Source organism: Actinoplanes sp. NPDC049681, assembly GCF_044465265.1.
Taxonomy (GTDB): domain Bacteria; phylum Actinomycetota; class Actinomycetes; order Mycobacteriales; family Micromonosporaceae; genus Actinoplanes.
The window spans coordinates 57,520-113,837 of record NZ_JBITLP010000012.1 but is presented as its reverse complement, the minus strand read 5'-3'; the positions used below and the strand labels follow the sequence as shown (position 1 = coordinate 113,837).

Below are 56,318 nucleotides of genomic sequence, written 5' to 3'. Positions count from 1 at the left end.
GGTTCGGGCCGGGGCACCTCTACAACCCGTACATCAAGAATCTTCAGCACGACGCGCACATGCTGCGCTGGTCGTCGCAGGAGGAGCTGAGCCGGCATCTGCATCGCAGCCGGGAGCTGCCGGGCTGGGACGTGGAGGGCAGCTACATCCCCTGGCTGTTCCAGAACGCCCTGCTGCTGCCCGGCTACCTCAATCAGGAGCCGGTCCCGGAGACCGAGGACTTCCCGCTGGACTCGTGGGCGGCGTTCGTCGCGGCGATCGAGGACGGCAAGCCGGTCCTCGACGACCTCGCCGCCCGGGTGACGGCACTGTTTCTGAGATGACACGCTTTGGGGCCGTTCGGCGGTCGCGCTCTTGGCGGTACGGAGCTAGCGTCGTACTCATGACTGCCACCGTGTTGGAGCGCGTCGGACATAACACCGCGACCGTCGACGACCACGCGGAGCTGTGCATCACGGCGCTCGGGAGTGATCTCACCGCGTACCTTGCCGGGGCCGCGACCGTCGCCGAGTTCGAGTCCTGGTTCGCCGCGCCGACCCGGCCGGGCTATCTGGTACGCCGCAGGCTGGCCGCCGCCGCGGAGATCATCAGCGTCTTCGAGACCGCCAACCGGACCGGCCTCGCCGCCGCCTGGCTGCGCGAGGTGGACTCCGACGGCTACGTGCCGGCCCGCGTCCTGCGCCTGTCCGAGGGCGATGAGACCAGCGTGAAGGCCCTGCTCGAGACGGCAGCGGCCTGGTCGCTCAGCCCCGCGGCAGCGTAGCGCCCGTCGCGTCCTCGAACGTCGCCAGCGAGCCGTTGAGGTAGCGGCTCGCGTGCCCTGCCAGGTCCACGTGCGCCCGGAAGTGCCGCAGCACCGCGCCGCGTACGCCGATCCGCGGCAGCGTGAACGTCTTCTTGCCGCCGACGGTCACGTCCTCGACCGCCAGCTCGCCCTTGGCGCTGATCAGCAGCGTCGAGTTCGGCGACCGGTGCGTGCTGGTCACCCGGATGTCGATCGCGACACCCTCGGCGGCCGTACGCCGGACCAGGTCGTTCAGCAGCTCGTGCACGTTCGCCGGCGCGAGCAGATCGGCCCGGCGCGGGTCGGCGGCCTTGCCCACCGGCACGACGACGTGCAGCACCCAGGTGGTCACGCCGAGGCGCACGAGAAGATCACGCAGTGCGATCAGGGAGTCGGTGGCGAGATTGCGCGCCGTGATCACCGTCTGGACGCTGCACGGGATACCGGCCCGCACCGCCCGCTTGATCGCGTCCCGTGCGTAGACGGCGGAGCTCGTGCCCGGTGGCACGAACCGCCGGTTGCCCGGGCGCAGCGCGTCGTTGACCGCCGGGTCGGCGCTGTCGAGCGATACGCGTACGTGCACCCGATGGCGCAGCAGCAGCGGCACGATCCGGCTGAAGTCGCCGACCCCGGAGGTGTCGAGCACGATCGCCTTGCCGGTCGCCGCCAGCCGCTCGACCAGCCGTTCGGTGCGTTCGATGCGGGCCAGCGGCTCGCCGCCGGTGACCACGCCGACCATCGCCGGGGTGGCGCCGGCCACCCGCAGCACCCGGTCGAGCCACCGGTCGTCCTCGCGGTCGCGGTAGCCGGCCATCAGGTCGTCGGCGTGGCAGTAACCGCAACGCAGGGGGCAGAACGCGGTGGCGAAGCAGTTGACCACCAGCGGCGCGTCCACCAGCGGCAGGGCATCGAGGCACCCCACAACGGACCGTCCGAAGAACGCGCGGCGCGGGGTGGCCGGCTCGGTGTCACAGATGCCCAGCTCGGCCAGCGTACGGATCTCGTCCGCGCAGCCCTCGACCCGGGCGGACCGGCCCCCGATCCGGCGCAGGACGGCCTGATGCACCGGATCGAGGGCGAAGAAGTGGTCCCGGGCGGGTACGTAGGCGATCGGCCCGCGGACCCGCACCCCGGGCGCCCGGCGGACGACTAGCACCGGGAAATGGTGACACAGTCCGTAGTCATTCCCCGGTTACGCACGCGCTGTTTCACTCGCAGACGAGTTCGACCTTCTCGGCCACCGGGATCTCCTCGGTGTCGTCCCAGTCCGCCACGGTCACCTCGCCCAGCAGCTGACCCGCGTTCAGGTCGTCGATGCTCGCGGCGTCGCCGCAGCCGCGGCCGTCCCACTCGATCTCCGTGTCGTCGGTGACGCTCACGACGACGGTGAAGCCGTCGGCCACGGTGTAGATCAGCAGCCCGCTGCCCGCGTCGAAGGACTCGACCGTGCCGCCGTCCGCGCCGACCACGATGTCGTCGCCGTCCTCGCCGTCCTCGCCGTCGTCGCCGTTCTCGTCCTCGTCCTGCCAGGGGTCCGAGCCGCGCCTGCACTCGTCCTCGTCGGTGAACCCGTCGCCGTCGCTGTCCTCCGCACCGTCGAGGACCCCGTCGTCGTCGCTGTCCGCCTCCTGCGGGTCGGTGTCGAGGTCGAACTCGTCGCGGTTGCTGAGGCCGTCGTCGTCCAGGTCCTCCGCGCCGTCGAGCACGCCGTCGTCGTCGCTGTCGGCCTCGAGCGGGTCCTCGTCGACGAGGAATTCCTCGACGTTGGTCAGCTCGTCCTCGTCCGGGTCCTCCGCGCCGTCGGACGTGCCGTCCCCGTTGGTGTCGGCCAGCTTGGGCCGCGAGCGGACCTCGTACTCCTGCTCGTTGGTCAGCTCGTCGCCGTCCGGGTCGGCGTCGGCGTCGTCCCGGGTGGGGCGCAGCTTGTTGGCGACCTCCCAGCCGTCGGGCATGCCGTCGCGGTCGGTGTCCGCCTTGCGGGGGCGCGTACCGGCCCGGTACTCGGCGAGGTTGCGCAGCTTGTCGTGGTCGGCGTCGCCCTTGGCGTCGTTGCGGTGCGGGTTGAGCCCGTTGGCCTTCTCCCACTTGTCCGGCATGCCGTCGCGGTCGCTGTCCCGTGCCGCGCGCCCCCGGTCCGATCCTTCCTTGCCACCGGCAAGGGCGGGCGACGCCATCGGCAGGGCGCCCAGCGCGGCAGCGGTAACGGCCAGGGCGAGCTTCAGGGGACGCTTCACGGGGCGGTCCTTCCGGCAGGTGACGGGGGTTACCGACCGTACGGCCGACGGTGGCGCCGCAGTAGGTCCGGGACGCGACTGCCACCGTCCTGCCACCGAATCGCTCCCGAGTCGCTTTCCTGCCCGTTAGGGCTACCCGGCACGGGTGACACGGTTCCCAGCATCCGGTTCGGGGTTGACGCAGTAATCCGACCTGATCCAGTATTCCCATCCATCAGATAGAGAAAGCAGAGTTTGCGTTTCGCCGGACCGAGAGGACATCCCCCGTGTACGTCTCGGCACGCACCGACTACGCCGTCCGGGCCATGCTCGCGATCGCCGCCGCCCATCCGCACCTGGTCAAGGCGGCGGGCCTGGCCGCGGCCCAGGACATCCCGCTCAGCTTTCTCCAGGGCATCCTGCTCGATCTGCGCCGCGCGGGGCTGCTGCACAGCCACCGCGGCGTCGACGGCGGGTACGCCCTGGCCCGGCCGGCCGACGACATCACCGTCGGCGACGTCGTCCGGGCCGTCGGCGGAGCGCTGACCACCATTCGTGGCCTGCCCACCACGACGACGACGTACCACGGGGTCGCGACCGGCCTCAAGGACGTCTGGCTCGCCGTGGAGGAAGCCATCGAGGGAGTCGTGAACCACCGCACCCTCGCCCAACTCACCGTCTCCGCTTAGGAGTATTCATGAAATCCCGCACTCTCCGTGCGTTCGCCGTTGCCGCTGCCGCCCTCGTGTCCGCCGCGACGCTGACCGCCTGCGGTGGCGACGACGCCGCCGCGAGTGGCGAGGTGAAGACCCTCCGGCTCGGCTACTTCCCGAACATCACCCACGCGCCCGCCCTGGTGGGCGTCAAGAACGGCCTGTTCCAGCAGGCGCTGGGCGACACGAAGCTGGAGGCGAAGACCTTCAACGCCGGCCCGGCCGCGATCGAGGCGCTGTTCTCCGGCGCCATCGACGCCACGTACATCGGCCCCAACCCGGCCATCAACGGATGGGCGACCTCCAAGGGCACCGCGCTGAAGATCATCGCGGGCAGCACCTCGGGCGGCGCCGGCCTCGTCGTCAAGCAGGGCATCAACACCCCCGCCGACCTCAAGGGCAAGAAGATCGCCACGCCGCAGCTGGGCAACACCCAGGACGTGGCCCTGCGTGCCTGGCTGAAGCAGAACGGCCTCAACGCCGACCAGCAGGGCGGCGGCGACGTCTCCGTGCTGCCGCAGGACAACGCGACGGCCGTGCAGGCCTTCGCCCAGGGCGCGATCGACGGCGCCTGGGTGCCCGAGCCGAACCTGAGCAAGATGGTGCTCGAGTCCAAGGGCAAGGTCCTGGTCGACGAGAAGACCCTCTGGCCCAACGGCCAGTTCGTGACCACGCACCTGATCGTCAAGCAGGAGTTCCTCAAGAACCACCCGGACATCGTCAAGAAGCTGCTGCAGGGCCACATCGCCGCGGAGAAGTACATCGCGACCGACAAGGCCGGGGCGCAGAAGGCCGCCAACGAGCAGATCGCCGCCCTGACCGGCAAGCCGCTCAAGGACGAGATCCTCGCCGCCGCCTTCAAGAACCTGACGTTCACCAACGACCCGATCGCCTCGTCGCTGTACACGAGCGCCAAGCACGCCGAGGACGTCGGCCTGCTCAAGCCCGTCGACCTCAAGGGCATCTACGACCTCGGGCCGCTCAACGAGCTGCTCAAGGCCGACGGTCAGCCCGGCGTCAGCGACGCCGCCGCCTCCTGATCGCCCGCCGGCCGGGCCCGCACCGCGAGCCCGGCCGGCACTCACCTGCGGAGAACCATCATGAGCATCGCGGAAGCCACCGATCTCAGAACCGAGGTCGTACGCCTCGACCACGTCTCCAAGCAGTACGGCTCCGGCGGCAACGCCCTCCTCGCCCTCGACAAGGTCTCGCTGACCGTGCGCAAGGGCGAGTTCGTGTGTCTGCTGGGCGCCTCCGGCTGCGGCAAGAGCACGCTGCTCTCGCTGGTGGCCGGCCTCGACCGGATCAGCGGCGGCACGCTCGACATCGGCGGCCGGCACGTCTCCCTCATGTTCCAGGAGGCGGCGCTCTTCCCCTGGCTGTCGGTCGCCGGCAACGTCGAGCTGCCGATGCGCCTGCGGGGCATCGGCAAGCGCGAACGCCGGCAGCGCGCCGAGGAGCTGCTGGAGGTCGTACGCCTCAAGGGCTTCGGCCAGAAACGCCCGCACGAGCTCTCCGGCGGCATGCGCCAGCGCGTCGCCCTGGCCCGCGCCCTCGCCCAGGACGCCGACGTCCTCCTCATGGACGAACCGTTCGGTGCCCTCGACGCGATGACCCGCGACATCCTCCACGACGAGCTGGAGCGGATCTGGCGCGAGCAGGAGCTGACGGTCCTGTTCGTCACCCACAACGTGCGCGAGGCGGTCCGCCTCGGCGACCGGGTCATCCTGCTCAGCAGCCGCCCGGGCCGGGTCATCGAGGACTTCCCGGTGCACCACGAACGGCCCCGCCGCATCGACTCCCCCGAGGTGGCCGGCCAGGCCGCCGAGATCACCGACCGGCTCCGCGCGGAGGTCGCCCGCCATGCCAATTAAGTTCCCGTCGGCCCGCGCCGGCCTCGAGGGCACCACCCAGGAATTTCCACCGCCGCCGGAGAAGCCGAAGGATCCGGATCTCGCCGCCGCCGACCGGGTCACCGGCCTCGACGCGCTCGAGCTGGGCGGCAAGAGCGACAAGCCGTCGCTGGGCGTACGGATCTGGCGCAGCGCCTGGCCCAAGCTGCTCGCCGTAGCGATCGTGCTGTTCGCGTGGCAGCTCGTCGTCTGGGCCGAGTGGAAGCCGGTCTACGTGCTGCCCGGCCCGGTCACCGTCTTCAAGGACCTCGGTGACGTGGTCACCACTCTGGACTTCTGGGGCGGCGTACGGCTGACCATGACCCGGGCGCTGACCGGCTTCGCCCTCGCGGTCGCCATCGGCACGATCGTCGGCGCGGCGGTCTCCCGCTTCGCGCCGCTGCGCGCGGCGATCGGCTCGCTCATCACGGGCCTGCAGACCATGCCGTCGATCATGTGGTTCCCGCTGGCCATCCTGCTCTTCCAGATCAGCGAGAGTGCGATCATGTTCGTGGTCGTCATCGGCGCCGCGCCCTCGGTCGCCAACGGCCTGATCAGCGGCATCGACTACGTCCCGCGCACGTGGCTGCGGGTCGGGCAGGTGCTCGGCATGTCGGGCTTCGCCAAATACCGCCACCTGATCCTGCCGGCCTCGCTGCCGTCGTTCATCTCGGGTCTCAAGCAGGGCTGGGCGTTCTCCTGGCGCAGCCTGATGGCCGGCGAGCTCCTGGTGATCGTCCCGGGAGCGCTGTCGATCGGCGTACGGATGCAGCAGGCCCGCGACCTCAACGAGTCCAGCCTGGTCATCTGCTTCATCATCGTGGTGCTGGTGATCGGCATCCTGATCGACGTCCTGTTCAACGCCGCCGACAACGCCCTGCGCAAGCGCTGGGGTCTGACCGGCTCCTGACCGCTCAAAGGGGGCGTACGGACTTCAGCACGTCCTCCACCACGTAGTCGAACTGCTTGTGGGTGCCGGGAATCGACACGTACAGCACCGCGGCGGTCGGCTTGCCGACGTCGATGATCGCCACGGCCGACAACTCGTCCGTGGCGGTCAGGCCCGGTGACTTGAAGTGCAACCGGAACTCGCTGACCCAGGCCGGCCGCCCGCCCAGCGTGGTCATCTCGTCGCGCAGCGACTCCAGCTGGTTGGGCTGCGGGTAGTACTCGGCGCGGACGTCGGCGGCCACCTGCCGGCCGACGCATTCCAGGTTGAGCGTCACGGCGTCGTTGTCCGCCGCCGGCACCGCGGCCGACAGGATCGACGCGTGGTACGTGCCGCCGGAGTACACCTCCGTGACGAAGTGCTGGCCCACCTTGTAGGGCACCTCGAGCGTGCCCGCGCGCCAGACGGTGTCCCACGGGACCCACGGAGCGCCGTACTTCTTGTAGGAGATGCCGGCCTCGGTGTCGGTGGTCCGCTCGCCGGTCACCGGCGACACCGGCCCGGGCTTGCCCGTCGGCCCCGCGCTGGGCGGCACGGTCGGCGCCGGGCACATCCGGGCCAGCGGCGGCCGGACGTCGGTGGGCGCGGACGCCTGGCTGCCGAACGGGTCACCGTCCGAGCCGAGGACGACGGCCAGGATGATCGTCAGACCGATCGCCAGAATCGCCCCCGCGACCCCGCCGAACATCATCATCTGTCGCCGGCGCCGTCGTGGTCCGTCATCGCCGGGCGGCTCCGGCGGCGCCTCGGGAGGCGGCAGAAGCGGGGGTACGCCCTGAGCGGTCACCGTCCCGGAGGCCCACGGACCACCCGGCCGCGACCAGGCGGCGGTGGAAGTCTGCGTGCCCTCGGACATCATCCCAGTGAACACCACGCGGGCGGGTCATGGGTGACCGCCCGCGGCTGGGCCGGATCAAGATCAGCGGGCCAGCGCCGCACCCGCCTCGGCGGCCGGCGGGATCGTCTCGACGACCGACGGGCCGGCGCCACCGTAGTCGACCCCGCCGTACCAGGGCGTGAACGCGACGGCGAGCACCAGGGCCAGGCCGGCCACTGCCAACGCGAACACGATCGCGAGCTCGCGACGTCCGGACACGGTGTTCATGCAGGGCCTCCCAGGCAGTGCCGTCCCCTCGGCCTCCTCAGGGTGGACCAGGGTGCGGCTCGGCGCAGTCACCCTTAAGACGCAGCGGAACCCGGATGGGTTGCAAATTCCACCCAGGAAGATTTCATCAACCGCCGGTACCGTAACCGAATGGAAATCGTGTATCCCCCGGTCATCGCTGCCGCCAAGACGATGTTCCGGGTCCTGGACCTGCGGATCCAGGTCGACGGCGCACACCACATCCCGGCGACCGGCGGGGCGGTGCTAGCGAGCAACCACGTCAGCTACCTCGATTTCATCTTCTGCGGCCTCGGCGCCCAGCCGGCGAAGCGCCTGGTCCGGTTCATGGCGAAGAAGTCGGTCTTCGACCACAAGGTGAGCGGTCCCCTGATGCGCGGCATGCGGCACATCCCGGTGGACCGCAAGGCCGGCACGGCGGCGTTCCACGAGGCCGAGAAGGCGCTCAAGAACGGCGAGGTGGTCGGCGTCTTCCCGGAGGCCACGATCAGCGAGTCGTTCACCGTGAAGGCACTGAAGTCAGGCGCGGCGCGACTGGCGCAGGCTGCGGCCGTACCGTTGATCCCGATGGCGGTCTGGGGCCCGCACCGGCTCTGGACCAAGGGCCGCAAGAAGGATCTGACCAAGCGGCACGTCCCGGTGATCATCAATATCGGCGAGCCGCTGCCGGCTCGCGAGGACGAGACGGCGGACGATACGACGGCCGTCCTGCACCGGCGGCTCACGAAGCTGCTCGACGAGGCGCAGGCGGCCTACCCGGAGCAGCCGTCCGGGCCCGAGGACCGCTGGTGGCTGCCCGCGCACATGGGCGGGACGGCGCCGCGGCCGGAGGACGTCGGCGACCCGGCCCGCCTGGAGAACTGAGGCCGGCGCCCGCCCGGTCGCGTGACCGCAGGGCGACACCACCGGAAAGCATTCCGGCGCCGGCCCCATCGGGACCGGCGCCGGAACGTCAGCGCGAAGCTGTGATCAGAGCGGGCGGATGTTGGCCGCCTGCGGGCCCTTCTGGCCCTGGGTGACCTCGAACTCCACGCGCTGGTTCTCGTCCAGGCTGCGGTAGCCGGAGGTCTGGATCGCGGAGAAGTGGGCGAAGACGTCGGCGCCGCCGTCGTCCGGGGTGATGAACCCGAAGCCCTTGTCCGCGTTGAACCACTTCACAACGCCGGTAACCATGATCGTCTCCTCGACGGTCGATCGCTCCAGACCATTATGGACAGGAGCGAGGTGGTAAGACCCGTTTTTCCGGGACTCGTGTCGCCGTACTGATCGCCCGTACCGGAGAAACCCGGGTTACGACAAAGAGCGCCTGGGGCAGACTTCCCCACAGGCGCTCCTGAGTACTTGGGAACCAAACTGACACAACGGTGGGAGCCTAGCACGGAGGAGGAGCGCCGACGGTGATCCGCGCACAAGTGGCACAGGAGCTCAAGGACGCCGGCCTGATCTGGAAGCCGGCGCCCGGGGACCGCTTCGTCATTCCCGACCGGGACCTCGACGAGGACGTGTTCGTCCTGAGCAACATGACCATCGAGGTGTACCCGGTGCCGGAAGGCCAGGTGATCGGCTTCAACGGCACGACGGAATGGGCGCTCGACGACGTCGAGTTCGGCGAGGCGTTGTGGCTGCCGCGCGAGGATCAGCTCCGGGAGCTGCTCGCGGGGACGTTCCGGGCGTTACGCAGGACCGACACCGGCTACGACGTCGACATCACCCTCCTGGGTGAGGACCGTACGTTCACCGCCGGCTCGCCGGAGGACGGGTACGCGGCGGCTCTGCTGCACCTGCTCGCCGCCGCGGGGCTGTGAGACACGCCTCAGTCAGGAGGATTCCGGGACGTCGGTGATGAGAGCGGCCAAACCTTCGGCATCCAGGAGGTCGGCCGGGCGGACGGTCACGCCGTCGCGGACGTAGTGGAAGCCCGCCCGCACCCGCGACACCGGAACCCCGGCCAGCGTCGCCCACGCCAGGCGGTACGCCGCGAGCTGGACCGTCGCCGCAGCGGCGTCTGCCGCGGCTGGGCGCCGGCCGGTCTTCCAGTCGATCACGTCGTAGCGGCCGCCTGGCTCGGCGAATACCGCGTCCATCCGGCCCCTGATGACGACGCCCGCCACGGTGGTGGCGAACGGGACCTCGACTTCCGCGGGCGTACGGTCGGCCCACTCGCCGGCCAGGAACGCCTCCTGCAGCGCGGCCAGCTCCTCGTCGGCCGCCGCGTCGTCGTCCGCGGCGCCGGGGAGCTCGTCGAGGTCGAGGAGGCGTACGGACCCGAACCGCTGCTCCAGCCAGGCGTGGAACGCGGTGCCGCGGCGGGCGTACGGGGCCGGGCGGTGCGGCAGGGGGCGACGCAGGGAGCGGGCCAGCATTTGCGGGTCGCGGCGGAGGACAACGAGCTGGGAGACCGACAGGTGCGGGGGCAGGGCCACCTCGAGCGGGCCGTCGCGCCGGGCGCGTTCCTCGCGCTCCGCCAGCAGCAGCGTCGCCTCACGGCGCCAGCGTGAGATGTCCGGATCACCCTGGTCGTCCGCCGGGCCGCCCGGCGGCTCGCCCTCCGGCTCGGTGCGGTCGTCCGCCAGCCCCACCAGCTCGGCCGCCAGCCCAGCGCGGGCGCCGACCTCCTCGTCACCCTCCGCAAGCTCCGCGAACGCCAGCGCGTCCTCCGGCGTCGGCGCCGCGATCATCCGCCGGATCAGGTCCGCCGCGGCCGCCATGGCCGGCCGGCGAGCACCCAGCGGATCCGACGGCCACTCCGCCGACGCCACCAGCTCCGCCGACGGATTGGCCGCATCCCCCGGTGGCTCCGGCGCCCAGTGCTCGACGACGCCCGCGCCCTCCTCGCACGAGGCCCGGATCTCCTCCAGGAACACCGACGGCCCCCGGGGGCGCTTCACCCCGTCGCCCCACCAGTACCCCGACGCCAGCAACAACCGCCGCGGGCGGGTCACGGCCACGTACGCCAGCCGGCGCTCCTCCCGCTCATCGTGCTCACGCCAGGCTCGGCTGAACGCCCCGAGCGCGGCGGCCGCGTCCTTCTGGTCCACCGCCTCGGACAGGTCCAGCGCCGGGAGGCCCGCCGCATCCCCGCGCAGCGGGAAGGGCAGAACCCCGATGCCGCCCACGTAGTTGTCGGAGCCGCGGCTGATGCCGGGCCAGACGTTCTTCGTCAGGCCCGCCACCGAGACCACGTCCCATTCGAGCCCCTTCGCGGCGTGGGCGGTCAGCACCTGGACCGCGCCCTCGACCACGTCGACCTGCCCGGGGGCGAGCCCGCGTTCCTCCTCCTCGGCCGCGGCGAGGAACGCCAGGAAGCCGGCGATGGTGCCGCCGTCGGTGTCGCTCGCGTACCGGGCCGCGACGTCGCCGAGCGCGTCCAGGTGGCCGCGGGCCAGGCCCGCGTCGCCCGCGCCCCAGCCGCGGACGGCCACCTCCACGTCCAGACCGATGGTCCGCTCGATGTCGGCGACCAGATCGGGCAGCGGCTGGTCCAGGCGGTGCCGCAATTCGGCCAGCTCTTTGCTGTACGCCCGCAGCCGCGCGTACCCCTCCTGGGAGTACTGCTGGGCCGCCCCGAGATCGGCCATGGCCTCCACGAGCGTGGCGTCGTCCAGCCGGTCCCCCACGACCTGCTGTGCCTCGTCGTCACCGGTGGTGCCGGCGACCCGGGCGGCGGCGATCGCGCGGGCGCGGCGGTGCAGTGCCACCAGGTCCCGTGGTCCGATCCGCCACCGGGCGCCGGTGAGCAGCCGCAGCAGCGCCGCGCCGTCGGTGGGGTCGGCCAGCACCCGCAGCGTGCAGACGACGTCGCGGACCTCCGGGGTGTCGAGAAGGCCGCCCAGCCCCACCACCTCGACGGGCAGGCCCCGGGACCGCAGCGCCTCCTCGATGGCCGGGATCTGGCTGCGCACGCGGACGAGCACGGCGCTGGTCGGGCGCTTCTCCACCGGGATGTCGCCGGGCAGCGCCTCGGGCAGCCGGGCCACCGACCGCCACGCCGCCAGCATCGAGTCGGCGATCCACTCGGCTTCTTCCGCGTACGTGTGCAGCAGAGCGCACGCGACCGTACGCCCACCCACCCGATCAGCCACCCGCTGAGCCGGAATGAGCTCGGCAACGCGGGCGCCCGCGGCGCGCAGCGGCCGCGACAGAGCGTTGGCGACCTGGAGGATCTCGGGGCGGTTGCGCCAGCTCCGGGTCAGGTTGAGCACCCACGCCTCGCGCCCGCCCGGCCCGGTGAACTCCGCCGGGAACCGGTCGAGCGTGCCCGCGGAGGCCCCCCGCCACCCGTAGATCGACTGGCACGGGTCGCCGACCGCCGTGACCGGATGCCCGCCGCCGAAGAGCGCGTTGAGCAGCACGACCTGCGCGTGGCTGGTGTCCTGGTACTCGTCCAGCAGCACGATCTTGTAGCGGCCCCGCTCGATCTCGCCGACCTCCGGATGATCCCGGGCGACCAGCGCCGCACGGGCCAGCTGATCACCGAAGTCCATCGCCTCGAGGTCGAGTTTGCGCTGGTCGTAGAGGCGCACCAGGGGCAGCAGGGTGAGCCGGTGCTGCTGGCGCTGCAGCATGTCGGTGACGTCTTTGTAGACCCGCCCCGGCAGCGACTGCACCTCGGCGAAGAACCGTCCGGTCCAGGCGGCCAGGTCGTCCGGCGTGACGAGATGCTCGGCCAGCTCGGCCGAGAGCGCGAGCACATCGTCGGTCACCGTGCCGGGGGCGCGGTTGAGGCCGGTCATCTCCCCCGTGTACGACCGCACGAGCGAATCCACGACCTGCCACCGGGCCGCCTCGGTCAGCAACCGGGCGGACGGCTCGTACCCGGCGCGCAGCCCGTGCTCGGTGACGATCCTCGCGGCGAACGAGTGGTACGTGGCAACCGTCGGCTCGCCGGCCAGGGCGTCCTGCTGCCCGAGCCGCCGGATCAGCTGGCCGAGGCGCGTACGCACCCGGTGCGCCAGTTCGCCGGCGGCCTTGCGCGTGAAGGTGAGGCCGAGGATCTCGTCCGGGTGGGCGTACCCGTTGGCGACCAGCCAGACCACCCGGGAGGCCATCGTCTCGGTCTTGCCGGACCCGGCGCCCGCGACCACCAGGACGGGCTCGACCGGCGCGGCGATGATCGCGGCCTGTTCCGGGGTCGGCGCGTGCAACCGGAGCAGCTTGGCCAGCTCGACCGGGGTGTAACGAGGACCGGAGTCGGCCCGCCGGCGCGGCCGGGGTGCCGCGTCCGCGAAGAGACTGGGCTGGGTCATCGGCCGTCCGCGGAGGTCGTGGGCGGGCCGGGCTCGACGACCTGGCGGCCCTGGCCGCTGATCGGACAGCTGGTCCGGACGGGACAGACGCGGCACTTCGCGTTGGCGACCGCGGAGAAGGTGGCCGCGGCCATGGTGTCGGCGGTGCGGCGGACCATCGCGTACGCCCAGTTGGGATCTTCGGCCTCGGCGAGCGGAAGCTGCATCTGCTCGCGTGCCTCCTTGGTGGGCCCGAGCTGCACGAGGGCCGCCCCGCCGCTCCCGGCGCCGCCGCCGAGCTCGTCGAAGGCCCCCGCGTCCACAGCGGCCTGATAGCCGGCGAGCTGCGCGTGCTCCTCCACCTCGCCCGCCGTGACCGCGGTGGTCTTGCCGGTCTTGAGGTCGATCACCACGAGCCGGCCCTGCTCGTCGACCTCGAGACGGTCCACCCGGCCGGTGAGCTGGATCGGCCGGGACGGGTCGTCGAGGCGGACCGTGAACTCGTGCTCGATGGCCAGCAGCCGCCGCGGGTTGCGCGCCAGCCACCGCAGCAGTTTGTCAACCATGCCCTGGGCACGCTCCTGCTCGGGCCCCGCCAGCCAGCGCGCGGCCAGTTCGATGGCGTCGAAGCGCGCGGACACGTACTCGACGAGCCGCTCCCGGTCGGCGTTCGCGTCCTCGGCGAGCATGGCGGCGGCGTGCACGAGGTTGCCGACGCCCTGGGCGGGCCCAGCCGGTGCCGCACCGCCGTGGCGTTCGAGCAGCCAGCGCAGGCTGCACCGCAGGGCGCTCTCCATCGCCGAGGGGGTGACCTTGACGGGCTCGCCCTCGTCGACCAGGGGGCGGTCGTCGGAGAGCGGCCTGAGCCCCCACCATTCGTCGGGGTGCGCGCCGGGGACACCGGCCCGGGCAAGTCGGGCCAGCTCGGCCGCGGCGGCCTGCCGCCGGGCGGGCGTCGCATGGGGCGCGACGACGACGGTACGCAGCTCGGCGACCAGCGCGGCCAGGGTAAGTGCGCGCGGCGGGCGGCCCACGGGAACGTCGACCTCGACCTCGGCCGGCACGGTGTCCTCGAGACCGGGACCGGCCGGCGCAGGATCCGAAGGGCCGGAGCCGGAAGTGCCAGGGTGGGAAAGGCCGAGATCCCAGGGAGCCGGTTCGGAACCGCCGGGGTCGGACGGTCCCGGATCGGTAAGGCCGGGATCAGAGGGGTCCGGATCGGGAGGGCCCGGGTCGGACCGGCCGGGATCGGACGGTCCCGGATCGGAAAGGCCGGGATCAGAGGGGTCCCGATCGGGAGGGCCCGGGTCGGACCGGCCGGGATCGGACGGGCCGGGATCGGACGGGCCGGGATCGGAAGGGTCCGGAGGCGGGGGCGGATCGCCGCCGTCACGGCGGTCGGGTAGGGCGAGCTCGGCCAGGAATCGGCTCGGCTGCTCCTCCCCGTCCGAGCCACCCACGCTCGCCGAGGCCACCGCGGTCACGATCAGCCGCTGCCGGGCCCGGGTCGTCGCCACGTAGAACAGCCGGCGTTCCTCGTCGAGCAGGGCCGACGTCTGCCCGACCACCGCGGCGGCTCCGGCGGCGGCTCGGCCGGCCAGGAAGTCGACCAGCCGTTCCGAGCCGAGCAGGCTGCCGCGCAGGCGCAGGTCGGGCCAGATGCCTTCCTGTACGCCGGCCAGTACGACGACGTCCCACTCCATGCCCTTGGCGGCGTGCGCGGTGAGCAGGCGTACGGCCTCGCCGCGGTCGGCGGACGGGGCGATCGAGTCGGCGGGCAGGTCCTGGCCCAGCACGTGGTCGAGGAACACCTCGGTGCGCGCTCCGGGCAGGCGGTCCACGAAGCGGGCCGCGGCGTCGAAGAGGACCACCATGGCGTCCAGGTCTCGGTCGGCTGCCTCGGCTCGCCATTGGCGCGCCCGGCCGCCCTCCGCGCCGGGTTCCACGGGGGCGCCGCGGGTGCTCAGGGCGTACCAGCGCTCGGCGAGACCGCTTTCGTGCCAGACGGCCCACAGGACCTGTTCCGCGGTCGCGCCCGGCGCCGCCGCGGTTTCGCGGGCCACGGCGATGAGCCGGGCGATGGTTTGGGCCGGCAGGGCCCAGCGGCGTTCCACCATGTCCAGGCCGGCCGGGTCGCGGATGGCGTCGACGAGCAGTTCGCCGGAGGGGCGGCGGTCGCCGGCCGCGAGCGCGAGGGCGCGCAGGCCCTGCCGGAGGCGCCGCTCGGCCAGCGGGTCGGCCCCGCCCAGCGGCGAGTGCAGCAGCGCCACCGCGGACTCCTCGTCGAGCGCCTTCGGCTCGAGGGCGCATCGCAGGAGCAGCAGGAACGGCGCCACGGCGGGCTGCAGGTGCAGGGGAAGATCTTCCGCGTGGGTGACGGTCGGTACGCCCGCAGCGGACAGCCCGCGCTGCAGTGACGGCAGCTGCAGGCTGGTGGAGCGCAGCAGCACCGCCATCCGTGACCACGGCACCCCGTGCAGCAGGTGCGCCTCGCGCAACGCGTGGGCGACGAACGCGGTCTCGCTGGTCGCCGACCGGAACGTCCGCACGACGGCGCTCGCGGGCACCGGTGCTGGGGCAGGGTGGGGCGCGTGCAGCGCGCGGTGCCCGGCGCGGCCCCGCATCCGGCGGGCGACGCGACTCGTCGAGGCCAGCAGTCCTGCTGCCGCGCGATAGCTGGTGTGCAGCGTGACCGTTTCGGCGAGCGCTCCGGAGGCGGTGCGGAACCGGGTCGGAAAGGCGCTGACCGCCTCGGGGTCCGCGCCGCGGAAGCCGTAGATGGACGAGTCCGGGTCGCCGAACGCCACCAGGGGTTTGCCGCCTCCCGCGATCAGCGCGAGCAGATCGATCTGGGCCGGATCGGTGTCGGCGAGCTCGTCGACGTAGACGAACTCCACCCGCCGCCGCTCGGCCTCCAGCAGCGCGGGGTCGTCGCGGAGCAGGCCGGACGCGGCCCGGACCAGCTCGGCCGGGTCGTATGCGGTCGAGCCGCGGGTGGTGACGTCGCGCAGGGCGAGGACCGCCACGTATTCCCGGACGAAGCGGGCCGCCGCGGGCCAGTCGTCGCGGCCCAGCCGCTCGCCCAGCCGGGCCAGTTCGACCGGTCCGACGCCGCGCTCGGCGGCGCGTTGCATGAGGTCGCGCAGCTGTTGCGCGAAGGCGCGGGTGGGCAGCGCGGGACGTAGCGCCTCCGGCCAGCGCACCGTGTCGGGCGCCTCGTCGTCGCCGACGACCGCGAGCAGCTCGCGGATGATGAGGTCCTGCTCCGGGCCGGTGAGCAGGCGGGGCGACGGCTCGCCGCGTTCGGCGGCGGCCCGGCGGAGCAGGCCGAATGCGTACGCGTGGAAGGTGCGCACCAGCGGCTCGTGGAACGTCGGGCCGGAGATCCGGGCCTCGATGCGGTCCCGGAGCGCGGTGGCGCCGCGGCGGCCGAAGGTGAGCACGAGGATCTTCTCGGGGTCCACTCCGGAGGCGATCCGGGCGGCGACCGCCTCGACCAGGACCGTGGTCTTGCCCGTGCCGGGGCCCCCGACCACCAGCAGCGGCCCGCTTGTGTGCTGCACCACGTGCTGCTGCAGGGTGTCCTCGCGGAGCTCGGCCGCGGCGGGTGCGGGGCGGCGCACCAGCCGGTAGGCGGGCCGGCGCACCGCGGGAGTCGAGGTCACGGCACCAATAAACCACGCACCTGTGACAGGAACGCGGTCAGGGCTTTCCCACCGAGGCGCGCAGGCGTACGGGCATCGGCACGCGGTGCACGGCCGGGTCCTGCGGCGAGCCCAGCAGCAGTTCCACCGCCTTCCAGCCGAGCTGGTAATGCGGCAGGGAGATGCTGGTGAGCTGGGGCCGGAGCCACGCGGCGAGGTCGGAGTCGTCGAAGGACAGCACCGCCACGTCGTCCGGGATGGCCCGGCCGGCCTCGCGCAGCGCCTGGTACGCCCCCAGCGCCACCCGGTCGTTGAAGCAGATCAGCGCCTTGGGGGTGAGTCCGCCGGCGAGCGCCTGCCGGACCGCTTCGTACGCGGGCTCGGGCCACCAGTCGCACTCGATCGTGCCGGCCATCTTGATGCCGGCGGCGCCGAAGCCCTCCCGGATTCCCGCGAGGCGCTCGCGGCCGGCGAAGACGTGGTGTGCCGGGCTGCCGACGAGGTGGATGCCGTCGCGGTAGCCGGCGTCGGCGAGAGTCTTGGCGGCGCTCCACCCGGCCGCGACCTCGTCGGGGATGACCGAGTGGTACGCCGGCCGCGCCGCCCGGGTGAGGCAGTTGAGCAGGACGACCGGGCGTCCCTTGAGCAGTTTGGGCACCCGGACGTAGCGGGTGAACATGCTGGCGTAGACGAAGGCGTCCACCTGCCGGTCGAGGAAATCCGAGATGAGCTTCTCCTCGACGACCGCGTCGCCCTCGGTCTCGCCGATGAAGAGCAGGTGGCCGTGCGCGACCGCCGCGGCGAGGCTGCCGTGGATCGCGCGGCCGGCGTACGGGTCGGACGCGAGCGTGTCGGAGACCAGCGCGATGGTCTTGGTGACCTTCGTCCGCAGGCTCCGGGCCATGAGGTTGGGCCGGTAGTCCAGCTCCTGGGCCGCCCGGAGGACCCGTTGCCGGGCGTCTTCCGAGATTCGCATGTCCAGGTGGCGTCCGGTCAGGACGAACGACGCCGTACTGCGGGACACGCCGGCCCGCTGTGCGACCTGTAGCAGGGTCGCCCGTTGCGGGGGCATGAGCAGAGTCTTCCACGCCGTGTCGAGCGGCCCGACGGCGATCCGCGCCTTTCGCGAAACGTGACAGCGCGGTGACGCATCGACGACTCTTGACGTCCGGCGCCCCGGAGAGCAGGGTCATGCTAAACCCATCTAGCACCACACCCGGGACCCCCTGCCGGGCCGGCAGCCACCACTCGCACCGGTCCGGCAGGGCCCGGGTCGCAGACCTCGTCGTCGCGGGTCGCCGTGGGCCCGCGGCGACGAGTAGAGACCGGACCCGCCTCGGCAGCGTCGAAGCCGCCCTGCGGGCGAATCTTCGCGCGCGTCCGGTGAGAGCGCGCCGCCGTGTCGCCCGGCGGGCTGCCGAGGTCCCCGGTCACGCCGGGGACGGGCGGACTCCCGTCCCCGGCGTGACACCCACGGACTGTGCCGGTGCGGGATCAGTCGTTGGCGTGCAGCGCGGCGTTGAGCTCGATGCCGGTGCCCTTGCGGGGCCGGGCCTCCAGCGCCCCCGTGACGGAGTTGCGCCAGAACAGCAGGCCGTTGACGCCCGACAGCTCACGGGCCTTGACCACGCGGCCGTCCGGGAGGGTCAGCTTCGAGCCGGCCGTGATGTAGCAGCCGGCCTCCACCACGCAGTCGTCACCGAGCGAGATGCCGATGCCGGCGTTCGCGCCGAGCAGGCTGCGTTCGCCGATGGAGACCTTGTCCTTGCCGCCGCCGGAGAGCGTACCCATGATCGAGGAGCCGGCGCCGACATCGGAGCTGTCGCCGACGACGACGCCCTGCACGATGCGGCCCTCGACCATGGAGGTGCCGAGCGTGCCGGCGTTGAAGTTGCAGAAGCCCTCGTGCATCACCGTCGTGCCGCTGGCCAGGTGCGCGCCGAGACGGACCCGGTCGGCGTCGGCGATGCGGACGCCGGAGGGCACCACGTAGTCCGTCATCCGCGGGAACTTGTCGACGCCGTACACGCTCAGGTGACGCCCGGCGGCGCGCTCGATGAGGCGCAGCTCGTCGACCCGGTCGGGCGGGCAGGGCCCGGCGGAGGTCCAGGCGACGTTGGCCAGCATGCCGAAGATGCCGTCGAGGTTCTGCTCGTTCGGCTTCACCAGGCGGTGCGACAGCAGGTGCAGCCGCAGGTACGCGTCCGAGGAGTCCTTGATCGGCTCGGCGAGCGAGGCCACCTCGGTGCGTACCTCGACGGTGGCGAGGCCGGCGAGGGCCTTCGGGCCCACGAGGCCGGCGGGCAGGGTCGGTGGTTCGGCGGGCACGGTGCCCAGGCCGAGGAAGCCGGCGGGGTACCAGGTGTCGAGCACCGTTCCGTCGGCGGTGACGGTGGCGAGGCCGATGCCCCAGGCGGCCGAGGTCGAGATCGCGCTACTCACGACGCGAACCCTACTAGCGATGCGGGCGGTAGCCGACGATGGGCGTACTCACCGTGAGGAGGACCGCTTCAGGCCTGGGCCGGCCGCGGAATCTCGATCGTGGCCTCGGGGTCGGTGGCGGTGTCGGCCGGCGGCGCAAGGGCGAGGGCCATGCGGCGCTCCTCGACCACCAGGCGGATCCGCCGCTGCATGCGGCGCTGCATCTTCATTCGCTCGTAACGGGTCATCACGGTGGCTCCTTCGCCGAGATGCCCGGCCGGAGCCGGACGCCGTGCCTGGCCGTGCGGGGTGGTAACTGTACAGACGTTGCGGAGCTACCGTCCGTTGCTTCAATCTGGCAAAAAGGCCGCGAGGCCGCAATCCTCTTGGCGAAACCCAACCGGTTATTCACCGGTTACGGACCGTCCGCACTACCGTGGGTGCCATGACGGACAGCACCAACGGCCGCAGACGCGTACCCCAGGAGCGTCATCGCGGCGCCGTCACGCTTCGGCGTGAATCGATTCCGCCGAGCACCGCGGATGAGAAACTGCTCGACTCGCACCATCGCGGGGAGTGGAAGACCAAGGATGCCTGGCGGGCGCTGCGCATCCTCTCCGAGTTCGTCGAGGGCTTCGACACCCTGGCCGATCTGCCGCCGGCGGTGAGCGTCTTCGGCTCCGCCCGCAGCACCCCGGACAGCCCCGAGTGCGAGATGGCCGCCCAGCTCGGGGCGGCTCTGGCCGAGGCCGGCTACGCGGTGATCACGGGGGGCGGCCCCGGCGTCATGGAGGCGGCCAACCGGGGCGCGACCGAGGCCGGCGGCATGTCGGTCGGGCTCGGCATCGAGCTGCCCTTCGAGCAGGGCCTCAACGACTGGGTCGACATCGGCATCGATTTCCGCTACTTCTTCGTGCGCAAGACCATGTTTGTCAAGTACGCGCAGGCGTTCGTCGTCCTGCCGGGTGGCTTCGGCACGCTCGACGAGCTCTTCGAGGCGATCACCCTCGTGCAGACCCGCAAGGTCACCCGCTTCCCCGTGATCCTCATGGGCACCGATTACTGGAGCGGCCTGCTCGACTGGATCAAGCAGCGGCTGCTCGCCGACGGCAAGGTCGGTCCGGACGACATGGAACTGATCATGGTGACGGACGACGTCGAGGAGGCCGTACAGATCATCGTGAGCGCCGAGAACGGGAAGCGGTGACGTGGCGGCGATCTGCGTCTTCTGCGCCTCCTCCGTCCACCTCGACCGCAAGCACCTGGATCTCGCGTTCGCCTTCGGCAAGGCGCTCGGGCCGCGCGGGCACTCCCTGGTCTCCGGGGGCGGCCGCGTCGGCATGATGGGCGCGGTCGCCGAGGGCGCCCGCGCCTCGGGCGCCCACACGCTCGGGGTGATCCCGCAGTCCCTCGTGGACCTCGAGGTCGCCGACACCGCCTCCGACGAGCTGATCGTCACGACCGACATGGGCGCCCGCAAGAACCTCATGATCGAGCGCTCGGACGCGTTCGTCACCCTGCCCGGCGGGCTCGGCACCCTCGACGAGCTCTTCGAGGTCTGGACGACGGCCACGCTGGACCTGCACCGCAAGCCGATCGTGGTGCTCGACCCGGACGGCTTCTACACCGGCCTGTGGCAGTGGCTCGGCGAGCTCGCCGACACGGCCTTCGTGCGCCGGCCGGCGCTGGCGCAGGTGACCCTCGTGTCCTCCATCGACGCGGCGCTCGACCACATCGAGCAGAATCGCGGGGTATGACGGCGCAGGCGCACGTGGCCCGCTTCGGCTGATTCAGCGCAGCGCGCCGGCCGCAGCAGCCTTCACCGCTTCGGTGAGCGCGGCCAACGCCGTGGATTCCATGCGCCAGAACTGCCAGTACAGCGGCACGTCCAGGTGCCGGTCCGGGGCCAGGCCGACGAGCCGGCCGGCCGCGATGTCCGCCTGGGCGATCCGCTCCGGCACCAGGCCCCACCCCAGCCCGAGCCGGATGGCGTCCACGAAGGCCGCCGCCGCGGGGACGTAGTGGATGGGCGGGTCGGTGCCGCGCCGGGCCGCCGACGCGAGGAAGCGGTGCTGGAGCCGATCCTTGCGGTTCAGGACGATCATCGGCGTGGTCTCGAAGTCGTCGAAGACCCCGGGCGCGGCGACCGCCAGGTAGCGCATCGCGCCCAGCTTCTCCACGCGGCATCCCTGGACGGCGGCGTGTTGGGCGGTGACCGCGGCCATGGCCGTACCGGCTCGCAGCAGGTCCGCGGTGTGGTCCTGGTCCTCCTGGTGCAGGTCGAAGCTCAGCGCCAGCTCCGGCGGGACCGCGGCCAGGGCGGTCAGGAACCAGGTGTGCAGAGAGTCGGCGTTGACGACCACGGATATCCGCGTACGCCCACCGCCGCCGAGCGCCCCGCGCGCCGCGTCCAGCGCCTCACGTTCCAGGAGCAGGATCTGGCCGGCGAGGCGTACCAGGGCCTGACCCGCCTCGGTGGGTTCGGCGGGCTTGGTGCGGCGTACGAGCACCTGCCCGACCGTCTGCTCCAGCGCCTTGATCCGCTGGCTCACCGCCGACGGCGTGACGTGCAGCACCCGGGCGGCCGCGTCGAAGCTGCCCTCCTCGATCACCGCCTGGAACGTGGCGAGCTGCGCGGCGTCCATCAGAATTCCTTATGTTCCTGAAGAATCATTAGTGGGATTACACCACCCGGCAGCCCTACCGTCGACGGCGTGCTCATCGCCGTCCTCGCCGGGTTCGCCGCGTCCGTCGTGCTCATCGTCGCGATCGGCGCGCAGAACGCCTTCGTGCTGCGTCAGGGCCTGCGCCGCGAGCACGTCGTACCCGTGGTCCTGACCTGCGCGATCTCGGACGCCTTGCTGATCTCGGCCGGCATCGCCGGCCTCGGGACCGTCGTGGCCCGGCACCCGGCGGCAGTGACGGCCATCCGGTGGTGCGGGGCCGCCTTCCTTGTGGGGTACGCGCTCCTGGCCGCGAAGCGAGCCCTCAGGCCGGCCGCCCTCTCGCCCACCGGAACCACCCCCGCCACCCTGCGCGCGACCCTGCTGACCTGCCTGGCCCTGACCTACCTGAACCCGCACGTGTACCTCGACACCGTGCTGTTGCTCGGCTCACTGGCCCAGCAGTACGCCGACCGGTGGCTGTTCGGCGTAGGAGCCGCGGCGGCCAGCGCGACGTGGTTCGTGGCGCTGGGGCTGGGCGCGCGCAAGCTGGCACCCGTACTGAACAGGCCCGTCGCGTGGCGGATTCTGGACTGCCTGATCGCGGCCGTCATGGCCGGCCTCGCCGTGGCCCTGCTGTCCCGCCCGTGACCGCGGGAGATTAGACAGCCATCGAGCGATTTGCACCCATCGACTAGACACGGGCGCATGCGCAGAATTCTCGTGTCGGCCGCGCTCGCCGCGGCCGTGGTTGTCGGAGCCGGCGGGCAGGCCTGGGCGGCGCCCCCGTCCGGACCCGCCGGGGTGCCCGGCGGATGGTCCGTGGAGGGCGGCCAGCTCACCTGGCGCTCGGGCGAACGGTTGCCGATGGGCGATGCCGCCGTCGAGTTCTGGGCCGGCGGCAAGCTGCTGGGCCGGCCGAAGCCCCAGCGTGACCAGAAGACCTTCAAGCTCGACCTCCGCGAGGTGCCCAGCCTCGACTCGCTGCAGGTCCGCGCCGGTGGCAAGCGCCTCGACGAGGCCGCGCCCCGGGCCCACCGGCAGGCCGCGGCGCCGGCTCAGGCGCCCGCCGCTCCCCCGGCCAACGCCGTGGACCCCGGCGTCAAGGGTCCCTACCGGACGGTCCGAGGCGAGTACAGCCTCGCCGGCGTGAAGCTCCCGGACTTCCCCCAGAAGGTCGAGATGCAGGCCGTCGTCGTCGCGCCGAAGGGTGCGCCCGGCAAGCGCCCGCTGGCGCTGTTCCTGCACGGCCGCCACTCGGTCTGCTACGACGGCGCCGACGAGAGCGCCCCTCAGGACTGGCCGTGCCCGACCGGCACGCAGCCCATCCCGAGCCACCGCGGCTACCTGCAGGCCCAGGAGCTCCTGGCCTCGCAGGGCTACATCACGGTCTCCATCTCCGCCAACGGCATCAACGGCCAGGACAACGCGGCCGAGGACGGCGGCGCGCAGGCCCGCTCCTCACTGGTACGCCAGCACCTCGCCAAGTGGGCGTCCTGGGCGGGCAGCGGCCGCACCGGAGCCCCGGCGATCGTGCGCGACGCCCCCCGCGCCGACATGTCCAAGGTGCTGCTGATGGGTCACTCCCGCGGCGGTGAGGGCGTGAGCCGCGCCGCCATGGACTCGCTGACGCCGCCCCCGTCCGCCCAGGACGGCTACCACGGCAAGGTGCGGTGGACGATCCGTGGCCTGCTGCTGATCGGCCCGACGATCTTCGGCCACGACCCGGTGCCGGACGTGCCGTCGGCGACGATCCTCCCCGGCTGCGACGGTGACGTCTCCGACCTGCAGGGCCAGATGTTCACCGACGAGACGCGCGGGGTGAGCCGAGGCAAGGCCCTGCACAGCTCCCTGTACGTGATCGGCGCCAACCACAACTTCTTCAACAGCGAGTGGACTCCCGGGCAGGCGGCCGCGCCGGCGTGGGACGACTTCCAGAGCGAGGAGCCCGACGCGGTCTGCTCGCCCGGCACGGCGACGCGGCTGACGGCCCAGCAGGAGCAGAAGGCGGGTGCGACGTACATCGCGGCGGCCGCCCGGCTGTTCGTCGGGCGTGACGACCGGGTGCGCCCGCTGCTCGACGGCACCGGCGTGCGCGCGCCGTCCGCCGACCCGGCCCGCGTGCTCAGCCACGCGCTGGGCGCCCGGCGTACCCCCGCGCTGATCCCGGACAAGACGGTCCAGGTGTCCGGCGGGGGCCGGATCTGCACGCAGGTCAGCAACGACGCCGCCGCGGCCTGCCTCAACCCTGAGGACTGGTCCACCCGCTCGGCCCACTTCGTGTCCTTCAACGGCATCTCGCCCGAGCCCGGCCGGTACGCCGCCGAGCTCACCTGGTCGGCGGCGGGCCGGCCGATCACCCTGAAGCCGTCGCACCCGGCCTCCGTCACCGGGTCCCGTGACCTGGCGCTGCGGCTCATGGTGCCGCCGAACACCACCAACACCCGGTTCGGCGTCGCGGTGATCGACACCCACGGGCGGCGTACGGCCCTGGGCGACGTCCGCGTGGACGGCCTGCCCGGCAGCGCCAACACCACCTCGCACTGGGCCCGGGAGGTGCGGGTGCCGCTCGGCCACTTCTCCGGCAAGGTGGCGAAGCTGCAGCTCACGCCGCGCACTGCCACCGGCCGCGCGTGGCTGATCGACGCGTGGGGCTGGAAGGCCGGCACGCCCGATCCGCAGGAGGTCTCGCTGCCGCGGATCGACATCGGCAACCTCGCCGTCGACGAGGGCAACTCCGGCAGCCGGACGTACACGGTCCCGGTGAAGATCACGGGGCGCGGGGCGGGCCGGGTGCGGCTCTTCCTGGTCGACGCGACCACGTACAAAAGCACCTCGTGGGTGGCGACCGTCCACCCGGGCGACCGTACGATCCGGGTGCCGGTGAAGGTCAAGGGCGACACCCTGTTCGGCGAGGGCGAGGGGAAGGTGCTGGCCGCCAAGGCCGAGCGCGGCCTGGTGATCGGCGACTACCAGGGCGGCGTCGAGGTCCGCAACGACGACCCGGCGCCGACGGTCACCGTCGACCCGGTCGCCGCGGCGGTGGCCGAGGGCGGCACGCTGCGCTGGCGGATCACCCTGTCGGCGCCGGCCGAGACGGACTTCTCCTTCTGGGCGTCCCCGCAGGCCCCCGCCACCGGTACGGAGCTGTCCAGCACCGATGTGGATCCGGCGTGGTTCCGCGAGAGCACCTCGCAGGAGCCCGAGCCCTCGCGCCCGCTGTCCGAGACGTGGCTGACCCCGTTCACCGACATCCCGGCCGGCAAGACCTCCGGTGAGCTGACGGTGCCCACCATCACGGACGGCCTCGCCGAGGGCGCCGAGGTCGTGGAGCTGCACTTCGAGGAGGACCGCGGGCTCCCGCCGGTCACCGGCACCGTGACCGGCTGATCCGTCGCGTCACCCCTCCGGGAGCTGGGAGAACCTGACCATGTTCCCGGAGGGGTCGCGGAAGGCACAGTCGCGGACGCCGTACGGCTGGTCGATGGGTTCCTGGAGCACGTCGGCCCCGGAGGCGCGAACCTTCTCGAAGGTCTTGTCGCAGTCGTCGGTGCGGAAGATGACGCCCGGCAGGAGTCCCTTGGCCAGCAGGTCGGCGGTGGCCCGGCGGTCCTCGTCCGAGGTGTGCGGGAAGTAGCCGGGGATCTCCAGCCCGAGCTCCACCCCGGCCTGGCCCGGCGCGCTGAGGGTCAGCCAGCGGTTGTCCTCGAACTCGACGTCGGTGCGTACCTCGAGCCCCACGACGTCGCGGTAGAAGGCGAGCGCGGCGTCGTAGTCGTGGACGACGAGGAAGCAGTGTGACAGCGAAATCGTCATGCGGCTCACGCTAGGACCGGCCGCCGCCACCGGGCTTCTCGAAATCTGACCGGTCCCAGAGCAGTTTCCTGATCCGATCGGCGAGCTCGGGCAGCGCGAGCGGGCCGGTCGTGTCGATCCGGACCACCGGCCCGAGCCCCAGCGGCTCAGCTTCGGCGGCCCAGGCGGCCCAATCCCGGGCGAGCCGCTCGCCGTCGGCGTGCACGGACGGGCGCCGGCGACCGGCGGAGAAGCGCGCCCGGGCGACGTCAGCCGGGGCCTCGCACCAGACCTCGACCGTGGCGGTGGCCCCGGTGCGGGCCAGACCGGCCCGGACCCGCTCGAGGTCGCGCGGCGGGAACCACGCGTCGATCACCACCATGCCGCTCAGCGCCGCGGCCAGTGTCCAGACGGTCTCCATCGCCACCACGGGCAGGCCGGGCACCTCGGTCACCACGGCCTGGCTCAGCGCTTCCTCGATCCGCTCCGGGTCCAGGCAGACGGCCCCCAGCGCGGCGGCGAGCCGGGGTGCCACGGTGCTCTTGCCCGAGCCCGGCAGACCGTTCACCATCACGACGTCGCGTGCCATGCCGAGCACGATGACACACGTCGCGCCGGGCTTGACCCTCGACCTTGTCGAGGCACCAGCGTGCCGAGGTGTGGAGAGCGGGATGTACGGGATCGGCGAGGTGGCCCGGGCCAGCGGCCTGGGCGTCAGCGCCCTGCGGTTCTACGACCGCGCCGGGGTGCTGGTCCCCGCGCAGGTCGACCCGGTGACCGGCTACCGGCGCTACCGAGCGGCGCAGATCCGCGCCGCACGCCTGGTGGCCGGGCTGCGCCGGGTGGGCATGCCGGTGCCGGACATCGCCCGCGCGGTCGCGGAGCTGGATCGTCCTCCGGTGGTGCGCGAGCTGCTCGAGGAGCATCTGCGCCGGCTGGAGGGCGGCCTCGCCGACGCCCGCCGAGAGCTCTCCCGGATCCATCGGTTGCTGGACCTCGAGGAGATCACCATGACCCGCATCACTCTGCCCGCCGCCGCGCTCGCCGTCGCCCTGGACGCGGTCCGGTTCGCCGCCGCGGCGGACCCGGCCGTACCCATGATCAACGGCGTTCTGTTCGAGGTGGGGCCGGACGTCGTCACCCTGGTCGCCACCGACCGCTACCGGATGGCGGTCGCGGAGGCCGCCGCCGCGGTGGCCGGGCCGCCGGTCCGGGTGGTGGCGCCCCTGCCGTTCGCGGACGCCCTGCGGCCCCTGCTCACAGGCACGGTCGCCGTGGAACTGAGCGCGTCGGCGATCACCGCCGAGGCTCCCGGGCACCGGCTGGCAGCCGAGCCGCTCGACGTCGACTTCCCCGATCACCGCCGCCTGGCCGAGCCGTCCGGGCCCCGGGCCCAGCGGATCACGGTCGACGTGCCGGCTCTGCGGGAGCGGCTGGGCAGCGCCGCCCCGGTGCGGCGCGAGCACGAGAGCGTCGCGTACGACGTGGTGATCCTCACCGTCGACCCTCGGGCGGCGTACGACTCGCGGGCGAGGACGCTTGGGCCGCCGATCGGCGGCGCATGTGGCGGTCAACCGGGAGTTTCTGCTGCAGGCCCTGGACGCGGGCGGCGCCGGTCAGCTGGTGCTGGAGCTGGACGGGCCGATCAAGCCGCTGGCCGTACGGGGCGCGGGCGGCTACTCACTCCTCATGCCGGTTCGTCACTGAAGGGCGATCCCGGCCGCGGAGGTGAGCGTGTAGCGTCCTCGTGGGGTTACAAGTACGATGCCTGCTCTGATCCTGATCATCCCTTGTTTCCAGCCGACACTCAGTCCTGAAGCCCCCATGCCGATCAAGAGGTAGTGACGCCAGCCCCTCACGGCAGGCACCGACGCGGCCCGGGCAGGTTGCCTTGAGTACAGACGATCGCTTCCCCGCCGGAAGCGGTGCGGGTGACGCATCCGCAACACGCGTCGCCACTCGGCACGATGAAAACGGACATTCGGTTCCTTCGGTCGTCTCCGGCGACGAAGGGAACGTAACCGGCAGGATCATCGACGGGCCGGAGTCGGCATCCGTGCAGGTTGATCGGTCGGGCATCGCGGTCCGCACCGTCACCGCCTCCGCCGGCGGGGTGCGGTCCCCGCTCGGCCGCGCGATGTGGATCTATCTGGCCATCACCATCGCCCTCACCGCCGTCTACGTGTTCGTGCCGGGCTCGAACGTGATCACCTGGACGTTGATCGTCCTGGCGTCGCTGACCGCGTTCACCGTCGGGATCGTGCGCAACAAGCCGCGGCGGCGCAGGCCCTGGGCCCTGCTCGCCGCCGGCTACGTGATGTTCGCGGTCGGCACCGTCGTCGCGCTGGTGGCGGTGCCGCCGGGGCAGTTCCCGTCCATCGCCGACCTCGTGTTCCTCGGGGCGTCGCTTCCCCTGCTGCTCGCCGGCCTGCACGGTCTGACCCGGTCGGGAGCGCGCTTCCTGGACCGGGCGGGGGTGCTCGACGCGGTCATCCTGACCATCGCGGGCGGCTTCCTGGCCTGGACCTTCCTGATCAACCCGTTCCTCCAGGAGCCGACGCTCGGCCCGCTGGAGAAGGCGGTCTCGATCGCGTACCCGCTGACCGACGTCCTGACCCTGGCCATCCTGGCCCGGCTGGGCCTGGCCGCGGCCCGCAACACCAGCCTGGTGGCGCTGCTGACCTCCGGCGCCGCGCTGCTCACCGCCGACGTCCTGTACGGCCTCAGCCGCCTCGAGGAGATCTGGCAGCTGGGCGGCCCGATGGACCTCGGCTGGCTCGTCTTCTACATCGCCGGGGGCGCCGCGGCGCTGCACCCGTCCATGATCCGCGCCACCGAGCCGCAGGTGCTGACCAGCACGCAGGTCTCGCTGCGCCGCGGCGTGCTGACCGTGGCGTCGCTGCTGGCCCCCGCCGCGCTGCTGGTCCAGGCGCTGCGCGGGCCGGTGCTCGACGGCGTCGTCATCGCCATCGTCTCCGCGGCGCTCATCCTGCTGGCCCTGGCCCGGATGTCGGCCGTCGCCAACAACCTGCGCCAGGCCCTGGCCCGCGAGCGGGAGCTCCGGGAGGCCTGCGAGGCGCTGCTGATCTCCACCGACACCGACGAGGCCGAGGCGGTCCTGCGGCGCGCGATCGGCCGGATGCTGCCCGCGGACGCGGAACACCGGGTGGTGCTCAAACTGCGCCAGGACCAGGCGGCCGAGCCGGCGGAGATCGCCTCGGCCCTGAGCAACCTCACCGCCGGTCTCGAGCTGCGCTACGTCGTCACGCTGCCCGCGGACGTCGCCGAGCCGCTCGCCGCCTTCGAACTGGCCCTGCACTGCCGCCTCGCCGTCGGCACCTCCTGGATCGGCGACCTGTTCGTCGGCGCGGACGAGCCCGCGCTGATCGGCCTGCAGGAGGCCGTACCGGTGCTGGCGGGCCAGGCCGCGACCATGATCGACCGGATCCGCCTGGGCCGGGAGATCAGCCACCGCGACAGCCAGGCCTACTTCCGGACGCTGGTGCTCAACGCCACCGAGGTCATCGCCATCGTCGGCGAGGACAACCGGATCACGTACGTGAGCCCGGCCGCCGACTCCGTGGTGGGCACCGCCAACCTCGTGGGCCGCGACATCCTCGACCTCATCGACGAGGGCCAGCGTGACGAGGTCCGGGACCAGCTGGACGCCGCCCGTAACGGCTCGGCCACCGAGGGCCTCAACCTGTGGCGGGTCCGCCGCGTCGACGGCACCCTCGTGTACGCGGAGGCCGTGATCGGCGACATGCGCCGGGAGCCGGGCGTGAACGGGCTGGTGGTGACGCTGCGGGACGTCACCGAGCGACGGCGCCTGGAGCAGGAGCTGATCGCCCGCGCGTACGTGGATCCGCTCACCGGCCTGGGCAACCGGCTGCAGTTCCAGGACGACGTGGCGGCGGCGATCACCGAGCCGCGGTCCGGGGTCTGCGGCGTCATGATCATCAACGTGGACGGCTTCCGGGTGGTCAACGACACGATGGGCCACGAGGTGGGCGACGAGCTGCTCATCGCCGTCGCGAAGCGGCTGTCGGGGGTGCTCGCCGGGCGCGGGAGGGTGGCCCGGCTGGGCGCCGACGAGTTCGGCGCGGTCGTGGCCGACGCCCCGGACGTGGCGCACGTCGAGCAGCTCGCCGACGAGGTCGTCGGCCTCTACGCCGATGCCTTCCAGGTGGGCGGCAGCCTGGTCACTGCGCACCTGCGGGCCGGCGTCGCGACCACCGCCGACGCGAGCACGGCCAAGGAGCTGCTGGGCCAGGCGGACGTCGCGCTGGACAGCGTGCCGGCAAGCGGGGGCGCGCGCTGGCGGCGCTACGAGGCGTCGCTGCACGCCGAGGTGCTGGACCGGATGCAGCTGCGTACCGACCTCGACCGGGCGTTCTCCGAGAAGTCGTTCCAGCTCAACTACCAGCCGATCGTCGAGCTGAGCAACGGGCGTACGGTCGGCTTCGAGGCCCTGCTGCGCTGGCCGCACCCGACCCGCGGGATGGTCTCCCCGGCGACTTTCATCCCGCTGGCCGAGGAGTCGGGGCTCATCGTCGACCTGGGCGCCTGGGTGCTGCGGACGGCGGTCGCGACCGCGGCGCAGTGGCAGCGCGTGCAGCCGGTCGACACGCCGTACGTGAGCGTGAACGTCTCCGTCCGGCAGTTCCGGTCGCCCGAGTTCGTCGACCAGGTCTTCGCCGAGCTGGCTCTCTCGGGGCTGCCGCCCCACCTGCTGACGCTGGAGATCACCGAGAGCCTGCTGCTGGGCGAGCACGAGCAGATCCACGCCGACATCGCACGCCTGCGGCAGGCGGGGATCAAGATCTCGATCGACGACTTCGGTACGGGCTACTCCTCGCTGAGCTACCTGCACCGCGTACCGGTGGACACACTGAAGCTCGACAAGTCGTTCGTCGACACGATCACCACGTCGCAGCAGCAGCTCGATCTCGTACGGGGCATCATCCAGCTCGCCGGCACCCTGACACTCGACGTGGTGGCGGAGGGCATCGAGACCGCCGACGAACACCGGCTGCTCCTGGAGGCCGGGTGCGGTCTGGGCCAGGGCTACCTGTTCGACCGGCCGATGACCGAGGCGGCGGCGACCCAGCTGGTCACGGACGGCGAATGAGTCCTCTCACAATAAGTTGAACTATCTGGGACATGCACCGACTTCCCTGCCTAGCCTGGAGGTCATGGTGTCCACCACGCCCGTCGCGGCCTCACCCGCCGCCGACGCCGCCTATCGCAGCGTCTCCGCCCTCACCCGGGCGGGACTCTGGGATCAGGTGATCGACGAGGTCGACGGGCGCCGGATCCGCATCGGCGAGCGCTGGTTCGTCGACTTCGCCTCGTGCAACTACCTGGGCCTCGACCTCGACCCGGAGATCATCGACTCGATCGACGCGCAGGTGCGCCGCTGGGGGACGCACCCGAGCTGGTCGCGCATGCTCGGCAGCCCCCGGCTCTACCCGATGATCGAGGAACGGCTCGCCGAGCTGCTCGGCGCCCCCGACACGCTGCTGCTGCCGACGATCAGCCAGATCCACCTGTCCGTGATCCCCGCCCTGGCCGGCCAGGGGCACATCCTGATGGACTCTCGCGCCCACCGCACGATCTACGACGGCTGTGTGCACGCCCGGGGCCTCGGTGCCACGCTGCGCCGCTTCCGGACCGAGGACGCCGACCACCTGGCCGAGCTGCTGCGCGAGGTTCCGCCCGGCACTCCCACGCTCGTCTGCATGGACGGCGTGAACAGCATGACCGGCAACACCCCGGACCTGCGGGTCTTCGCGGCCCTGTGCCGGGAGTACGGCGCCACCCTGTACGTCGACGACGCGCACGGCTTCGGCGTGATCGGTGAGCGGGGGCCGGCCGAGCAGTCCCCGTACGGCATGCGCGGCAACGCCATCGTGCGGTACTACGGGCTCGACTACGACAACGTGGTGCTGGTCGGCGGCTTCTCGAAGGCGTACTCGTCGCTGCTGGCCTTCATCGCCTGCCCCACCTCGGTCAAGGAGTTCCTCAAGATCACGGCCCCGCCGTACCTCTACTCGGGCCCGGTGCCGACCGCCGCCCTGGCCACCGTGCTGGCCGGCCTCGAGGTCAACGAGCGCCGGGGCGACGCCCTGCGCACCGACCTGTACCTCAAGACCAAGCGCGTCCTCGATCACCTCCAGGAGCTGGACGTGCGTACGCCCAACGCAACGGGCTTCCCGCTCGTGCAGATCCCGCTGGTCGACGGCGACGAGCTGCCGGCGGTGGCCACCCGGCTGCTCGACCAGGGCATCTACGTCACGCTCGCGCCGTACCCGGGGGTGCCGAAGGACGAGGTGGGCTTCCGCATCCAGATGACCGCAGCGCACACCGAGGATCAGGTCGACGCCCTGCTCAAGACGCTCACGGACTTGGGCACGGCGGTGCTGCGCCGGCGCTGATCCCCTTAGGGTTTTCGCATGAGGGACTTCACCGGCGAGGATCTGCGGGGAGCGCGCTTCGAACGCGCCGATCTCAGCGGGATCGAGATCCGTGCTTGCGTGCTCAACGGCGCCCGTCTGCGCGGCGTCGAGATGGACGGCGTCGTGATGCGCGGGGTCGAGCTCGCCGACGTCGACATCTACGGCGAGATCGGCCGGCTCGTCGTCAACGGGGTGGACGTCGGTCCGCTCGTGGAGGCCGAGCTCGATCGGCGACATCCGGAACGGGCCAAGATGCGCCCCACCGACGCCGCCGGCTTCCGCGAGGCCTGGGACGTCGTCGAGCAGCTCTGGGCCGGCACGGTCGACCGGGCGCGACGCCTGGATCCCGAGCTGCTGCACGAGTCCGTCGACGGCGAGTGGTCGTTCACCGAGACGCTGCGGCACCTGGTGTTCGCCACCGACGCATGGGTCAGGCGCGTGATGCTCGGCGATCCCGCGCCGTGGGACCCGCTGGACCTGCCGTGGGACGAGATGCCGGAGACGCCCGGCATACCCCGCGACCGCACCGTGCGGCCGCCCCTCGACACGGTTCTCGAGCTACGCCGGGATCGGATGGCCACCGTAAGGGAGGTGGTCGACGGCCTCACCGACGAGGCCTTGGACGGCGGCACCGAGCCGGTCGACGCGCCCGGCTGGCCGCGTCCGCGCAGCTACCCCGTGCGGGAGTGCCTGCGGATCATCCTGAACGAGGAGTGGGAGCACCGGCTCTACGCCGAACGTGACCTTGCCGCGCTTCACCTCCGGCGCACCCACGGATAGAGGGTCGCCCACACCATCTTTCCCTCGCGGGTCGGCAGGACGCCCCATGCAGTGGCAGCAGCCTCCACCACGCGCAGGCCCTGCCCGATGTCACGGGCCGTGCTGACGGGCGGGACGGCGTCGTCCGCCGCCGGACGTCGCGCCGACAGCACCTGCGGCATCCGCGGATCGCGGTCGCCGACCGCCAGATGCAGGCCCTGTCCCCGCCAGGACACCGACACGGTGACCGGGGGACGGCCGTGCATCACGGCGTTGCCGGCCAGCTCGGAGACGACCAGCCGGCCGCGGTCCGCCATCGCCTCGAGCCCCCAGGCGGCGCAGGCGTCGGTCACCAGGTTGCGACTCAGGAAGACGGCCTCGGGCCACGGCGGCAACTGCAGCATGAGCCGGTGCAAACGCCCCGACGGGCGCGGCTGGGCCCGGGCCTCCTCGATCGTGTCGAACACCGGCAGAAATCGGTGGGTGCCCATGCGGCACAGCCGCCTGGCCAGCACGGTATCCGCCGGAACGCAGGCCAGTACCTGCACCGGCGGCTCCATCGCCTGTCCGGCCCGCCCCGCATGGAGCCAGGAGTTGACGCTGTCGCCCTGAGGGTCCCGAAATCCCCCCAGATCGAGGATCAGCGTTCCGGGGTGTTCACTCATGCACTTGCTCACGCTCTTGTGCATGCGGGTGTTGAAGCAGGGACTCCACGTCCCCCGCATCGTCATGGTCACGGTCTGGGTCTCGATCTCTGCGCTGACGGCGATCGATCCCTTATCACGGGCGTCGGCTCGGTTGTGCTGAGACAGCGAACTCACCTCGGGACAAGAGGGGAAATGTCCGGCCGGTCACCTCTCCAACCGGCGGGGCGTGTGCGACGGAGAAGCCGCACTACTGGTCAGTTCCCGCTCGATGCTTCCGCAGCGGCATAGCCGTTGTCGGACAGCAAGTGCGTCGCGTCTCGATGCAATCTGTATTAAGAGGCCGGCGAGAAGGGCGGACCCAGGTCTTTCATCCAATGGGCGCAACGCAGCGGCCGGCCCTCGTAATCGAGGTCGCAGTCCTCCGAACGGGTGAAGCCCAGCTTGCGCAGGATCGCATTGGACGGTCCGTTCGTCACGGCCGGGAAGGCGTGCAATTCGCGTACGCCGTGAGCCACGGCCAGCGGCAACAGCTGGGCGAACGCCGCACCGGCCACACCCCGAGCCTGATGGTCCGGCACGAGCATGGCGCCGAGCTCGTGCACCGGCTCCGACCCGAACTCCGAGCGCCAGATCGCGATGATGCCCACCGGCTCCTCGGAACCGTCCGGCACGATCACGTAGTAGAGGTCGCCGTCGGCCACCCCGGTCATCCGGCGCCGGTGGACCTGCGCCACGTGCTGCTCGTCGCCGGTGCCACCGAGGTGGCCGACCACCCCGGGATCGGATTCCAGCCGCCGGGTCAGGCTCAGGTCGCTTTCGCCGTACGGGCGTAGTCGCATGCCGTCCTGCATACCAGCCGGAACGCTTCTCGATCGACAACTGCGCTGACACGACCCGCCGGACACGCAAGACTGATGCGGTGAACGAGGAGATCCGGGCCCGGCGGGCCGCCTGCACCGACACGTTCCTCGGCAACGGCCTGATCCGGCCCCGGGAGCTCCTAGCCTCGATCGACTCCGACACCGAGCCGGACACGTACGGCGAGGGCGGCGTCGTCACCGAGCTCGAAGCCCACATCGCCGCCCTGCTCGGCAAGCCGGCCGCGGTCTACCTGCCCAGCGGCACCATGGCACAGGCCGCCACGCTGCGGGTGCACGCCGACCGGCGGACGTCGCGGACCGTCGCCTGGCATCCGTACTGCCACCTGGAGCAGCACGAGGGCCAGGCGCACCAGCGGCTGCACCAGCTGGTCGGCCGGCGCGCCGGTGAGCTGGAGCGGCCGCTCACCTTGGACGACCTGACGGAGATCGCGGAGCCGCTCGCCGCACTGCTGCTCGAACTGCCGCAGCGCGACCTCGGCGGCACGCTGCCACCGTGGGACGACCTGGTGGCCCAGACCGAATGGGCAAGGAACCGGGGCGCGGCCGTGCACCTGGACGGCGCCCGCCTGTGGGAGGCGACGGCAGGCTACGAATGCACACCGGCCGACGTCGCCGCCCTCTTCGACACGGTCTACGTCTCGTTCTACAAGGGCGTCGGCGCGCTGCCGGGATGCTGCGTCGCGGGCTCGGAGGCCGACGTACGGGAGGTCCGCGAGTGGCGTTCCCGCCTCGGCGGCACCCTGTTCGCGATGTGGCCGGGTGCGGCCTCGGCGTTGCGGCTGGTGGACGAGGCGCTCGCGGAGATGCCCGCCCGGCTGCGGCACGCCCGCGCGATCGCGGAGGCGCTGGCCGGCGTACCCGAGGTGCGGGTCGTGCCGGACCCGCCGCAGACGCCGATGCTGCACCTGCTCTTCTCGGCGCGGCCCGGCACGTTCCAGGCGAACGCCAAGCGGCTCGCCGAGGAGACCGGGCTGTGGGTGTGGCCCAGCGGCATGGCCACCGGCGACCCGGCGGTGATCCGCACCGAACTCTCCGTCGGCCGGGCCACCCTGCGCCACAAGCCGGAGGCGATCGCCGAGATCATCGGCGGCCTCTGCGTCGACGCCCCCGTTTAGGGACGTGGCTCGCCTCCACTGTGGTGGCGACGATGGTGGAATGAAGCTTGATCCGCGCCGCCTGCGCCGCGCGCTGTTGTCCCTGCTCGCCACGCTCACCGTGGTCGCCGGCGGGCTCACCGCAGCGTTCGGCACCGGCTTCACCGAGCAGTCGGCCGCGTACGCCGCCGGCGACCACACCGTCACGTTCGTCAACGCGAGTGCCGAGAAGATCTGGGTGGGGAGCACCGTCAACGACGACGGCTCGGTGAACTTCGGGCAACTGCCGATCCTGGCACCCGGCGCCTCGGCGACCATCGTCATCCCGGAGCACTCCGGCCCCGGCCATTGGCGCGGCAAGTTCTTCGCCCGGCAACGCTGCGGCGGCGAACCCTTCCACTGCGAGGTCGGCGACTGCGGCGCCGCCGTCGACCACTGCGCGATCAACTCGGAGCAGGACGCCAGCCTGGCGGAGTTCAACTTCGACCCGGCCGACCCGTGGGGCGCACCCTGGTACGACGTCAGCTACGTCAACGCCGTCTCGCTGCCCGTCACGATCACGCCGACCGGTGCGCCCGCTCCCCCACCGGGTACGCAGTACTGCGCGGAGGCGGGCTGCGCGAAACCCCTGCTCGACGCCTGCCCGGCGAGCGCGCTCAAGCGTGACGGCCAGGGGCAGCCGCTGCTGTGCGTGAACCCCGACCGCGATGCCGTGACCGAGTACAGCGACGCGATCAAGAAGGCGTGTCCGCGGGCGTACAGCTGGTCCAAGGACGACGCCACGGCCGGCAACCAGACGATGTACAACTGCAAGGAATGCACCGGCTTCACGGTGACCTTCCACGGCAACGGCGCGGCCGCTCCGCCGCCCGTCGAGCCGCCGGCCGCCCCCGCGGGAGACACGCAGCTCGTGAGCAACTGGCACGGCAAGTGCATCGACGTGCCCGGCGGCGACTACTCGGACCGCGTACGGCTGGCGGTCTGGGACTGCTGGAACGGGCCGATGCAGCGCTTCCGGCTGGCGGCGGACGGCACGATCCGCATGGGCGGCAAGTGCCTCGACGTGGCGGACGGTTCCACCGCCGACATGGCCGCCGTCCAGGTGTTCACCTGCAACGGCACCCCGGCGCAGCAATGGGTGCTGACCGAGGCGGGCGACCTGGTCAATCCGCAGGCCGACAAGTGCGTCGACATCGCCGCCTGGAACCCGGCGAACGGCGCGCCGCTGCAACTGTGGACGTGCAACGGAATGGTCAACCAGAAATGGCACCGGGCCTGACGAGCGGTATAGCGTCGACGACGGTACGTGCAGCGGCGTCGACCGTGCGGAGGGCAGTCCCATGCCTGATGATCGAGCTTCCGCGCCGGGGCCCGAGGGCCCGCGGGCGCAGACCATGGCTTTGCAGGGTGTGGCCAACCGGATCATCCGCGGTCTGCTGCGGGTGCCCCTGCTGTCCCGGCTGATCGGCAGCCGCCTGATGACCGTATACGTGGTCGGGCGCAAGTCGGGGAAGCGCTATTCGGTGCCGGTCTCGTACACGCGGGACGGGGGTGATCTGCTGATCGGGGTGCCGTTCGCGTGGGGGAAGAACCTGCGCACCGGCGAACCGATCGAGGTGCGCTACCGCGGCCGGCGCCGGGTGGCCGACGTGCGGGTGATCACCGATGAGGCGGGCGTGGTCGAGCACTACGCGCTCATGTGCCGGGACAATCACACCTTCGCCGGCTTCAACAAGGTCGGCTTCGACGCGGCCGGTGAACCGGACCCCGAAGACCTCCGCAAAGCCTGGGCCGCCGGCGCCCGCGGCTTCCGACTGACCCTGCGCTGAAGGCGGCCCCAGCTGCAGGCAGGCCCGGCGCTACAGGCAGGCCCGGCGCTACAGGCAGGCCCGGCGCTACAGGCAGGCCCGGCGCGACAGGCAGGCCCGGCGCGACAGGCAGGCCCGGCGCGACAGGCAGGCCCGGCACCGAGAGCGGGCCCAGCGCTGAACGCGGGCTTCGCTGAAGCCCCGGGTCCGGGCGCCGAAGACGGGCCGGCGCTCAAGACAGGCCGGCGCTCAAGACAGGCCGGCGCTCAAGACAGGCCGGCGCTCAAGACAGGCCGGCGCTCAAGACAGGCCGGCGCTCAAGACAGGCGCTGAGGGCTCGCCGGCCGTGAGGGCGGGGTCAGAGCAGGGCGTGGTCAGAGCACGGCGGTGACAGCCAGGAAGACCGTCGAGATGCCGAACGCCAGCCAGCCGATCCGCACGACCGCCGGATCCGTCAGGATCTCCACCAGCTGGTGTCGCCCCGTCTTGAGCGCCTCGGCCGGCAGCTGCCCCGCAACAGTGCCGGCGAACGCCAGCGGAGCACCCAGCGCCTCCCGCGGCGTCAGTCCCGCGGCGGCGTGCCGGCGCTCCGCATCGGCGATGAACGGGTTGGCGGTCTCGTACGCGACTCCCCGGTCGGCGAGCGCCACCCGTGCGCCGACCTCCCACCGGGCGAAGCTGTCGAGGACGCTTGCGTTGCTGCCCATCGGTCCCTCCTCGGCTCGGCGGCTGGGTCCGCCGCGATGAGACGACTATCCCCGCCGGGAAGTCCCCGTCGCATCGCCAGGGAGCAGGGTTTACCCGCGCGATCACTCCGACGAAAGTCGTAGTCGGCAGCTGACCTCAGGACCCGGTGTCGTCACGCCGGGCCAGGCTTGCGGCGCGGGCCCGCCCCAGCACGAGAAGATCAGGAGAACTCGACCGCGGCCGTCTCGACCGTGCCGCCCTTGCGCCCCGGGGCGGTCTGCTCGTGCCAGTAGAGGTTGGTGTGGGCGATGACCTTGTCGGGCGGCGGCGCTCCCCAGGACGAGAGGTCCTCGGTCGTGTGCGCGTCCGCCACCAGGGTCGCGTCGTAGCCGCGGGTGATCGCGCCGTGCAGGGTCGAGCGGATGCAGGCGTCGGTCTGGGCGCCGGCGACCAGGAGGCTGCCGATGCGGCCCTGGGCCAGCACCGACTCGAGCGTGGTGTCCTCGAAGGAGTCTCCGTAGCGCTTGTGCACGAGCGGCTCGGTGTCGCGGCGCACCAGCTCCGGCACGTACCTCCAGGGTTCGCTGTCGGTGGGCAGGTCGTCGCTGGTGTGCTGGACCCAGATCACCTCCACGTCGGCGGCGCGGGCCTTGTCGACGAGGGTGGCGATGTTGGCGACGACCCGGTCCCGGTCGTGGGCCTGCGCCACGACGCCGTTCTGCACGTCGATGACCAGGAGTGCGGTGTTCGGGCGGTCGGTGAGTGTCGTCATGTCGCGATGCTATGCCGGGGGTACGACAGTTACGGTCGGGCATGCGTTCCGGACGGCACTTCGACGAGCTGGTGGGCGAGGCGGTGGGCGTACCCCTCACCGGCTGGGAGTTCGCCTGGCTCGACGGCCGCGCGGTCGGATCCGATCCGTCCTGGTCGTATCCGCAGCTCGCGCGGCCGCTGCTGCGGCGGGCGCACAGCGTGCTGGATCTCGACACCGGGGGCGGGGAGCTGCTGGCCGAGCTGGCCCCGCTGCCGCCGCACACCGTCGCCGTGGAGAGCTGGGCGCCGAACGTGCCGGTGGCCCGGGATCGGCTGACCCCGTTCGGGGTCGCCGTGGTCACCGAGCTGCCCGGCGGCGAGGAGGAGTTCGACGTCGTGCTGAGCCGGCACGGACGGTTGCCGGCGGCGGACATCGCGCGGCTGCTGAAGCCGGGCGGGGCCCTGCTGAGCCAGCAGGTCGGCAGCGACGATCTGGCCGATCTCAATGCCGAGCTGGGCGCTCCCCCGCCTGCTCCACGGTTGTGGACTGCGGAGACCGCGGTCGCGGCGCTGGAGGCCGCCGGTCTGGAGGTCACGGACGTACGCGAGGAGCGCCCGCCGCTGACCTTCCACGACGTCGGCGCGATCGTCTACCAGCTCCGCGCGGTGCCGTGGCAGGTTCGCGACTTCAGCCCGGAGCGCTACGAGCGTGCGCTGCGCCGCATCGACGCGCTGATCCGTACCGAAGGGCACTTCACCGTCACCGCGCACCGCTTCCTGGTGCAGGCGTCGCGCCGCTGAGCTTCAGACGTCGGTCCTGCGGCGCCGGGGGCATTCGCCGGCATCCGCGGGCTCGCGGTGCAGGTACGCGTTGAGGTAGAGCAGCACGGCCAGGACGGCGAGCGGCGCACTGAGCAGGACGATTCCGTGGAACATCGCGGATCAGACCTTCTCGCGAGCCGTGTGGAAGGTCTCGACGAGCTCGTACGCGTCGACCTCGGTCTCCGGGTCGACGTCGGCGAAGCAGATCCACGAGCCGCGGGCCATGGCGAAGCCGAAGTGCATGGCGGCGCCCATGTCCTGGATGTGCGCGGAGTCCACGACGCGGATGTGCGGGAGGCCGGCGAGCGTCTGCGCCGAGCCGTCGTAGGAGCCGGCGGCCACGGCGATGACCTCGAACGAGATCTGCTGGGAGTGCAGGGCCTCGGCTAGGCGCTCCACGCCCTCGCGCAGGCGGCGGCCGGGGTTCTGGAACGGCAGGACGACGCTGAGCTCGACGGCGGCAACGGCGTACGGCCAGGGCATGGGTGCGAGGTCGCGGGCGGGCCCGGCAACGACGACGGGCGGCACGGCGAGGAGGTTCCGGTGCGTCATGCCCTCAAGGTTCGGCCCGCAACCTCAATGCAACCTCATCCGGTGCTCAACGACGGCGCAAATGTGCTCCGACGTTTCCGCTCAGCACTCCTTCGCCGAGGTCGATCGTGAAAGTGGGACCACTAGGAGGCACCAAACTGTGACTCAGAGTGACACGCGCTGGATGGGCGTGGGCTCGGCGACCGGCCCGGACGCGGAGAGCGCCGGCATGCGAGCGGCGCGGGCGGCGCTGCGGGATCGCGGGGACAGCCGGCTGATCGTCCTGTTCGGCAATCCGCGCCAGGATCTGATCTCGGTGCTGCGGGGCGTCACGAAGGTCACCGGGGACGTACCGCTGGTCGGCTGCGCCACCGCGGGTGAGTTCACGTCCGAGGGCCCGATCTTCGACGGGGTGGTGGTCGCCGCGCTCGGCGGCCCCGGCTTCCGGTTCGCGACCCGCGCGGTCGAGGGGATATCCCGGCGTCCGCGCGAGGTGGGCGCCGAGGCGACGGAGAGCGCTTCCGCGCTGCCTGACGGCGGACACACCGCGATGCTGATGGTGATGGACGGCCGCGCCGAGCGGCAGGAGGAAGTGCTCCGCGGCGCGTACGACACGCTGGGGGCCTCGATTCCGCTGATCGGCGGGTGCGCCGCCCCCAGCCCGGCGGACGACACCGCCTTCCTGCTGCACGACGGCAAGGTGCTCACCGACGCGCTCGTGACCGTCGCCATGCAGTCGGATGCACCGTTCGGTATCGGCGTAGCGCACGGCTACGAGCCGGTCGGCGACCCGATCCTGGTCACCCGCAGTGGGCAAGGCCGGATCATGGAACTCGACGATCGACCCGCGCTGGACGTCTACCTGGACCGTTTGCACGGGCCCGACGACGCGTACCGGGATCCCGAGGCCTTCGCTCTTTTTGCCCTGGAACATCCTGTTTGTGTGGATCGTCGTAGCGGCCGGGAGGCGCGGCTCATCAGCGGCGCGGACTTCGCGACGCGAGCGTTGATGTGCCCGGCTGACATCCCCGAGGGCGGCACCCTGTGGCTCAGCAGCTCGAGCGCGGGCACGCTGCTGGACTCGGCGGCGTCCGCGCGGGCCGATGCCGTACGCCCGCTCCCCGGGGACCCGCTGGGAATGCTGGCGTTCGACGGAGTGGGACGGATGATGATGCTGGGCACCGAGTCCGGGCCGGAGAACGAGATCCGCCGGCTGGCCGGGGAGGACGTAGACCTGCCGGTCGCGGGCTGCTACTCCGCCGGAGAGATCGCGCGTACGCGCGGCATCAACGGTTTTCACAACTACTCCGTCGCCGTGCTGGCGGTGGGCTGAATGAGTCTTGCCTCGGGCGTGGGCGCCACCCACCTGCTCGCCGAGTTCGTCGCGCTCATGGCGAGCGTCTCCGACGAGCGCCGGGCGATGCAGGTCGCCGCGGAGCACGCCGCCTCGGCCGCCGAGGCGGAGGTGTGCGCGGTCCTGCGCGACGGTGACGTGGTGTCGGTCGGCTTCCCGCGGCGGGAGTGCCCCGCCGACCTCATGCGCGAGCTGGCCCAGTCCGGGGCACGCCAGGCCCACCTGCCCGGCGTCGGCGACTGTCACCTGGCGGTGGCCACGATGAGCGGCGAGGTCTCCGGCCACCTGCTCCTGGCCCGCCTGCAGGACCCGTTCGGGCCCGACGAGATCAGCCTGCTGCGGGCGACCGCCCGGGTCCTGTCGCTGAGCCTGACGATGATGGAGACGCTGGCCGCCGAGCGCCGGCTGCGGGAGCACAGCGATCAGCAGGCGGCGGAGAACGCCCGGCTGCTGCGCGAGCTGGAGGCGCGCCAGGCGCTGGTGGAGGCGCTGCGGCGGATCGAGGCGGCCATCGCCCGCCGGGACCCGCTGCGCGAGATCCTCGACACGATCACCGAGGCCGGCCACGTCCTGCTGCAAGCGCAGACGTCCGCCCTGCGCCTGCTCGCGGGGCCGGACTCCGACGACCTGCGCCTCGCCGCCGTCGGCGGCGCCACCGAGACCGAGCTGGGGCGCCGGGTCACCCGCACCGCCGCGCCGCTCACCGACGCCGCCATGTCGCACAAGCGCCTCGTCGCGGTGGACGACGGAAGCGGCGAGCTGCCCGGCGCGGCGGCCACGATGGCGTGCCCGGTGATGGAGAACGACGTGGTCGTCGGCGCCCTGACCGTCGCACGGGCGCCGGGACAGATGCCGTTCACGGACGGGGACCGGGAGGCGCTGCTCGCGCTGGCCGATCACGCCGGGATGGCGGTCACCGACGCCGCCGCCGTACGCGCGGTGCACGAGGCCCAGCTGGACCCGCTGACCGGGCTGCCGAACCGGGCCATGTTCACCGGCCGGCTGGAGCAGGCGCTGCTCGACGCCCACGACCGGGGCGAGACCGCCGGCGTGCTGTTCATCGACCTGGACCGGTTCAAGCCGGTCAACGACTCGCTCGGGCACGCCGCCGGCGACGCGCTGCTGGCCGAGGTGGCCCGCCGGCTGCGCAGCTGCCTGCGCGACGGCGACACGAGCTCACGGCTGGGCGGCGATGAGTTCGCGGTGCTGCTGCCGGGCGCCAACGTCACCGACGCGGTGGCGGTCGCCGAGCGCGTCTCCAGCCAGATCCGCTCGCCCTTCGAGGTGCTCGGCAATCTCGTGCACGTCAGCGCGAGCATCGGCGTCGCGGTGAGCACCGCCGGGCAGGACGCAGCCCAGGTCCTGCACGACGCGGACATCGCCATGTACCGCGCCAAGAAGCTGGGCGAGGGCGAGCTCCAGGTGTACGTGCCGGAGATGCACGCCGACATGCTGAACCGGATGCAGCTGGAGACCGATCTCAGCACCGCACTGGTGCACCGGCAGCTGGTCACCCGCTACTCGGCCGTCGTCGACCTCTCCTCGGGGTCCGTGGCGGCGGTCGCCGTCGCGCCGTACTGGCAGCATCCGCAGCGCGGGCTGCTGGCGCCGGAGGAATTCCTGGCGTTGTCGTCGAAGACGGACGTGGGCGGCCGGATCGAGCGGTGGCTGCTCGCGCAGGGCTGCCGGGACCTGGCGGCGTGGCGGCGCTCCGGCGTGACCGAGGTCGGCCTGCACCTGCACCTCGAGGCGCACCAGCTGACCGACGAGCGGTTCCGCGCCGCCGCGCAGAACGTGCTCGGCCTCAACGGGCTCACCCCGGCCGACCTCACCTTCGAGGTCAGCGCCCGGGTCCTGGCCGAGGAGGCCGAGAAGGTGGCCGCCCATGTGGCCCGCTGGCAGCGCGACGGATTCCGGATCGCCGTACGCGACTTCGGCTCGGCCCCGTTCGCCCTGGCCGACCTCTGCGGCGTGGCGCCCGACCTGGTCAAGATCGATCTGCGCTGCAGCGCCCCGATGCTCTCCGCCGACGGCCGCCGCCGGCTGATCGCCGCCGCCCGGCAGTTCAGCGACGTCGTGGTGGCCCAGGAGGTCGACACGGAGGACGAGGTCAAGGAGCTGGTCGCCGGCGGCTGCACGTACGGCCAGGGCGGCGTCCTCGGCCCGCCGATGAGCGCGGACGAGCTGGCCCACCGCTTCCCCGCCCCGGCCGCCGCCGGCTGACGTACGGCCATGGACAACGAGCGGATGGGCCCGAACGTGGTCCAGAAAGAGGCTAAATCTTTTTGCTTCTTTCGCCGATCACGGGCGGGCGCTCCCGGGCGAAGACTGGGCCGGTGCCCGATGACGAACCCCGGTGGTACGACGAGATCCCGGCCCGCGGCCTGTGGCGAACCCGCCGCCGCGAGCGGCTCGAGTTTGCCATCGCCACCCTGCTCCTGACCGGTCTGCTCGGCCTACTGGTATTCGGCGTGTCGCGGGAATCCCACGACCGGCCCCGGCCGCAGCCCGCATCCTCCTCCGATGTCACCGTGCCGACCGGGGTGGGCACGAGCTGAACTCGCCCGAACGGATGAAGTGAGGCCGGAACGGGACGGCCAGAATGTCCGGGTGACGAAACAGACTCGCATCGGCCTCATCGTGGCTGCCCTTGTCCTCGCCGGTGGTGGGACCGCCGCCGCCGTCGCCGTGGTCACCGGCAACGACGACGGCGTGGCCGGCACGTTCCAGGCGGCGCAACCGACCGATTCCGCAGCCAGTTCCGCCCCGCCGAGCACGGATGCCGCGCCCGGGGACGGCAAGCGCACGGTCAGCGAGACCGAGCCGATCAAGTTCAAGACCCGCACGGTCAAGGACAACTGGCTGGCCAAGGGCGAGAAGGAGAAGCGCACCGGCGGCGTCGACGGCGTGCGCACCAAGACGTACGAGGTGACGGTCGTCGACGGCCGGGAGACGAAGCGCAAGCTGGTGAAGTCGGAGGTGACCCGCAAGCCGGTGGACGAGGTGATCGCGGTCGGCACCTTCTGACCGGCCGGCGGGCGCTAGTCCGGGAGCTGCTGGCGGATCAAGGTCGCGGCCGCGGTGTGATGCGCGACGGTGAGCGCCACCGCAACGACGCCGGCCACCAGCAGGGCGACGCGCATGCGCCCGGACAGCGTCCGCGCCCGCCACCCCAGCGCCAGGCTCACTGCGCCGAGGAGACCCGTCGCCCCGCCCACGTCGTCACCGAGCAGCCAGCTCAGCGCCGCGCCCAGCGATCCGCCCGGATGCTCGAACGCGGTCTGCCAGAAGGTCAGGAACCCACCGAAGAGCAACAGCAGGGACAGACCGGTGAGGCCGGCGACCCATCGTTGCCGCGGGCGCAGGCCGCGCTGCAGCGGGCCGAGGACCGTCGCCACGAAGGCCAGCCAGGCGACCATCCACGCCCCGCCGAACCACACGGCGATACTCGGGATCAGCAGCAGGGACCATGCCAGCAGCCACCCCAGCAACGCCAGCCAGGCCGGCGGGTCCTCCGGCCAATCGATGGCCGACCAGAACGGCAGGAGCAGGACCAGCACGCTCAGGGCGGGCGCGAGCAGGCCGGCCACCAGGACCCGGGCGAACAACCGCAGCCCGGCCGGGGTCGCCACGTCGCGCAGGCCACCGGTGCCCGCGGCCACCCCGCGCCGGGCGAACGACCGCAACGCGGGCAGCGTCCACAGAGCGGCCGCCAGGTAGCGCCACTGCGCCGCCCGGCCGGCCGCGCCCACTTCCAGCAGGTCGGCGGTCCACTCGGCGCGCTGCCGCTGCCGGAAACCGGCCGGCAGCAACCCGGCCATGGCCGCCACCACGAGCCGCTCGGCGCTCCGGAGCACGGCGATCGTGGACGTCTCGCGGCTCACCATGCCGGCCGCCGCGACAGGCCCCGGGCCGCCCGCTGCCGCCGGGCCGCGACGGCCTCACGCGCCGCGGTGACGCCCGTGGGGGTCAGCCGGTAGTACCGCCGCCTCGGACGGCCGACGGCGTGCGCGTCGACGTCCTCCTCGCGGCTGCTCACCCAGCCGACCGTCTCGAACGCCACGAGGATCGGGTAGACCGTGGCCGGCTCGAGACCGGCCTGCGTGGCCAGGTCCAGCCCGTAGCGCTCCCGCTCGGGGTCGTCCAGCATCGCCTGCAGCGCCAGCAGGCGCGGCGTCGTCATGCGCAGTGTTCCCATGGCGCGAGACCGTACCGGCTATTCCTAGTTCTGCATAGGGTTCCGGTCTCTGTCGGCCATCCGTCACGGCCAGCAAAACCGCAATGGCGGCAAATCCCCCGGCAAATACTGGGCGCGGCGCCACTCGGTGCCGCATCCATACACGGGGGTCAGTGATGCAGTCCAAGAAGAGAACAGCCGCCGCGCTCGCCGCGGCGCTGGGCGTGAGTGGAATCGCCGCACCGGCAAGTGCGGCCGAACGGGCCAGCCTGCCGGTCTTCGCCGTACGCTCCTCGGGCCTCACCGGCGACGAGACAGCCCGCCTCGCCCGGGCCCTGGGCCTCAAGCAGATCGCGCGCGGCGAGGACGGCAGCGTCCGGTACGCCGCCGAGAAGTCCTTCCTCGCCGTGCCGACCCGGGCCGCCGGCCGCGCCCGGGGCGGCGACGAGGACGGGCAGCCGACCACGACCACGGTCCTGGACGTCGCCGCGCTCAAGCGGCTGCGCACGATCAGCACCAGTGACGCGCTGAGGCGAGCCACCCGGGCGCTCGCCATGGCGAAGCTCACCCCGCGCGACGCCAAGCCCGGCGCGCGCAAGACCACGCTCACGGCGGTCGACCGCAGGGGACGCACGACCGTCTCGGCGGCGCTGGACACCACCGTCTCGTACGCCTTCACGCTCGCCGGCCTGCCGTACGAGGGCCCCGGCGCCAAGATCCGGCTGGCGTACGACGGCAAGGGCGCGGTGACCGGCCTGACCTTCAGCACCCGCACGCTGGAGCCGGCCGGCTCGGTCGAGGTGCTCGACGCCGGCGAGGCGATGGCCCGGTGCGCCAAGGCGATGGGCGAGGGCATCCGCGTGTCGGCCGCCACGCCCGTCTACTGGGCACCGGCGCTGACCGCGGCCCTGCAGCGGATCGAGCCGAGCCTGCGCTGCTCCGGCGTCGACGGCTCGGGCGCCCAGGCGCAGCGCGTGGTCGTGCCGGCCGCGGTCGATGCCACGCTGCCGGAACCACCGGCGCCGCAGGAGCCACGACCGGGCGGCGGCAAGATCACGTCCCGGGCGTACCAGCGCGTCGACGTCGGCAGCGAGGGCACCGGGCCCTGCTCCGGCCTGCCCTACACCAGCAACAACCTCAACTCCTTCAACGGCCAGTTCACCAGCCGGGGCATCCCGGTCGAGTTCAGTTGGCGCGATCAGAACGCCTGGGAACAGGACTTCAAGGATCCCGCGTACGGCGGTGACGACAGCAACTGGGCCGACCACGTCGACATGACGTACTGGCAGGGCCACGGCTCGCCGACCGGCTTCAGCTTCTCCGGATGCAGCAGCAACGACGACTCGTTCCTGGCGAACACCGACGCCCGCTGGGGCAACGGCGACGTCGAGTGGATGAGCCTGTTCACCTGCCTGATCCTCGCCGCCGACTCGGGCGGCCAGCGGTGGTGGCAGCGCTGGGGACCCGCGTTCGCCGGCCTGCACCAGATCAACAGCTTCCACACCGTCTCGTACCACAGCGCCTCGCACGGCGGCACGTACGCGAACTACCTGCTGCGCAGCCCGTTCCTGTGGTGGAACAAGCCCATGCCGGTCCGCAGCGCCTGGGCGCAGGCGTCGATCGACGACCAGCCCTCCGACGTGGTCTGGGCAAGCATGGGCCCGATCGGCCCCGGCGGCGCGGTCAGCATGAACGACTACTTCTGGGGCAAGGGCGCGGTCAGCGCCGACGTGCCCGCCGCGTCGATCACCGGCTACTGGTACGTCTCCGGCACCTCCTGAGCACGTGCCGCGTCGGCGCCGCTCCGGCGGCGCCGACGCAACCAGCCACAGGGCAGCACGACCGCGTAGAACGCCAGATCGGCGCCGAGCTTTCCGGCCAGGACGCCGAGCGCCAGATGCCCGATCAGCAGCGGCCCGGCGTAGAGCAGAGCGGGCCGCACCACCAGCGTGTCCAGCACCTCCGCCGGCCCGAACTCCACCAGGGTTCCCGGCACCGCGGCCACCATGGCCCGCAGCCGTCCCGCTCCGCGGCTCGCACGGGTGTCACGCCAGAGGATGACGCCGTAGTAGCCCACCCCTTCGGCGACACTGCCGGCCCACGCCCCGGGGTAGGCGGATTCGGTCATCCGCTGCACCGCCGTCACGGCGAGCAGCGCCGCGGCAGTGCCGGCCAGCTCCGGCGGCAGAAAGCGGCGTAGCGTCACGACCTGACGGTAGGCTCGTGAAAGCCCAGCTCAGCCGCCTCGAACGGGGGTAGACCGACGGCCTACCCGGATCGGGTGGGGTCAAGTTGCCCGCAGGGAAGGCTCAAGACTCGATCAACGCGGCCGATCGTCGGGCCGTGGAAAATCGGTCGGAGGTCCCCCAGCAGGGTGCCCGCCTCGTGCACATCGGGCGGCAACCCATCTTCGACGCGTCCGGCGACATCGCGGGCTACGAGCTGCTCTTTCGCGGCAACACCCAGGCGGTCGCGGCCGACCGGCGTGACGCGTACGCGACCAGCCAGGTCATCGTCAACGCGTTCACCGAGTTCGGGCTGGACGAGGTCGTCGGCGACCGGGTGTGCTTCATCAACATGACCCGCGAGTTCCTCACCGGCGAGATGATCCTGCCCTTCGGCCCGGAGAACGTGGTGCTGGAGGTGCTGGAGACCATCGACGTCGACGACGCGGTCGTGGCGGGGGTGTCGAACCTGGTCTCGGTGGGGTACCGCATCGCGCTGGACGACTTCGTCTGGGACTCCGGCCACGAGCGGTTGCTGCCGCTGGCGTCGTACGTGAAATTGGATCTGCCGAACTGCGACCCGGCCCGCGTCGAGGAGCAGCTCGCGGTCTTCCGCGGCTTCCCGCAGATCCAGATCGTCGCCGAAGGCCTGGAAACCCTCGATGATCTCGCCCTCTGCGACCGTTACGGCATCGAACTGCGCCAGGGGTACGTCCTGAGCCGGCCGAAGGTGATGACGGCGGCCTGCATCCCGCCCTTCAAGCTGCGCAGGCTGGAGCTGGTCGGCGCACTGAGCGCCCCCGACGCGGACATCGACAAGATCGTGGACATCATCTCGAGCGACCCGGCGCTGACGATGCGGGTCCTGCGCGCCAGCAACAGCGCCGCCGTCGGCACGATCCAGCGCGTCTCGTCGATCCGGCAAGCCGTGGTGCTGCTGGGCCTGGGCCACATCCGCCGCTGGGCGATGCTCATGGTCATCGACGACGTGGCCGAGACCACCGAGGCGCAGCTGACGAACGCGCTGACCCGGGCGCGCCTGTGCCACAACCTGGCGGAGCGCTTCGAGGGCGACCCGGACGCGGCGTTCGTCGCCGGGCTCATCACCGCGGTCGCGGAGCTGCTGGGCATCACCTCCTCGTCGCTGGTGAACCACCTGCCGCTGACGCCGGACCTGTGCGCGGCGCTGACCCGTGGCACCGGTCCGCTCGGGCGGATGCTGCGGGTCGTCGACGCGTACGAGCGCGGGGACATGGCTCAGATGGGCTCCCCCCGTACCGGGAACGACCTGACCGGTGCGGTCATGGACGCCCTGCGCTGGTCCACCCAGACGGTCGCGGCAGCGGCCCCGAGCAGGCTCGCCGTCGCCAGCTGAAAGAACCCTGACGGCGGCTGGAGGCGGGGTTGAGCTTCGGGTCCGACTCTTTCGTCATGACCGTGGCACAGCTTCTCCCGCCCGACTCCCGGGCTGTTCGCGACGTGCTCCACCGCAACGCCCTGCGGACCGTCTTCCAGCCGGTCGTCCGGCTCGAGGACGGCACGGTCCGCGGTTACGAGGCGCTCACCCGCTTCGACCACCAGGACTTCCCCGACCCCGTCCAGGCCTTCGCCTCCGCCAACGCGGCGGGCCTCGGCGTGGAGCTGGAGATCCTCGCGATCGAGGGCGCGCTGAGCCGGCTCGACGACCTGCCGGAGGGTGCCTGGCTGAGCCTGAACGCCTCCGTGGAGGCACTGCTCACGCCCCGGACCATCAGCCTGCTGCTGTCCCACGCCAACCGCCGCATCGCGGTGGAGCTCACGGAGCACACGCGGGTCACCGACTACACGGCCCTGCACGAGGTCACCGGCCTGCTGCGGGCGGCCGGCATCCTGCTCGCCGTCGACGACGCCGGTGCCGGCTTCGCCAACCTGAGCCAGATCCTGCAGCTGCGCCCCGATGTCATCAAGCTCGACATCTCGCTGACCCGCGGCATCGACACCGACCCGGTCCGCACCGCGCTGACGCGCGCCCTGGTCTCCTTCTCGGAGAGCATCGGCGCCCTGCTGATCGCCGAGGGCATCGAGACGTACGCGGAGCACGAGCGGCTCCTGGCGCTGGGCGTGCAGCACGGCCAGGGGTACTACATCGCCAAGCCGGGCCCGCTGCCGTACCGCCACATCGAGCCGCTGCTCTAGCTCCAGCTGCGGGGCAGACGAACCATGGCCTGTGCTCCACTGATATCCGGCGGTTCGCTCACCGCGAAGCCCGCGGCACGCAGGACCTCGTGCAGAGCCTTGCGTATCGCCTCGAGAGCAGCGGCGGCGAAGGGGAGCTCTGGAGCGGTCAGATCCATCGTCTCGACCGCCCGGCGCACCACCGTTTCCAGCTCCGGATGATGACACCACGCGACATAGACGCCGCGTCCGCTGTCCGCGTTCGCATCTATCCACACCTTCGCCCCGCCGGACGGCATCTCTTCACTGACCCATTCCACGTGCCGTGCGGCGAACCCGACGCGGGTGAGGGCAGCGACGACGTCCTGAGCGAGCCGCGTCAACGCCTCCTCGCCGGTTACGGCCATGTCAGGTGACTTCGCGTTCGATCCAGGTCAGGCAGGACCTGTCGACGGTGCTGAAGGACCTGCCGAAGGCGGCGCGGGCGGCCGGGTCCGGCTTGTCACCGTGTCTGAGCACCCGGTCGACGAAGGTGAAGAGCCGGCGCTCGCCGTACTGATCCGCCATGCATTTGGTGGCGAAGTGGCCCATGGCGTAGAGCCGGTCGACCGTACGGTCGTCAGCGTCATCGGCGAGCGGGGGGAGCGCGATCGTCCTCGGCGCGTTGCCCCGCCGGAATGCGGCAGCGAGGATGTTCCGGTTACCGGCGGTACGGGCCGCACCGGGCCGCTCGCCGACGTACTCGGCGATGCCCTCCTCCAGCCACTGGTCGTCGCTTGTTTCCGAGTGGGTGAGTCCGGCCAGCGTCACCACGTGACCCATCTCGTGCTGGACGATGGAGAGCGGGCCGCCGGGTTCGGCCATCACCTCGCTGGTCCGGAAGACGATGTCGGCGCCGGTCGAGTTCAGCGGGAGTTCGTAGCCGATCGCCCACTTCGGCTGATCGCCGCCGTACCAGCTCTTCCAGGTCCGCTGATCGGCCAGGTAGATCCGGTAGCGCCGCTGTGGCGTGCCGAGGTAGCGGGCGAACCGGTCAGCCGCGACGGCCGCCTTCTCCGCCGCCACCACCATTGCCTTGACGTGCTTCGCCTGTGAACGCGTCGCGGCGACAGTGACCCGCTCACCGTGAGCGAGGACGAGGTCCGCACCCTCCCACGGCGCCGGCTCGAGGCCGTTGAAGTTCATTCCCGCCGGATCGACCGCGGCGTTGATCAAGTACTTCCCGTCGACGAGCTTGAAGGTGAGTTGGCTCGTGGTCTTCGGCGGCCCGTCGCCGACGCCGGCACGCCAGCTGGGGCAGGGCGCCTCGTCGAAGCAGTAACCGAACAGCAGCTGGGCGGTCACCACACCGGGCTTGTCATGGACCACGCCTGAAGCGGGTGGCCGCGCATGAAACTCCGCGTGGCTCACTCCCAGCCCGCGCAGGTTGCGGAACATGCTTCGGTACTGCGACACCAATGTCGGGCGGCCGGGATCGACAGCGGCGAGCCAGCCCTTCTCATCGCCCTTCATCAGTGCTGCGGCCTGCTGGTCCAGTACCGCTGCGGCCTGCTCGAACGGCGTAGCTGCCCGGGACGGCGTCGGCTTCGCCAGGGCAGCGGGCTCGCTGGAGGTCAGACACGCGACAACGCCGCCGGCAAGCGCCAGCACAGCGACGATCAGCCCGGCGACAACAGCGACCGATGGGCGCCGGGCACCCGGAACCCGAGATTCTTCCACGATCGTGGATCAAACCAGCACCGATCGAAGGATCCAAACGAACGGCGTGACAGCTTCCCGTCAGACGCGCGACACGGCGCCGTCCGCGTCGTGGCGACACGGCAGGCAGACGACCACGGCCGTACCCGTCGGCGCGTTGTCGAGCAGCTTGATCGTGCCGCCGTGCAGCTGAACGATCGTGCGCGCCAGGCTCAGCCCCAGCCCGTGCCCGTGTGTTCCCTGGTGCCGTACGTTGCGGCCGCGGTAGAAGCGGTCGAAGATCTGGTCCCGCTCGTCGACGGGCGTGCCGATCCCCTCGTCGGTGATGCGCAGCTCGGCCATCTCGGCGTCGGCCTGCAGGCTGACGCGGATGTCCCCACCGCGCGGGCTGTACTTGACGGCGTTGGACAGCAGGTCGCGCAGCACCTCGCGGAGGCGGGCGGCGTCACCCTCGATGGACACCCGGTCCGGTGCGTCGACGTGCAGGCGTAGGTCTTGGCCCGCGATGTGCGACGCCGCGTCCGCCACGGCTTCCTCGACGATCCGGGTGAGGTCGACCTCGGTGACGGTCAGGGGGAGGTGGCCGGAGTCGAGGCCGGCGAGTTCGAGCAGCGTCGTGATGATGGCCTGGAGGTCGGCGGCGTTGCGGGCGATCGCGTCGACCGACTGGCGGCTGTCGTCGTCGAGGCGGTCGCCGTCCGAGGCGAGGACCCCGGCGTGGACGGCGATCGAGGTCAGCGGGGTACGCAGCTCGTGCCCGACCAGCGAGATGAAGTCGTCCTGGGCGCGGGCCAACTGCCGGGCCAGCTCCTGAGCCCGGCGCAGCGCGACGAAGACGCCGATCTGGGCCGCGACGCCGTCGAGCAGCACGGTCAGCAGGTCCTCGTGGTGTTCGGCGGCGCCCGCGTAGCAGGTCAGGACGCCGAGCAGGGAGTCTCCGTCGGTGACCGGCACCGCGATGACCGTGTGGATGCCGTGGCGCAGGCAGACCTCGACCCGCTCCCGCTCGAACGACGAGGACAGGGCCGCCTCGTCGGCGATCTCGGGGACCCAGACCGGCTTGCCGGTCTGCCACACCCGGCCGGTGACGCCGGCACCCTTGACCGGCGTGTGACCGAAGAAGTCCCCGGATTCGAGGCCGCCGGCGCTCCAGTGGCCGACCGCCCGCAGCTCGCCGGACACGTCGTCGATGAGGAACAGCTCGGCCGCCGGCCAGCCGAGCGTCGTGACGACCGCGTGCAGCACGTTCGGCGCGGCCTCGGCCACGGTGGCGGCGGCCTTGAAGGCTTGCTCGACGCTGAGGTGGCAGGCCCGGAACTGCTCGACCCGCCGCAGTGCGGTGACCTCGTGGGAGACCGACACGGCCCCGCGGCTGCGGCCGTCGCGGCCGGTGATGGGCTGCGCCGTGACCGCGAAGGTGCGGGTGCGCTTGCCCGGCACGTCGACCACGATGTCGGTGTCCCGTACGACTTCGCCGGCGCAGGCGCGCATGAGCGGCGTTTCCGCCCAAGGCATCGGCCGATGGTCGCTGTCGTACAGAAAGCGCTCGACGGCGCTCGCGTAGTCGGCGGGGATCTCGGCGTCCTCCGGCAGTTCGTGGATCTCGCGCAGGGCCCGGTTCATGACTACGACCTCGGAGGAGGCGTCGCACGCGAGGACGCCGACGGAGAGGCTGTCCAGCAGGGCGCTGAGGAAGTGGTCGCTGTGGTCGGCCCGCTCCTCGGCCGCCTTCTGCCGGCTGTGATCGGTCATGAAGACGCAGGCCAGGGCGCCGGCCGCGCCGTGCACCACCACGAACGCGGCGTCGACGTTCACCCGGTGCCCGTCGCGGTGCAGCAGGCTGATCGGTCGTCGCACGGGCAGGGCGGGTGCCGCGCTGAACAGCCGGCTCAGCGCGGCGCCGATCGGCTCGCCGTTGTAGAGGGGAACGAGGCGTTCGTCGAAGTGCCGGTCGCAGATGTCGTCCTTGGTGAAGCCGAGGAGCTGCTCGGCGGCGCGGTTGAAGCCCACGACGGTGCCGTGGACGTTCACCGCGACGAGCGCCTGCTGTACGCCGTCGAGCAGCGCAGCACTGTCGAGGGCGGCGAGCATGGCGCGCGGCGGGGCCGTACCGTCGGCCGGCCGCAGCAGTTGTTCGACCTCGAGCAGCAGCGTGGTGTGCTCGTCGCGCCAGTGGCGAGGCTTGGTGTCGCACACCGTCAGCGCCCCGACGAGCTGATCCTGCGGGTCGCGGATGGGCACGCTCAGGAAGGAGCAGACGCCGTACTCGGTGAGCAGCGGGTGCGAGCTCAGTTCCGGATCGCCGCCGCCGCACATGTCCGGGACGTTGAGGACGTGATCGGCGGACACCACGTACTTGCACAGCGAGTACTTGATGGCGAGCTTCCGTTGGGAGCACAGCGGCTCCGGCAGTCCGTACCGTCCGCTGACGAATTCCTCGTCCTCGGCCACGAGGGTCACGGCGCCCATGGGCGCGTCGAGCAGGTGGGCGGCCAGCTGGGCGATCGCGTCCATCGGCAGCGGTGCGACCGGCAGCAGCCGGCGGTACAGTTCCACGGCCTCCAGCCGGGCCGGATCGGCCAGCACAGCTCGATCGATGCTTACCACGGCAACCCCACCCCACCCGTCGTCTGTTCAGCGCTCACGCGCCGGGGTAATGCCGCCCCTGAAGAGGTTGTACAACCGTAGAACCGGCAAATTTCAGATAACGGTAAAAATCAGACCGAACGTCCCACCGAAAGGGCCCCGCCGTCCGCAGATTCGCGGTCGACGGGGCCTGTTCTCACGCCGTTTCCGGTGCCGCGCCTCGCGGCCGTTTCCCGGCTCATCAGCCGGCGGCGATCCGGCCGAGGAAAGCGTCGAGGTTGCTCATCGCGCGGCCGATCCGCTCGTCCAGGGAGAGCGTCTCCTCCCGGCGGACCAGGCGCAGCTTCGGCTGGCGCTTGCCCCGCAGATACAGCGAGCAGGCCAGGTCGGCGCAGAGATACTCGCCGACCGTGTTGCCCTGCCGCCCGGCGGCACCGGCGAGCGGCGCCACGAAGAGCGCCACCCCCGAGGACGCGTGATCGGTCAGGCAGACCCGGCACATGCTCGACCGCATCGCGGTCACCTTGCGGGCCTCCGGCCGGCGCAGCACCACGCCGACCGGGCCGTGGGGGCCGGGGGCGACCAGCAGAGCCCGTTGCGGGGCACCGGGATCGGTCCAGCCGAGGAAGTCCAGGTCGCCCCAGGGAACGCCGTCGTCGGCGAGGCCCACGGGCATCCTGACCCGGCTTGCCTCCCCCTTGCTGCAGTTCACGAAGGAGGCCCGGATCGTCCTCTCATCAAGTGGTTCCATGGCCGCGAAGCTAACCCGGGTCGCCCCGGTGCGGCACCCGCATTTCGCGCCCTAGACCCGCCGTACCGTATGGGCCGCATCATGGTCGTGCGGAAGCCGCACGACGACCGTGGTCCCGCGGGGCTGGTGATCAGTGAGCCGCAGCGTGCCGCCGTGCAGCTGCACGATGGTGCTGGCGAGGCTCAGCCCCAGGCCGTGCCCGTGGGTGCCGTGGTGGCGGACGTTGCTCGCCCGGTAGAAGCGATCGAAGACGTGCTCGCGCTCCTCGGTCGGGGTGCCGATGCCGTCGTCGGTGATGCGCAGCTCGGCGATCTGCCCGTCCGTCTCCAGGCTGACGTCGACGTCGCCACCATCCGGACTGTAAATGACCGCATTGGACAGCAGGTCGTCCAGTACCTGCCGCAGGCGTTCGGCGTCCCCCTCGACGAGCACGGCGTCCGGCGACTCGGGCGTGTGCAGACGGATGCGGTGCTCCGCCGCACGGCGAGCGGTCGCCGCCACGGCGTCGGCCACGATCCGGGCGAGGTCGACCGTCGCCACGGTCAGGGGAAGGTGACCCGAGTCCAGGCCGGCGAGATCGAGCAGAGTGGTGACGATCTTCTGCAGCTCGCCGGCGTTGCGCGCGACCGACTCCAGCAGAGGGCGGGTGTCCGCGCCGTCCGGCTCGAGATCCTCGGCGAGCAGATGCACGTTGGCGGTGATCGCCGTCAGCGGCGTCCGCAGCTCGTGACCGACCAGGGAGATGAAGTCGTCCTGGGCGCGCGCCAGCTGCCGGCCGAGTTCCTCCGCCCGCCGCAGGGCGACGAAGATCCCGATCTGCGCGGCGATCCCGTCCAGCAGCACGGTGAGCAGATCCTTGTCGTCCTCGGCCGCACCGGCGTAGCAGGTCAGGACGCCCAGCAGCGAACTCCCGTCACTGACCGGCACCGCGAGCACGCAATGGATGCCGTGGCGCAGGCAGATCTCGACCCGATTCCGCTCGAACTCGGTCCGCAGATTGACGGCCTCGGCGATCTCGGGAATCCAGCCCGGCCGGCCGGTCTCCCATACCCGGCCGGTGACGCCCTCGCCCTTGACCGGGGTGTGGCCGAAGAAGTCCTCCGGTTCGTCCGGCGAGGCGTTCCAGTGCCCGACGGAGCGCAGTTCGCCGGTGGTCTCCTCCACGAGGAAGAGCTCCGCCGCCGACCAGCCCAACGTACTCACCACCGCCTGCAGAACCCGGGGCGTCGCCTCGGGGACCGATGGCGCGGACGTGAGCGCGCGCTCGACCTCCAGGTGACAGGCCCGGAACCCTTCGACCCGGCGCCGAGCGGTCACCTCGTGCGACACGACCACGGCACCCCGCCGGGCGCCGTCGCGGCCGACGATCGGCTGCCCGGTGACGGTGAACATCCGCTCGCGGTGGCCGGGCACCTCGATGATGATGTCGGTGTCCCGGACGAACTCACCCGCGCACGCCCGCGCCAGCGGGGTCTCCTCATCGGCCAGGAGCCGGTGGTCGGTGTCGTACA

At 71.8% G+C, this 56,318-nt stretch carries 53 protein-coding genes and 1 pseudogene (2 of these 54 only partly in view); 27 read left to right on the top strand and 27 right to left on the bottom strand.

Features of this window, described 5'->3' with window-relative positions; genetic code table 11:
* Both ACIBO8_RS36135 and ACIBO8_RS36130 read left to right on the top strand, forming a co-directional pair.
* Positions 1 to 323, top strand: partial view of an SIR2 family protein gene (locus ACIBO8_RS36135; protein WP_396120028.1) — the 3' portion only. It extends 1,756 nt beyond the left edge of the window; 323 of the gene's 2,079 nt are visible here — the last part of the coding sequence; the start codon falls outside the window, past its left edge; the stop codon is at positions 321 to 323.
* A gap of 59 nt (positions 324 to 382) precedes the next feature.
* A complete protein-coding gene (locus tag ACIBO8_RS36130) occupies positions 383 to 763 on the top strand; it encodes a hypothetical protein (RefSeq protein ID WP_396120027.1) in 381 nt (126 codons plus the stop codon).
* On the opposite strand, the gene ACIBO8_RS36125 is transcribed toward ACIBO8_RS36130, so the two are convergent.
* Together ACIBO8_RS36125 and ACIBO8_RS36120 are read right to left on the bottom strand one after the other, a co-directional pair.
* Positions 744 to 1,940, bottom strand: a complete 1,197-nt coding sequence (locus ACIBO8_RS36125; RefSeq protein WP_396120026.1) for a radical SAM protein — start codon at positions 1,938 to 1,940, stop codon at positions 744 to 746. The genes ACIBO8_RS36130 and ACIBO8_RS36125 overlap by 20 nt on opposite strands.
* A gap of 52 nt (positions 1,941 to 1,992) precedes the next feature.
* Positions 1,993 to 3,018 carry a Midasin gene (locus ACIBO8_RS36120; RefSeq protein WP_396120025.1) on the bottom strand — a complete coding sequence of 342 codons (1,026 nt, stop codon included), beginning with the start codon at positions 3,016 to 3,018 and terminating at the stop codon, positions 1,993 to 1,995.
* A 266-nt stretch (positions 3,019 to 3,284) separates the two neighbouring features.
* On the opposite strand from ACIBO8_RS36120, the gene ACIBO8_RS36115 reads away from it, so the two are divergent.
* Genes ACIBO8_RS36115 through ACIBO8_RS36100 form a run of 4 tightly spaced genes read left to right on the top strand, consistent with a single transcriptional unit; the run spans position 3,285 to position 6,512 of the window.
* The gene (locus ACIBO8_RS36115; RefSeq protein ID WP_396120024.1) at positions 3,285 to 3,686 is read left to right on the top strand and encodes an RrF2 family transcriptional regulator; all 402 of its coding nucleotides are present in this window, start codon (positions 3,285 to 3,287) and stop codon (positions 3,684 to 3,686) included.
* Positions 3,687 to 3,694: 8 nt separating this feature from the next.
* Complete coding sequence (locus ACIBO8_RS36110) at positions 3,695 to 4,750, top strand: ABC transporter substrate-binding protein (protein WP_396120023.1); 1,056 nt, start codon at positions 3,695 to 3,697, stop codon at positions 4,748 to 4,750.
* Positions 4,751 to 4,810: 60 nt separating this feature from the next.
* On the top strand, positions 4,811 to 5,584 hold the full coding sequence (locus ACIBO8_RS36105) for an ABC transporter ATP-binding protein (RefSeq protein WP_396120022.1): 774 nt from the start codon (positions 4,811 to 4,813) through the stop codon (positions 5,582 to 5,584).
* The gene (locus ACIBO8_RS36100) at positions 5,574 to 6,512 is read left to right on the top strand and encodes an ABC transporter permease (protein ID WP_396120021.1); all 939 of its coding nucleotides are present in this window, start codon (positions 5,574 to 5,576) and stop codon (positions 6,510 to 6,512) included. The genes ACIBO8_RS36105 and ACIBO8_RS36100 overlap by 11 nt, the downstream gene beginning before the upstream one ends.
* A 4-nt stretch (positions 6,513 to 6,516) precedes the next feature.
* Here ACIBO8_RS36100 and ACIBO8_RS36095 read toward each other — a convergent pair whose 3' ends face one another.
* Both ACIBO8_RS36095 and ACIBO8_RS36090 read right to left on the bottom strand, forming a co-directional pair.
* A complete protein-coding gene (locus ACIBO8_RS36095) occupies positions 6,517 to 7,407 on the bottom strand; it encodes a hypothetical protein (RefSeq protein WP_396120020.1) in 891 nt (296 codons plus the stop codon).
* Between the two features lie 63 nt (positions 7,408 to 7,470).
* On the bottom strand, positions 7,471 to 7,656 hold the full coding sequence (locus ACIBO8_RS36090; protein ID WP_396120019.1) for a hypothetical protein: 186 nt from the start codon (positions 7,654 to 7,656) through the stop codon (positions 7,471 to 7,473).
* A 150-nt stretch (positions 7,657 to 7,806) separates the two neighbouring features.
* Here ACIBO8_RS36090 and ACIBO8_RS36085 point away from each other — a divergent pair, with 150 nt between their 5' ends.
* Entirely contained in the window at positions 7,807 to 8,538 is a 732-nt protein-coding gene (locus tag ACIBO8_RS36085) for a lysophospholipid acyltransferase family protein (protein ID WP_396120018.1), read from the top strand.
* Positions 8,539 to 8,643: 105 nt separating this feature from the next.
* Here the strand turns inward: ACIBO8_RS36085 and ACIBO8_RS36080 are convergent, their stop codons facing one another.
* On the bottom strand, positions 8,644 to 8,847 hold the full coding sequence (locus ACIBO8_RS36080; protein WP_015625344.1) for a cold-shock protein: 204 nt from the start codon (positions 8,845 to 8,847) through the stop codon (positions 8,644 to 8,646).
* A 224-nt stretch (positions 8,848 to 9,071) separates the two neighbouring features.
* Here ACIBO8_RS36080 and ACIBO8_RS36075 point away from each other — a divergent pair, with 224 nt between their 5' ends.
* A complete protein-coding gene (locus ACIBO8_RS36075) occupies positions 9,072 to 9,479 on the top strand; it encodes a pilus assembly protein CpaE (RefSeq protein ID WP_396120017.1) in 408 nt (135 codons plus the stop codon).
* 12 nt (positions 9,480 to 9,491) lie between these two features.
* On the opposite strand, the gene ACIBO8_RS36070 is transcribed toward ACIBO8_RS36075, so the two are convergent.
* The 5 genes from ACIBO8_RS36070 to ACIBO8_RS36050 form a co-directional block, all read right to left on the bottom strand.
* Positions 9,492 to 12,920 carry a UvrD-helicase domain-containing protein gene (locus ACIBO8_RS36070; RefSeq protein WP_396120016.1) on the bottom strand — a complete coding sequence of 1,143 codons (3,429 nt, stop codon included), beginning with the start codon at positions 12,918 to 12,920 and terminating at the stop codon, positions 9,492 to 9,494.
* Positions 12,917 to 16,564 (bottom strand): ATP-dependent helicase, encoded by a 3,648-nt coding sequence (locus ACIBO8_RS36065; protein WP_396120015.1) that lies wholly within the window; start codon positions 16,562 to 16,564, stop codon positions 12,917 to 12,919. The genes ACIBO8_RS36070 and ACIBO8_RS36065 overlap by 4 nt, the downstream gene beginning before the upstream one ends.
* 37 nt (positions 16,565 to 16,601) lie before the next feature.
* Positions 16,602 to 17,615: a LacI family DNA-binding transcriptional regulator gene (locus tag ACIBO8_RS36060; protein ID WP_396120014.1), complete on the bottom strand. Its 1,014-nt coding sequence runs from the start codon at positions 17,613 to 17,615 to the stop codon at positions 16,602 to 16,604.
* 422 nt (positions 17,616 to 18,037) lie between these two features.
* Positions 18,038 to 18,985: a 2,3,4,5-tetrahydropyridine-2,6-dicarboxylate N-succinyltransferase gene (dapD, locus tag ACIBO8_RS36055; RefSeq protein ID WP_396120013.1), complete on the bottom strand. Its 948-nt coding sequence runs from the start codon at positions 18,983 to 18,985 to the stop codon at positions 18,038 to 18,040.
* A 68-nt stretch (positions 18,986 to 19,053) separates the two neighbouring features.
* Complete coding sequence (locus tag ACIBO8_RS36050; protein ID WP_396120012.1) at positions 19,054 to 19,212, bottom strand: hypothetical protein; 159 nt, start codon at positions 19,210 to 19,212, stop codon at positions 19,054 to 19,056.
* Positions 19,213 to 19,409: 197 nt separating this feature from the next.
* On the opposite strand from ACIBO8_RS36050, the gene ACIBO8_RS36045 reads away from it, so the two are divergent.
* A complete protein-coding gene (locus ACIBO8_RS36045; RefSeq protein ID WP_396120011.1) occupies positions 19,410 to 20,171 on the top strand; it encodes a TIGR00730 family Rossman fold protein in 762 nt (253 codons plus the stop codon).
* A 1-nt stretch (position 20,172) separates the two neighbouring features.
* Complete coding sequence (locus ACIBO8_RS36040) at positions 20,173 to 20,721, top strand: TIGR00730 family Rossman fold protein (protein WP_396120010.1); 549 nt, start codon at positions 20,173 to 20,175, stop codon at positions 20,719 to 20,721.
* 33 nt (positions 20,722 to 20,754) lie between these two features.
* Here ACIBO8_RS36040 and ACIBO8_RS36035 read toward each other — a convergent pair whose 3' ends face one another.
* Entirely contained in the window at positions 20,755 to 21,612 is an 858-nt protein-coding gene (locus ACIBO8_RS36035) for a LysR family transcriptional regulator ArgP (protein ID WP_396120047.1), read from the bottom strand.
* Positions 21,613 to 21,678: 66 nt separating this feature from the next.
* On the opposite strand from ACIBO8_RS36035, the gene ACIBO8_RS36030 reads away from it, so the two are divergent.
* Both ACIBO8_RS36030 and ACIBO8_RS36025 read left to right on the top strand, forming a co-directional pair.
* A complete protein-coding gene (locus ACIBO8_RS36030) occupies positions 21,679 to 22,278 on the top strand; it encodes a LysE/ArgO family amino acid transporter (protein WP_396120009.1) in 600 nt (199 codons plus the stop codon).
* 57 nt (positions 22,279 to 22,335) lie between these two features.
* Positions 22,336 to 25,017 carry a hypothetical protein gene (locus ACIBO8_RS36025; RefSeq protein ID WP_396120008.1) on the top strand — a complete coding sequence of 894 codons (2,682 nt, stop codon included), beginning with the start codon at positions 22,336 to 22,338 and terminating at the stop codon, positions 25,015 to 25,017.
* Between the two features lie 9 nt (positions 25,018 to 25,026).
* On the opposite strand, the gene ACIBO8_RS36020 is transcribed toward ACIBO8_RS36025, so the two are convergent.
* Complete coding sequence (locus tag ACIBO8_RS36020) at positions 25,027 to 25,443, bottom strand: VOC family protein (RefSeq protein WP_396120007.1); 417 nt, start codon at positions 25,441 to 25,443, stop codon at positions 25,027 to 25,029.
* Between the two features lie 10 nt (positions 25,444 to 25,453).
* Positions 25,454 to 26,011, bottom strand: a complete 558-nt coding sequence (locus ACIBO8_RS36015; RefSeq protein WP_396120006.1) for an AAA family ATPase — start codon at positions 26,009 to 26,011, stop codon at positions 25,454 to 25,456.
* A gap of 82 nt (positions 26,012 to 26,093) precedes the next feature.
* Here ACIBO8_RS36015 and ACIBO8_RS36010 point away from each other — a divergent pair.
* From ACIBO8_RS36010 to ACIBO8_RS35995, 4 genes and pseudogenes are all read left to right on the top strand, one after another.
* Positions 26,094 to 27,129: pseudogene (locus ACIBO8_RS36010) on the top strand (MerR family transcriptional regulator).
* A 349-nt stretch (positions 27,130 to 27,478) separates the two neighbouring features.
* Positions 27,479 to 30,553, top strand: a complete 3,075-nt coding sequence (locus tag ACIBO8_RS36005; protein ID WP_396120005.1) for a putative bifunctional diguanylate cyclase/phosphodiesterase — start codon at positions 27,479 to 27,481, stop codon at positions 30,551 to 30,553.
* 64 nt (positions 30,554 to 30,617) lie between these two features.
* Positions 30,618 to 31,859, top strand: coding sequence for an aminotransferase class I/II-fold pyridoxal phosphate-dependent enzyme (locus ACIBO8_RS36000; RefSeq protein ID WP_396120004.1), 1,242 nt, complete (start codon positions 30,618 to 30,620; stop codon positions 31,857 to 31,859).
* 18 nt (positions 31,860 to 31,877) lie between these two features.
* Positions 31,878 to 32,660 carry a DinB family protein gene (locus ACIBO8_RS35995; RefSeq protein ID WP_396120003.1) on the top strand — a complete coding sequence of 261 codons (783 nt, stop codon included), beginning with the start codon at positions 31,878 to 31,880 and terminating at the stop codon, positions 32,658 to 32,660.
* Here the strand turns inward: ACIBO8_RS35995 and ACIBO8_RS35990 are convergent.
* Positions 32,636 to 33,460, bottom strand: a complete 825-nt coding sequence (locus ACIBO8_RS35990; RefSeq protein WP_396120002.1) for an ATP-binding protein — start codon at positions 33,458 to 33,460, stop codon at positions 32,636 to 32,638. The genes ACIBO8_RS35995 and ACIBO8_RS35990 overlap by 25 nt on opposite strands.
* Positions 33,461 to 33,618: 158 nt before the next feature.
* Complete coding sequence (locus ACIBO8_RS35985) at positions 33,619 to 34,125, bottom strand: GNAT family N-acetyltransferase (RefSeq protein WP_396120001.1); 507 nt, start codon at positions 34,123 to 34,125, stop codon at positions 33,619 to 33,621.
* 80 nt (positions 34,126 to 34,205) lie between these two features.
* Here ACIBO8_RS35985 and ACIBO8_RS35980 point away from each other — a divergent pair, with 80 nt between their 5' ends.
* The 3 genes from ACIBO8_RS35980 (at position 34,206) to ACIBO8_RS35970 (ending at position 37,090) form a co-directional block, all read left to right on the top strand.
* Positions 34,206 to 35,282 (top strand): threonine aldolase family protein, encoded by a 1,077-nt coding sequence (locus ACIBO8_RS35980; RefSeq protein ID WP_396120000.1) that lies wholly within the window; start codon positions 34,206 to 34,208, stop codon positions 35,280 to 35,282.
* A gap of 40 nt (positions 35,283 to 35,322) precedes the next feature.
* Positions 35,323 to 36,540 (top strand): thaumatin family protein, encoded by a 1,218-nt coding sequence (locus ACIBO8_RS35975; RefSeq protein WP_396119999.1) that lies wholly within the window; start codon positions 35,323 to 35,325, stop codon positions 36,538 to 36,540.
* 61 nt (positions 36,541 to 36,601) lie between these two features.
* A complete protein-coding gene (locus ACIBO8_RS35970) occupies positions 36,602 to 37,090 on the top strand; it encodes a hypothetical protein (RefSeq protein ID WP_396119998.1) in 489 nt (162 codons plus the stop codon).
* Positions 37,091 to 37,443: 353 nt separating this feature from the next.
* On the opposite strand, the gene ACIBO8_RS35965 is transcribed toward ACIBO8_RS35970, so the two are convergent.
* Entirely contained in the window at positions 37,444 to 37,776 is a 333-nt protein-coding gene (locus ACIBO8_RS35965) for a hypothetical protein (protein WP_396119996.1), read from the bottom strand.
* 200 nt (positions 37,777 to 37,976) lie between these two features.
* Positions 37,977 to 38,528, bottom strand: a complete 552-nt coding sequence (locus tag ACIBO8_RS35960) for an isochorismatase family protein (protein ID WP_396119995.1) — start codon at positions 38,526 to 38,528, stop codon at positions 37,977 to 37,979.
* Positions 38,529 to 38,569: 41 nt separating this feature from the next.
* On the opposite strand from ACIBO8_RS35960, the gene ACIBO8_RS35955 reads away from it, so the two are divergent.
* Positions 38,570 to 39,310 (top strand): class I SAM-dependent methyltransferase, encoded by a 741-nt coding sequence (locus tag ACIBO8_RS35955; RefSeq protein ID WP_396119994.1) that lies wholly within the window; start codon positions 38,570 to 38,572, stop codon positions 39,308 to 39,310.
* 3 nt (positions 39,311 to 39,313) lie between these two features.
* Here the strand turns inward: ACIBO8_RS35955 and ACIBO8_RS35950 are convergent, their stop codons facing one another.
* Positions 39,314 to 39,445, bottom strand: a complete 132-nt coding sequence (locus ACIBO8_RS35950) for a hypothetical protein (RefSeq protein ID WP_396119993.1) — start codon at positions 39,443 to 39,445, stop codon at positions 39,314 to 39,316.
* Between the two features lie 6 nt (positions 39,446 to 39,451).
* Positions 39,452 to 39,883 (bottom strand): glycosyltransferase family 2 protein, encoded by a 432-nt coding sequence (locus ACIBO8_RS35945; protein ID WP_396119992.1) that lies wholly within the window; start codon positions 39,881 to 39,883, stop codon positions 39,452 to 39,454.
* A 139-nt stretch (positions 39,884 to 40,022) separates the two neighbouring features.
* On the opposite strand from ACIBO8_RS35945, the gene ACIBO8_RS35940 reads away from it, so the two are divergent.
* The 4 genes from ACIBO8_RS35940 to ACIBO8_RS35925 all read left to right on the top strand — a co-directional run bounded on the left by ACIBO8_RS35940 (position 40,023) and on the right by ACIBO8_RS35925 (position 44,243).
* Positions 40,023 to 41,195 (top strand): FIST signal transduction protein, encoded by a 1,173-nt coding sequence (locus tag ACIBO8_RS35940; protein WP_396119991.1) that lies wholly within the window; start codon positions 40,023 to 40,025, stop codon positions 41,193 to 41,195.
* Complete coding sequence (locus tag ACIBO8_RS35935) at positions 41,196 to 43,439, top strand: putative bifunctional diguanylate cyclase/phosphodiesterase (protein WP_396119990.1); 2,244 nt, start codon at positions 41,196 to 41,198, stop codon at positions 43,437 to 43,439.
* Positions 43,440 to 43,552: 113 nt separating this feature from the next.
* Complete coding sequence (locus tag ACIBO8_RS35930; RefSeq protein WP_396119989.1) at positions 43,553 to 43,774, top strand: hypothetical protein; 222 nt, start codon at positions 43,553 to 43,555, stop codon at positions 43,772 to 43,774.
* A 52-nt stretch (positions 43,775 to 43,826) separates the two neighbouring features.
* Positions 43,827 to 44,243 (top strand): G5 domain-containing protein, encoded by a 417-nt coding sequence (locus ACIBO8_RS35925; RefSeq protein ID WP_396119988.1) that lies wholly within the window; start codon positions 43,827 to 43,829, stop codon positions 44,241 to 44,243.
* Positions 44,244 to 44,257: 14 nt separating this feature from the next.
* Here ACIBO8_RS35925 and ACIBO8_RS35920 read toward each other — a convergent pair whose 3' ends face one another.
* A complete protein-coding gene (locus tag ACIBO8_RS35920; protein WP_396119987.1) occupies positions 44,258 to 45,103 on the bottom strand; it encodes a hypothetical protein in 846 nt (281 codons plus the stop codon).
* A complete protein-coding gene (locus tag ACIBO8_RS35915) occupies positions 45,097 to 45,414 on the bottom strand; it encodes a PadR family transcriptional regulator (protein WP_396119985.1) in 318 nt (105 codons plus the stop codon). Before ACIBO8_RS35915 ends, ACIBO8_RS35920 begins: the two co-directional genes overlap by 7 nt.
* 155 nt (positions 45,415 to 45,569) lie before the next feature.
* Between ACIBO8_RS35915 and ACIBO8_RS35910 the strand changes: the two genes are divergently transcribed.
* The gene (locus ACIBO8_RS35910; protein ID WP_396119984.1) at positions 45,570 to 47,174 is read left to right on the top strand and encodes a DUF6345 domain-containing protein; all 1,605 of its coding nucleotides are present in this window, start codon (positions 45,570 to 45,572) and stop codon (positions 47,172 to 47,174) included.
* Here ACIBO8_RS35910 and ACIBO8_RS35905 read toward each other — a convergent pair.
* A complete protein-coding gene (locus tag ACIBO8_RS35905; protein WP_396119983.1) occupies positions 47,147 to 47,599 on the bottom strand; it encodes a hypothetical protein in 453 nt (150 codons plus the stop codon). The genes ACIBO8_RS35910 and ACIBO8_RS35905 overlap by 28 nt on opposite strands.
* Before the next feature lie 137 nt (positions 47,600 to 47,736).
* Between ACIBO8_RS35905 and ACIBO8_RS35900 the strand changes: the two genes are divergently transcribed.
* Both ACIBO8_RS35900 and ACIBO8_RS35895 read left to right on the top strand, forming a co-directional pair.
* Entirely contained in the window at positions 47,737 to 48,993 is a 1,257-nt protein-coding gene (locus tag ACIBO8_RS35900; RefSeq protein WP_396119982.1) for an EAL and HDOD domain-containing protein, read from the top strand.
* A 56-nt stretch (positions 48,994 to 49,049) separates the two neighbouring features.
* On the top strand, positions 49,050 to 49,793 hold the full coding sequence (locus ACIBO8_RS35895; protein WP_396119981.1) for an EAL domain-containing protein: 744 nt from the start codon (positions 49,050 to 49,052) through the stop codon (positions 49,791 to 49,793).
* On the opposite strand, the gene ACIBO8_RS35890 is transcribed toward ACIBO8_RS35895, so the two are convergent.
* From ACIBO8_RS35890 to ACIBO8_RS35870, 5 genes are all read right to left on the bottom strand, one after another.
* Positions 49,790 to 50,179, bottom strand: coding sequence for a hypothetical protein (locus ACIBO8_RS35890; RefSeq protein WP_396119980.1), 390 nt, complete (start codon positions 50,177 to 50,179; stop codon positions 49,790 to 49,792). The two genes, ACIBO8_RS35895 and ACIBO8_RS35890, sit on opposite strands and share 4 nt — an antisense overlap.
* 1 nt (position 50,180) lies before the next feature.
* Complete coding sequence (locus ACIBO8_RS35885) at positions 50,181 to 51,491, bottom strand: hypothetical protein (RefSeq protein ID WP_396119979.1); 1,311 nt, start codon at positions 51,489 to 51,491, stop codon at positions 50,181 to 50,183.
* A gap of 60 nt (positions 51,492 to 51,551) precedes the next feature.
* A complete protein-coding gene (locus ACIBO8_RS35880) occupies positions 51,552 to 54,077 on the bottom strand; it encodes an ATP-binding protein (protein WP_396119978.1) in 2,526 nt (841 codons plus the stop codon).
* A gap of 220 nt (positions 54,078 to 54,297) precedes the next feature.
* Positions 54,298 to 54,807 carry an FBP domain-containing protein gene (locus ACIBO8_RS35875; RefSeq protein WP_396119977.1) on the bottom strand — a complete coding sequence of 170 codons (510 nt, stop codon included), beginning with the start codon at positions 54,805 to 54,807 and terminating at the stop codon, positions 54,298 to 54,300.
* Between the two features lie 51 nt (positions 54,808 to 54,858).
* Positions 54,859 to 56,318, bottom strand: the 3' portion of a protein-coding gene (locus ACIBO8_RS35870; RefSeq protein ID WP_396119975.1) for an ATP-binding protein. It continues 547 nt past the right edge of the window; only the last 1,460 of its 2,007 coding nucleotides appear in the window; its start codon lies off the right edge, out of view; it ends in the stop codon at positions 54,859 to 54,861.

Coding starts and splice junctions, on each gene's coding strand:
- ACIBO8_RS35965 (WP_396119996.1), bottom strand. CDS start 37,776: ATGGGCAGCAACGCAAGCGTCCTCGACAGCTTCGCCCGGTGGGAGGTC.
- ACIBO8_RS35970 (WP_396119998.1), top strand. CDS start 36,602: ATGCCTGATGATCGAGCTTCCGCGCCGGGGCCCGAGGGCCCGCGGGCG.
- ACIBO8_RS36085 (WP_396120018.1), top strand. CDS start 7,807: ATGGAAATCGTGTATCCCCCGGTCATCGCTGCCGCCAAGACGATGTTC.
- ACIBO8_RS35875 (WP_396119977.1), bottom strand. CDS start 54,807: ATGGAACCACTTGATGAGAGGACGATCCGGGCCTCCTTCGTGAACTGC.
- ACIBO8_RS36110 (WP_396120023.1), top strand. CDS start 3,695: ATGAAATCCCGCACTCTCCGTGCGTTCGCCGTTGCCGCTGCCGCCCTC.
- ACIBO8_RS36080 (WP_015625344.1), bottom strand. CDS start 8,847: ATGGTTACCGGCGTTGTGAAGTGGTTCAACGCGGACAAGGGCTTCGGG.
- ACIBO8_RS35915 (WP_396119985.1), bottom strand. CDS start 45,414: ATGGGAACACTGCGCATGACGACGCCGCGCCTGCTGGCGCTGCAGGCG.
- ACIBO8_RS35910 (WP_396119984.1), top strand. CDS start 45,570: ATGCAGTCCAAGAAGAGAACAGCCGCCGCGCTCGCCGCGGCGCTGGGC.
- ACIBO8_RS36070 (WP_396120016.1), bottom strand. CDS start 12,920: ATGACCCAGCCCAGTCTCTTCGCGGACGCGGCACCCCGGCCGCGCCGG.
- ACIBO8_RS35945 (WP_396119992.1), bottom strand. CDS start 39,883: ATGACGCACCGGAACCTCCTCGCCGTGCCGCCCGTCGTCGTTGCCGGG.
- ACIBO8_RS35975 (WP_396119999.1), top strand. CDS start 35,323: ATGAAGCTTGATCCGCGCCGCCTGCGCCGCGCGCTGTTGTCCCTGCTC.
- ACIBO8_RS35985 (WP_396120001.1), bottom strand. CDS start 34,125: ATGCGACTACGCCCGTACGGCGAAAGCGACCTGAGCCTGACCCGGCGG.
- ACIBO8_RS36020 (WP_396120007.1), bottom strand. CDS start 25,443: ATGACGATTTCGCTGTCACACTGCTTCCTCGTCGTCCACGACTACGAC.
- ACIBO8_RS36045 (WP_396120011.1), top strand. CDS start 19,410: ATGACGGACAGCACCAACGGCCGCAGACGCGTACCCCAGGAGCGTCAT.
- ACIBO8_RS36015 (WP_396120006.1), bottom strand. CDS start 26,011: ATGGCACGCGACGTCGTGATGGTGAACGGTCTGCCGGGCTCGGGCAAG.
- ACIBO8_RS35890 (WP_396119980.1), bottom strand. CDS start 50,179: ATGGCCGTAACCGGCGAGGAGGCGTTGACGCGGCTCGCTCAGGACGTC.
- ACIBO8_RS36000 (WP_396120004.1), top strand. CDS start 30,618: ATGGTGTCCACCACGCCCGTCGCGGCCTCACCCGCCGCCGACGCCGCC.
- ACIBO8_RS36050 (WP_396120012.1), bottom strand. CDS start 19,212: ATGACCCGTTACGAGCGAATGAAGATGCAGCGCCGCATGCAGCGGCGG.
- ACIBO8_RS36060 (WP_396120014.1), bottom strand. CDS start 17,615: ATGCCCCCGCAACGGGCGACCCTGCTACAGGTCGCACAGCGGGCCGGC.
- ACIBO8_RS36090 (WP_396120019.1), bottom strand. CDS start 7,656: ATGAACACCGTGTCCGGACGTCGCGAGCTCGCGATCGTGTTCGCGTTG.
- ACIBO8_RS36105 (WP_396120022.1), top strand. CDS start 4,811: ATGAGCATCGCGGAAGCCACCGATCTCAGAACCGAGGTCGTACGCCTC.
- ACIBO8_RS36100 (WP_396120021.1), top strand. CDS start 5,574: ATGCCAATTAAGTTCCCGTCGGCCCGCGCCGGCCTCGAGGGCACCACC.
- ACIBO8_RS35955 (WP_396119994.1), top strand. CDS start 38,570: ATGCGTTCCGGACGGCACTTCGACGAGCTGGTGGGCGAGGCGGTGGGC.
- ACIBO8_RS35995 (WP_396120003.1), top strand. CDS start 31,878: ATGAGGGACTTCACCGGCGAGGATCTGCGGGGAGCGCGCTTCGAACGC.
- ACIBO8_RS35920 (WP_396119987.1), bottom strand. CDS start 45,103: ATGGTGAGCCGCGAGACGTCCACGATCGCCGTGCTCCGGAGCGCCGAG.
- ACIBO8_RS35935 (WP_396119990.1), top strand. CDS start 41,196: ATGAGTCTTGCCTCGGGCGTGGGCGCCACCCACCTGCTCGCCGAGTTC.
- ACIBO8_RS36095 (WP_396120020.1), bottom strand. CDS start 7,407: ATGTCCGAGGGCACGCAGACTTCCACCGCCGCCTGGTCGCGGCCGGGT.
- ACIBO8_RS35895 (WP_396119981.1), top strand. CDS start 49,050: ATGACCGTGGCACAGCTTCTCCCGCCCGACTCCCGGGCTGTTCGCGAC.
- ACIBO8_RS36130 (WP_396120027.1), top strand. CDS start 383: ATGACTGCCACCGTGTTGGAGCGCGTCGGACATAACACCGCGACCGTC.
- ACIBO8_RS35950 (WP_396119993.1), bottom strand. CDS start 39,445: ATGTTCCACGGAATCGTCCTGCTCAGTGCGCCGCTCGCCGTCCTGGCC.
- ACIBO8_RS35960 (WP_396119995.1), bottom strand. CDS start 38,528: ATGACGACACTCACCGACCGCCCGAACACCGCACTCCTGGTCATCGAC.
- ACIBO8_RS36025 (WP_396120008.1), top strand. CDS start 22,336: ATGCGCAGAATTCTCGTGTCGGCCGCGCTCGCCGCGGCCGTGGTTGTC.